The sequence below is a fragment of the Enterobacter cloacae complex sp. P29RS genome (assembly GCF_014893445.1).
Lineage (GTDB): Bacteria > Pseudomonadota > Gammaproteobacteria > Enterobacterales > Enterobacteriaceae > Enterobacter > Enterobacter intestinihominis.
Genome location: NZ_JADBPZ010000007.1, coordinates 1 through 56,694, shown reverse-complemented (window position 1 = coordinate 56,694; position 56,694 = coordinate 1). Strand labels below are relative to the sequence as shown.

Sequence of the window (56,694 nt, the reverse complement as noted above, 5' to 3'; positions counted from 1 at the left end):
GCGCGCGCCAGGCTTCCGAGTAGAAAGGACGCGCTACGCGGTTGACGATAAACCCCGGCGTGGACTGGCAGCGTACCGGCTGCTTTCCCCAGCTCAGCGCCAGCTCGCACAGCGCATCGGCCACTTCGGGTGAGGTCGCCAGCCCGCTGACCACCTCCACCAGCTTCATCACCGGGGCAGGATTGAAGAAGTGCAGCCCGGCGACGCGTTCAGGGTGGTTTATCTCCGCCGCAATCGCGGTAACGGAAATGGACGAGGTATTGCTGGCGAGTAGCGTCTGCGGCGGGCAAACCTCTGCCAGCTGGGTAAACAGCGCCTTTTTCACTTCAAGCCGCTCGGAGGCCGCCTCGATCACCAGATCGGCTTTCGCCAGAGCACTGATATTCGTCACCGGCGTCAGGCGGGCGAGGATCTGTTCCCCGGCGTCGGCAGAGAGTTTTCCGCGCGCAACGCGAGAGGACAGCCGCTGGCGAATGCCGTCGACGGCGCGGGAAATCGCCGCAGCGTCAATGTCGTACACCAGAACCGGATGACCGTGGGTGGCTGCCACTTCGGCAATCCCGGCGCCCATGGTGCCGCTGCCAATGACGGCGACCGTATGGATATTCACCATCTTATTTCCCCGTAAAGTTCGGCGCGCGTTTTGCCAGGAACGCGCTGACGCCTTCCCGGTAGTCGTCGCTGCGTCCGGCCAGACGTTGATAGTCGCGCTCCAGATCAAGCTGGGCGTCGAGGGTGTTGGTTTCGGCGGCGTTGATTGCCTGCTTGATCAAGCCCAGGCCATAGGTCGGCTGCGAGGCAAAATGCAGCGCCATCTGCTGTGCGGTGGCGGAGAGCTGCTCGTCGTCCACCACCTGCCAGATCATTCCCCAGGCCTGTGCCTGCTCGGCGCTGAGCTTGTCGCCAAGCAATGCCAGCCCCATGGCGCGGGCGCGTCCAGTCACGCGCGGCAGCAGCCACGTTCCGCCGCAGTCCGGTACCAGCCCGAGCTTGCTGAAGGCCATCACAAAGCTGGCTGAACGGGCCGCAATCACCATGTCACAGCCGAGGGCCAGCGTGGCACCTGCCCCCGCCGCCACGCCGTTAACCGCGCAAATCACCGGCTTCGGCAGTTTTGCCAGGCGGCGCACCAGCGGGTTGTAAAAAGTCTCAACGGACATGCCCAGATCCGGCGCAGGGCCGTTCGGGTCCACGTTACGGTCGTTGAGATCCTGCCCGGCGCAGAAACCGCGTCCTGCCCCGGTGATCAGCAGGCAGCGGATAGCGTCATCGCGCTCGGCCTGCTTCAGGCATTCGGAAAGCTGCTGGTGCATGACGTCGTTAAAGCTGTTCAGGCGCTCCGGGCGGTTCAGCGTAATGGTCATTACGCCCTGCTCAACATGGCTCAGAATAAATTCCACAATTAGCGTCCTTTAAAGTCTGGGGTGCGTTTTTGTAAAAAGGCGTTGATGCCTTCCCGGCGATCGTCGGTGGCCGCGAGTAGCGCAAACAGCTGACGCTCCTGCGCCAGCCCGGCCTGAAGCGGCACTTCCTGCGACTGGCGAAGCGCCTGCTTCGCCGCCTGTAACGCCAGCGGCGAGTGGCGCGCCATCAGCCCCGCCTGCTTCAGGGCGTACTCCAGCGTCAGCGAGGCCGGGTAAACGTCACTGACCAGCCCGGCGCTGTGCGCCTGAACCGCCGTGATGCTTTCGCCCGTCAGCACCATTTTGCTGGCCAGCGATTTGCCCACGCTACGGATTAGCCGCTGGGTGCCGCCTGCGCCCGGCATGATCCCGAGGGTGATTTCCGGCAGGCCAAAGCGGGCGTTATCACCGGCAATCACCACGTCGCAGAGCAGCGCCAGCTCACAGCCTGCCCCCAGCGCGTAGCCGTTCACGGCGGCAATCAGCGGTTTGGTGAAGGCGTTTATCCGCGCCCACAGCTGCGGGCGGATATCGTTCAGTGTGGCGGGCAGGTCTTTCTCCGCCATTTCGTTGAGATCGGCCCCGGCGGCAAAGCAGCGTTCGTTGCCGTAAATCACACAGACGGCGATCTCCGCATCCGCGGCGGCGGCTTCAAGCTGCTCCGTGATTTGCGTGAGCAGCGCATTGTTGAGCGCGTTGCGCGCCACCGGACGGTTAAGCGTCAGCTGCAACACGCGGCCATGACGGGTGACAATCAGTTCGCTCATGCCATCCCCTTCGCATCAAAATCGACGATAACGTCAGCGGTTAACGGCAGCGCCTGACAGCTCAGCACATAGCCTGCGGCCAGCTCGTCCGGCTCCAGGCTGTAGTTGGTCGCCATGTCCACCTTCCCGCGAAGCACTTTGCATTTGCAGGTGGCGCACACGCCGCCCTTGCAGGCGTAAGGCAGATCCGCCCCCTGACGCAGGGCCGCGTCAAGAATGCTCTCGTCGTCCGCCGTCAGGGTGATCTCCCTGTCGCGCCCGTCCTGACGGACGGTGACCTTCTGCCCGTCGGCCTGCACGCTGACTGTCCGTTTAACGGGGGTTCCCGGCGTGTTAAAGCGTTCAAGATGGATCGCTTTTTCCGGCATACCCAGCGCTTTCAGCGCCGCCTCAGCCTCGTCCATCATCGCCGACGGGCCGCAGATGAAGGCTTCATCGTACTGGCGGAAATTCACCAGCGTTTTTGCCAGCGCCTGGAGCTTTTCCCCGTCAATGCGGCCATGGAGCAGATCGCTGTCGAGCGTCTCCTGGCTGAAGATAGAGATCAGCTGCAAACGCTGCGGGTATTTATCTTTCAGGTCCGCCAGCGCCCGGCGGAACATCATGCTCTGGCTGCTGCGGTTACCGTAAATCAGGGTGAAGTGGCTGTGGGCTTCAGTGGCCAGCGTAGCGGACATAATCGCCAGCATCGGGGTGATCCCGGACCCGGCGGCAATCGCCAGATAGTGGCCTTCGCGTTCGGCCTGCGGCTGGTAGCCAAAATGCCCCTGGGGCACCATCACCTCCAGTGCCATGCCCGGTTTGATTTCGTCCCGGGCATAGCGGGAAAAACGTCCGCCCTCGATGGCTTTGACCGCCACGCTGATCTCACCGCACGCGGTGCTCCGGCAGATGGAGTAGCAGCGGCGCAGTTCATCCCCGCCAGGACTGGCTTTCAGGGTCAAATGCTGACCGGGACGGAAGCGGTACGCCTCCTGTAACGCCTGCGGCACCGCGAAGGTAATGGTCACCGCGTCGCGGGTTTCAGGTTCCACTTTTGCCACTGTTAATGAATGAAACGTTGTCATGGCAGCCTCAAATACATTTGAAATAGTCGAAGGGCTCACGGCAGGTATTGCAGCGGTAGAGCGCTTTGCAGGCCGTGGAACCAAATTCACTGATGAGCGAGGTATCGGTGCTTGCACAGCGCGGGCAGCTCACCTCCGCGGGAACGTGGGCATGGCAGCTATGGCCGACAGGCGGGCTGATGCCATATTCCCGCAGGCGCCTGCGGGCATCGTCGGTCATCCAGTCGGTGGTCCAGGCGGGCTCCAGTTGCAGCACAATATGTACCGGGGAAAAGCCGTTCCCGGTCAGAGTTTCGCGGATCGCCCCCAGCAGATGCTCCGTTGCCGGACAGCCCGAATAGGTTGGCGTGAAGCCTATAACCCAGCCTTCCCCCTGCGCCTTCACGCTGCGCACCATGCCTAAGTCGGTGATGGTCAGCACCGGCACTTCCGGGTCGGGGATCTGGCTTAACAGCGCCCAAATCTGCGGGATTTGGGCAGGCGCAATGTCGACGAGGCGTTGCATAGCGTTCTCCTTTACCACTGCTGGCCGGGGTAAACGCGCTGGAGATACTGCATCTCAGCCAGCATCGGTCCGAGGTGTTCAGTATGTAGCCCCTTCTTGCCGCCCGAGCGATACGCCACTTCCTCGGGCACGCGGAGGGTAGCTTCCGCCAGCCCGGCAAACACTTCGCGCTCCCACGGTTCCCGCAGGGCGCGCGGATCAACCGCCACGTCGGTGTCAACCAGCGCCAGCTCGACGTCGTCGGCGTCGAACAATTCAGCCGTAAAGCGCCACAGGCTATCCACCGCCTGCTGCATTTTCTGTGAGGAGGTTTCTGTCCCGTCCCCCAGCCGCACCAGCCAGCCGCGGCTAAAACGCAGGTGATAGCGCGCCTCTTTAATGGCTTTTGCCGCGATGGCGGCAAGCTGACTGTCGCTGCTGTGGATCAACCGTTCGTACAGCGCTACGTTCCACGCATCCATCAGATACTGACGGGCAATGGTGTCGGCGAAGCTGCCGTTTGGCTGTTCCACCAGCAGCAGATTGCGGAACTGACGCTCATCGCGGCCATAGGCCAGGGTGTCTTCATCACCCTTACCCTCCCGTTCAGCGGCGTAGGTCAGGAAATTGCGCGCCTGCCCGAGCAGATCAAGGCCGATATTGGCGAGCGCCAGGTCAATTTCCAGCTCCGGCGCATGGCCGCACCAGGCGCCCAGACGCTGTGAGAGCACCAGACCGTTGTCACCCAGACGCAGGGCATAAGCAGATACGTTGTTCATCCCCAACCTCACATATGCTCAATGCCATCAGGGATGGTGTAAAACGTCGGATGGCGGTAGACCTTGCTTTCCGCCGGATCGAAAAACTCCCCACTCTCTTCCGGCTGGGAAGCGACGATTTCACTCGCCTTCACCACCCAGATAGAGCAGCCTTCGCTGCGGCGGGTATAGGCATCGCGCGCGTTTTCCAGCGCCATGCGGTCGTCGGCAGCGTGAAGGCTGCCCACATGGCGGTGCGACAGCCCCTGCTTCGAACGGACAAAAACTTCGTATAACGGCCAGTAAACATTGCTCATGGTTGATTCCTCTTATGCGGCCAGGCGGGCGCGTTGTTTTTCCGCGTGGGCAAGAGCGGCTTCACGCACCCATGCGCCGTCGTCCCAGGCTTTACGTTTTGCGGCCAGACGTTCGTGGTTGCATATCCCGCGCCCGTTGATCACCTCGTCAAATTCGTGCCAGTCGATTTCGCCGAAGCGGTAGTGGCCGCTCTCTTCATCGAAACGCAGGTCGGGATCCGGCACGGTCATGCCAAGCATCTCCACCTGAGGCACCGTGTTGTCCACGAAGCGCTGGCGAAGCTCATCGTTGCCAAAGCGTTTGATCTTCCAGGCGAGACTGCGGGCGCTGTTTGGGGAGTTGTCGTCGTTGGGTCCGAACATCATCAGCGCGGGCCACCAGAAACGGTTGATGGCGTCCTGCAACATCTGCCGCTGTGCTTCGCTGCCCTGCGCCAGCGCCATACAGGCCTCAAAACCCTGACGCTGGTGGAAGCTCTCTTCTTTACAGATTTTCACCATCGCCCGGGCGTACGGGCCGTAAGACGTACGGCACAGCGCCACCTGGTTCACAATGGCCGCGCCGTCCACCAGCCAGCCAATGACGCCGATATCGGCCCAGCTCAGGGTCGGATAGTTGAAGATGGAGGAGTATTTCATCTTGCCGTCGAGCATCTTTTGATAGATGTCCTCCCGGGCGCAGCCCAGCGTTTCCGCCGCGCTGTAGAGGTACAGGCCGTGTCCGGCTTCGTCCTGAACCTTCGCCAGCAGAATGGCTTTCCGGCGCAGCGTCGGCGCGCGGGTGATCCAGTTTCCTTCCGGCAGCATGCCGACAATCTCAGAGTGGGCGTGCTGTCCAATCTGGCGGATCAGCGTCTTGCGATAGGCATCCGGCATCCAGTCCTGCGGCTCGATGGCCGTCTCCTGTGCGATGCGTTGCTCAAAGCGTTGTTCTTGCGTCACATAACCACCTTTGTGATTCGTTAAATCACCAAAAACAGCATAATGGTGAATCATTTGGTTTCTTAAAAGTTACACAAAGGTTAAATATAACCCCAAGAAGCGTTTGTTTATTTTGTGACGACGCTCGCAAGCCTTTTCATGAAAGGCCGATTATACAAGGCTTTCGGGTGGTCAGGCTAAGCAATAGAGATCACAACGTTAACAATTCATTAAAACTCAGCTTGCTTTTTATGATTCGCGATCAAACTATTTATAGTGAAATCACGAAACACCTGGAGAGAAGAAATGCAGCAGTTAGCCAGCTTCTTGTCCGGCACCTGGCAATCAGGCCGGGGCCGCGAGCGCACCATCACCCACGCCATCAGCGGGGAAACGCTATTTGAAGTCACCAGCGAAGGTCTGGATATGGCGGCCGCGCGCCGTTACGCCATTGAACACGGCGGAGAAGCGCTCCGCGCAATGAGCTTTATCGAGCGCGCCGCCATGCTGAAGGCGGTGGCCAAACATCTGCTGAGCCAGAAGGATCGGTTTTATGCCCTGTCAGCCCAGACCGGCGCGACGAAGGCCGACAGCTGGGTGGATATTGAAGGCGGTATCGGCACCCTCTTCACCTACGCAAGCCTCGGCAGCCGTGAGCTGCCGGACGATACCCTGTGGCCGGAGGATGAGCTGATCCCGCTGTCGAAGGAAGGCGGCTTTGCGGCACGTCACGTGTTAACGTCGAAATCCGGCGTGGCGGTGCATATCAACGCGTTCAACTTCCCGTGCTGGGGGATGCTGGAAAAGCTCGCACCCACCTGGCTTGCCGGGATGCCCGCCATCATCAAGCCCGCCACCGCCACCGCGCAGGTGACTCAGGCAATGGTGAAAGCGATCGTCGAGAGCGGACTGGTGCCGGACGGCGCCATCAGCCTGATCTGTGGTGGCGCGGGCGATCTGCTGAACCAGCTCGACAGCCAGGACGTGGTGACGTTTACCGGGTCGGCCAGCACCGGGCAGAGCCTGCGCGTACATCCGAATATCGTCGCGCATTCCATTCCGTTTACCATGGAAGCAGATTCCCTTAACTGCTGCGTGCTGGGTGAGGACGTGACGCCGGAGCAGCCGGAGTTTGCGCTGTTTATTCGCGAAGTAGTGCGCGAGATGACCGCCAAAGCCGGGCAAAAATGTACCGCCATCCGCCGCATCATCGTGCCGGAAGCGCAGGTTGAAGCCGTCAGCCAGGCGCTGATCGCGCGGCTGGAGAACGTGGTCGTCGGCGATCCGGCCCAGGAAGGGGTGAAGATGGGGGCTCTCGTCAACAGTGAGCAACGTGCTGACGTGCAGGAAAAAGTCGATCATCTGCTTGCCTCGGGCTGCCAGATCCGTCTGGGTGGTAAAGCCGATATGCAGGCGGCTGGCGCATTCTTCCCGCCCACCCTGCTGTTCTGCCCGCAGCCGGACGAAACTCCGGCCGTTCACGCCACCGAAGCCTTTGGCCCCGTCGCCACCCTGATGCCCTGCCGCAACAGTGAACACGCCATGCAGCTGGCGCGGGCGGGCGGCGGCAGCCTGGCGGGAACGCTGGTCACGGCAGATTCAAACGTGGCGCGGCAATTTATTGCCGGTGCCGCGCGCGCCCACGGACGCATTCAGATCCTCAACCAGGAATCTTCGAAAGAATCCACCGGCCACGGTTCACCGCTACCGCAGCTGGTGCACGGCGGCCCGGGACGTGCGGGCGGCGGCGAGGAGCTGGGCGGCCTGCGTGCGGTGAAGCACTATCTCCAGCGCACGGCAATTCAGGGCAGCCCGTCCATGCTCGCCGCCATCGGCAAACAGTGGGTCCGTGGCGCGGAGGTGCAGGAAGATCGCGTTCATCCGTTCCGTAAATACTTCGAAGAGTTACAGCCGGGCGACAGCCTGCTGACCCCGCGTCGTACCCTGACGGAAGCGGATATCGTGAATTTTGCCTGCCTGAGCGGGGATCATTTCTATGCCCATATGGACAAAATTGGCGCGGCGGAGTCGATTTTTGGCGAGCGCGTGGTACACGGTTATTTCCTGATTTCCGCCGCGGCGGGGCTGTTTGTCGATGCCGGGGTTGGGCCGGTCATTGCCAACTACGGCATGGAAAACCTGCGCTTTATCGAGCCGGTCAAGCCGGGCGATACCATTCAGGTGCGCCTGACCTGTAAACGTAAAACGCTGAAGAAACAGCGCACTGCCGAGGAAAAACCGACTGGCGTGGTGGAATGGGCGGTGGAGATCTTCAACCAGCATCAGCAGGCCGTGGCGCTTTACTCCATTCTGACGCTGGTGGCGCGCCAGCAGGGTGACTTTTAATCAAAGCAATGGCATTAACCTTGCTGCCTCGAGTGTTTGAGCGCATCAAAATAAACGGAAGGTAATACAGGGACTGGTTGGCTTTGATTAATCGAACCATCCAGTCTGCCTGGTTTGGATAAGTTACAACCGGAAACACTAAGCAAATTGACCGTATAGTTAGCATAGTTATTATTTATCTCCGGGAATATTCCCGCGTTAAATTACATGGATGATTAACAGACTATGGCAATTCCTGTTTACCTTTTCTTGACTGACGATGGTGGCACAAAAATTACAGGCTCGGTGGATGTTTGTTACCGTGAGGGAAGCATTGAAGTCACTGGCTTTACACACAATCTTCGCCTCCCAACCGATCCATTGACCGGGAAAATGACCAGTAAACGTAACCATGCCCCAGTCGTATTTCAAAAAGAAATCGATTCCTCCTCCCCTTACCTGATGAAAGCGGTTGCGACTGGCCAAACCCTTAAAACGGCCGAGTTCAGGTGGTATCGCATTAATGACGCCGGACAGGAAGTAGAATATTACAATATGCGTCTCGATAATATTCGCGTCGTTTCCGTTACGCCATTGATGCATGACATTAAAGACCCGACGAAAGAAAAACATAATCATCTTGAAGTCGTGGAACTACGCTATGATAAAATAACATGGACATATTGCGATGGTAATATACAGTTTGCAGACTGTTGGGCTGAGCGTTAAATATGCGAACTCCTTCCTATTCAACACCCTATAATATTGCATCCTTTGCACCACCTGGCGTGGACGTCGTTAGCCACATGATAATAGCGCGATTTCATGGTGGCCCCTCATTAATGACCTACATATGGTTTTATCAAATGGTCAGAAACCATGGTCCCTGGGATTATAAACAAGGTCGTGCAGAGTATGCCAATTTTGGCAATTTTCATTACGGTGCCGTTGGTGCGGCAGCAGGCATTCCTGAGGGAATTCTGCTCCGGGGGGCAGGCACTGCACAGATTCTTGCCGGGACAAGCGATCCTGCAGAATTTGAAAAATTCCAGAACAATAATAATTACGGTGATGATCCAGTCGATCAGTTATGGATAAGGGCAGGAATAGATTATGCGCGACGTTCGGGTTTTTAACTGGCGAGCTGGAATTATTATCTTTAGTTTTCTCATATTCATTGCATACCCTTTCCGCGATCTTTTTACCGTGTATGAAAATTTGCAGGAAAAAATCAAGGTTAACGATCGTTTAACTCTTTACATCACCCAGGTTGAGACGGGTTCACTGTCTAAAAACAGGTATCATATTTATCTCTTTGATGCGAAAAAAAGTCCGGAAGAATTCATGTCTAATATTAAGAATATCAATCCCGTCATGATCACCGATGATGATAAAGCTTCAGCGGCAATTAAAAATGGAGACATTTATCTTCGCGTTCGCGGTACGGTTTATTCGTTCACGACGGTAGGTTTCGATGTCCGCATTCATCTCGACAGTTCACCTTACTGAAGCATACTTTCACTTTCACGGGGTGTGATGCACCCCCGGTCTTTTTTTAACCTGGCAAGACTGACAAACAACCTGGCAGATGCAGGCAAACGCTTTTCGTGCGCGCCTGTCAGGATAAGGCTGACACAACACAATAAACACAACAAGATGAGGTCTGCGATGGGAAGCAATTCTTCTTTTTCTGCCCGTAGAACGGCACTGGCCATGGCCGTTGCGCTCTGTTGCGCCTGGCAATCCCCTGTTTACGCTCACGGCAGCGAGGCGCATATGGTCCCGATGGACAAAACGCTTCAGGCGTTTGGCGCGGACGTGCAGTGGGATGATTACGCCCAGATGTTCACCATCGTTAAAGACGGTGCCTTTGTGAAGGTCAAACCCGGCGCCAACACCGCCATCGTTAATGGCAAACCGCTGACGCTCCAGGTGCCCGTGGTGATGAAGAACAATAAGGCCTATATCCCGGAGACTTTTATCAACGATGTCTTTCAGTCCGGTCTTGATCAGACATTCCAGGTTGAAAAACGCCCCCATCCGTTAAACGCGCTGACCGCTGATGAAATCAACCAGGCCGTAGCCATTGTGAAAGCCTCTGCGGATTTTAAACCCAATACCCGCTTTACCCAGATTGCGCTGGCGGAGCCAGAAAAGGCCAAAGTCTGGGACTTTGTGCTTAACGGCACGGCGGTGGATGCGCCCCGCCAGGCCAATATCATCATGCTTGATGGTAAACACATCATCGAAAGCCGGGTGGATCTGAAGGACAAAAAGATCCTCCGCTGGGAGCCGATCAAAGACGCGCACGGCATGGTGCTGCTGGATGACTTCAATACCGTGCAGCAGATCATCAATGAAAGCCCGGAGTTTGCCGCCGTGCTGAAAAAGCGCGGCATTACCGATCCGAAGAAAGTGATCACCACCCCGCTTACCGTCGGCTTTTTTGACGGCAAGGATGGGCTGAAACAGGAAGACCGCCTGCTGAAAGTGATCAGCTATCTCGACGTGGGCGACGGTAACTACTGGGCGCACCCGATCGAAAACCTGGTTGCGGTGGTGGATCTCGAGCAGAAGAAAATCCAGAAGATTGAGGAGGGCCCGGTCGTGCCGGTGCCGCTCACCCCGCGTCCTTATGATGGCCGTGACCGCGTTGAAACGGTGAAAAAACCGCTGGAGATTATCGAGCCGGAAGGCAAGAACTACACCATTACCGGGGATATGGTGCACTGGCAGAACTGGGATTTTCATCTGAGCCTGGACTCGCGCGTCGGCCCGATGATCTCCACCGTGACCTATAACGACAACGGCAAAAAGCGACAGGTGATGTATCAGGGATCGCTCGGGGGCATGATTGTGCCGTACGGCGACCCGGATATCGGCTGGTACTTTAAGGCCTACCTGGACTCCGGTGATTACGGCATGGGTACCCTGACCTCCCCGCTGGTGCGCGGCAAGGATGTTCCGTCTAACGCCGTGATGCTCAACGAAACCATCCCGGACTATACCGGTGCGCCAATGGAGATCCCCCGGGCGATCGCCATTTTCGAGCGTTACGCCGGGCCGGAGTATAAGCATCAGGAGTTAGGTAAACCCAACGTCAGCACCGAGCGCCGCGAGCTGGTGGTGCGCTGGGTCAGCACCGTGGGTAACTACGATTATATCTTCGACTGGGTATTCCACGAAAACGGCACCATCGGCATTGATGCAGGGGCCACGGGCATTGAAGCGGTGAAAGGCGTGCAGACGAAAACCATGCATGATGCCACCGCGAAGGATGACACCCGATACGGTACGCTGATCGACCATAATATTGTCGGCACCACCCACCAGCACATCTACAACTTCCGTCTGGATATGGACGTGGACGGCATCAACAACAAGCTGGTGGCCATGGATCCGGACGTCAAACCGAACACCGCTGGCGGACCGCGCACCAGCACCATGCAGGTTAATCAGTATGATATTGATACCGAACAGCAGGCGGCGCAGAAGTTTGATCCGGGCACCATCCGCCTGTTGAGCAACACCAGCAAAGAGAACCGCATGGGCAACCCGGTCTCGTATCAGATCATCCCTTACGCGGGGGGCACACACCCGGTGGCGACGGGCGCGAGGTTTGCCCCGGACGAGTGGATTTATCACCGCCTGAGCTTTATGGATAAACAGCTGTGGGTGACGCGTTACCATCCCGACGAGATGTACCCGGAGGGAAAATACCCGAACCGTTCCACGCATGATACGGGCCTCGGCCAGTACAGCAAAGATAACGAGTCGCTGAACGACCAGGATAACGTCATCTGGATGACCACCGGCACCACCCATGTCGCCCGCGCCGAGGAGTGGCCGATAATGCCGACGGAATGGGTGCACACGTTACTCAAGCCGTGGAACTTCTTTGACGAGACGCCAACGCTCGGTAAGAAAAAAGAGCAGAAATAACACGTTGACCGGGCACGATGCCCGGTTTTTCATTCGCTTTCTTGCTGAATACCACTCCCCGATTATAGTTAATGTTACTTCGCTTAATGCTTTTGCAACATCTGAAACATTTTGTAGATATCGAAGTGTCCATGAACAACGCTATACATAACCGAGAGGTTTTAGGATGAAAGTCAATGAGATAGCAAGAAGCCTTGCGCTGGCCGGTTTTTTCATTTCCGCCAGTTCAGCCTGGGCCGCAGAAGCCCCTAAGGATGCAACCGCAGCAACTCAGCAGGCCAACAACGCACTCTTCAACCAGCTTCCTTTCTCCGATAACACCGATTTTACCAATGCCCACAAAGGGTTTATCGCCCCGCTACCTCAGGAAATTATCAAAGGGGAGCAAGGCAACACCGTCTGGGATCCACAGCAGTACGCCTTTATCAAGGAAGGCGATAAAGCGCCCGATTCGGTTAACCCGAGCTTATGGCGTCAGTCCCAGCTGATTAACATCAGCGGCCTGTTTGAAGTCACCGAGGGCGTGTACCAGATCCGTAACCTCGACCTGTCAAACATGACCATTATTGAAGGTAAAGAAGGCATTACCGTGGTCGACCCGCTGGTGTCGGCGGAGACGGCCAAAGTCGGGATGGATCTTTACTATAAAAATCGCGGCAAGAAACCTGTCGTCGCTGTTATTTACACCCACAGCCACGTTGACCACTATGGCGGCGTGCGCGGCGTGGTGGACGAAGCCGACGTGAAGTCCGGCAAGGTTAAAGTCTACGCGCCAGCCGGATTTATGGAGGCCGCCGTCGCGGAAAATATCATGGCGGGTAACGTCATGAGCCGCCGCGCCAGCTATATGTACGGCAACCTGCTGAAGCCGGATGCGAAAGGCCAGGTGGGTGCGGGTCTCGGCACCACCACCTCCGCCGGGACGGTGACCCTGATCGCCCCGACCAATATCATCGAGAAAGATGGTCAGAAAGAGGTGATCGATGGCCTGACCTATGATTTTATGCTCGCGCCGGGCTCCGAAGCGCCTTCTGAGATGCTCTGGTATATCGAAGAGAAAAAGCTGATCGAATCTGCGGAAGATGTTACCCATACCCTGCACAACACCTACTCCCTGCGCGGTGCGAAAATTCGTGAACCGCTGCCATGGTCGAAATACATCAACCAGGCAATTGTACGCTGGGGTGATAAGGCCGAAGTTATCATGGCGCAGCACCACTGGCCGACCTGGGGCAACGAGAATGTGGTTAACCTGCTGAAAAGCCAGCGCGACCTCTACCGCTACATCAACGACCAGACCCTGCGCATGGCGAATGAAGGGCTGACGCGTGACGAGATCGCCGCCAACTTCAAGCTGCCGAACTCCCTGGCCAATACCTGGGCCAACCGAGGCTATTACGGTTCAGTCAGCCATGACGTCAAAGCCACCTACGTGCTCTATTTAGGCTGGTTTGACGGCAACCCCGCGACCCTGGATGAACTGCCGCCTGAAGAAGCTGCGAAGAAATTTGTGGAGTATATGGGAGGCGCGGATGCCATCCTGAGTAAAGCTAAAACCGATTTTGACCAGGGCAACTATCGCTGGGTGGCTCAGGTGGTCAGCAAAGTGGTGTTCGCCGATCCAAACAACCAGGCCGCACGTAACCTTGAAGCGGATGCCCTGGAGCAGTTGGGTTATCAGGCTGAATCCGGCCCATGGCGTAACTTCTACCTGACCGGCGCGCAGGAGTTGCGTAACGGCGTGGTGAAAGGTCCGACCCCGAATACCGCCAGCCCGGATACCGTGCGCGCAATGACGCCAGAAATGTTCTTTGACTATCTGGCGGTGCATATCAACGGTGAAAAAGCAGCGGATGCAAAATCGGTGTTTAACATCGACCTCGGCAGCGACGGCGGCAAATATAAGCTGGAGCTGGAAAATGGCGTGCTGAACCACACGGCGAACGCCGAAGCGAAGGATGCTGACGCGACCGTGACCCTCAACCGCGATACGCTGAATAAAATCATCCTGAAAGAAGTGACGCTTAAACAGGCTCAGGATAATGGCGATATCAAAGTGACGGGCGATGCCGCAAAACTCGATGCCATGCTCGGTTACATGGATAAATTTGAATTCTGGTTTAACATTGTGACCCCGTAAAGGCATGCACTCGCGGGCGGTCTTTCCGCCCGCCACAGGGACATTCTCTCTCATGGAAAAAAGACACAACGCCACTCCGGAGCCCGCGACCTGGCCGACCCGTAACGCCATGGTTGTCCACGGGCTGGCCATGAACCTGCCGTGGCTCGCCTTCGTCAACGCGAGCTTTGCGCTAATGATCCTGCTGCGCAATTCCCTGTTCGGCCAAATTGATACCCTCTTACACGTCAGCCCACCTCTCACACAGATGATTGACGCTTCCATGCTGGGGGTAGTCATCCTTTCCGTGGCGTTGGTAATAATGGCCTGGCGCCACATCCGCGGCGTCAGCGCCGTGCTGTTAATGTGTAGCCTGCTATGGTCGATAAGTTGTTACTGGTTTATCAACGTGATACAGCTTCCTCATCCCTGGCCGATATTCGTTACCCTGCTGATGGCCGGTATGACCGCGCTCTATTTTCATCCGGTGGGGCTGGTGTGCTTTATCGCGCCGCTGTGGATCACCATGCCCGTTGCCAGCATGCTGCTGAATCAGGAGATGAACCTTCGCTTTGCCGGGCTGTGGGTGGTGTTCACGTTCATTCTCGTTTGCGGACGCTACATCCTCTTAAGCTGGTTTGAAGAGGCCTGGCGTCGCAACCAGCAGAATCAGCGTTTAATTTCGCGGCTGGATGCGCTGGCCCATCAGGATCCGCTGACGAAAACGGCCAACCGCAGGGCGATGGAGCTGGTGCTGGAAAATGCGGTGGAGCAAGGCAAACGCTTCACGGTCCTGATGCTGGATGTCGACTACTTCAAACTGTATAACGACACCTATGGTCACCAGGCGGGGGACGCATGTCTCGCGCGGGTCGCGGAGGTGCTGAACACTTCGGTGCGCACGCCAGAGGATGTGGTTTCGCGCTACGGTGGTGAGGAGTTCGTCGTGATCCTCTTTGACTGTGAAGAAAGCGTTGCGGAGAAAGTCGCCGCGCGGATCCAGGCTGGCCTGCGCACCGCAGCCATTGCGCACAGCGCGTCGAAGGTGAGTGAATGTGTGACGGTGAGTATGGGCATTGCCGGCTATACCCCAGGACTGGCTGGCCCGGAAATCATCGCCCGCGCCGATGCGGCGTTGTATCGGGCGAAGGAGTCCGGGCGGGATAGGTGGTCGCGTTAAATAATGCCGGGTGGCGGCTACGCCTTACCCGGCGTTTTATTAATACCGCACACACACCGACTTGGTTTCACACCAGCCATCCAGCCAGTCGGGGCCGAAATCGCGCCCGGTGCCAGACTGCTTCATGCCGCCGAACGGCAGGTTGGCATCTATCAGCGTGTGGCTGTTCACCCACACGGTTCCGGCCTGTAGCCTGTCGGTGTACTCCAGCGCTTTACTGATGTTCTGCGTCCAGACGCTGGCCGTTAAGCCGTATTCAGTGTCGTTCGCCAGCTGAAGCGCCTCTTCCCCGTCAGCTACACGGACCAGATTCACCACCGGCCCGAAGACCTCTTCACGCGTCAGTCGCAGATGATTATCCGGGTTGACCACCAGCGTTGGCGAAACGTAATAGCCTTTGCCGTCTGGCCCCCGGTTCCCGGCGATCAGCTCCGCATTGTGCGCCTTCGCCTCATCCAGAAACGCCTGGACCTTATCGCAGTGGGCGCGCGACACCAGCGGGTTGATAAACGCATCCGGCGACATGCCCGGCCCGACGCTCAGGGATTTCACGGCCTGTTCAAAGCCGCTGACCAGCGTGTCGAACAGCGGAGCTTCAATATATATACGTGAACTGGCCGCGCAGACCTGCCCCTGATTCAGGAAGCTGCCGGTCATCAGCCCTTCAATCACCCACGCCGGATCGGCATCTTTCAGCACGATGGCCGGGTTTTTGCCGCCCAGTTCCAGCGTCACGCCCGTTAGCGTATCCGCCGCCGCGCGGGCAATCTGCTTGCCCGTCGCCGTCGATCCGGTAAAGCTCACTTTGGCAATGCGCGGGTGCGAGGTCAGTGCCGCGCCACAGACGGCGCCACTGCCGGTCACCACGTTGAATACGCCATCCGGGATCCCCGCCTCGCTCGCCAGTTCCGCCACCCGTAACAGGGTGAGCGGCGTGGTTTCCGAGGGTTTGATCACGATGGAGCAACCTGCCGCCAGCGCGGGCATCACTTTCCACATGCCAATCATCAGCGGGAAGTTCCATGGCACAATCCCCGCCACGACCCCAACCGGCTCTTTACGCGTCCACGCCTGATAACGCGCGCCCTGCGGCAGTGGAATCGAGAGATCGAGGGTTTTACCGGCAATTTTGGTGGTCAGCCCTGCCGTGTAGCGCATCCAGTTCAGGGTGCAGCCCACCTCGAAGGCGCGGGAAATGTTAATCGATTTCCCCTGCTCCAGGGTTTCGAGCTGTGCAAGCTCTTCGCCATGCTGTTCCACCAGATCCGCAAACCGCAGCAGGATGCGTTCCCGCTCTGCCGGAAGCCGCCCGGCCCAGCTTCGGGCGACAAAGGCGCGCCAGCCAGACATCACCGCACGATCGACATCATCAACGCTGGCATCGGCGGTGGAGGCAATGACCTCTCCGGTCGCCGGGTTGTAGACGTTCAGACGCTTTTCGCTATCGGATGCCGCCTGACGCCCTTCGATCCACAGGCCGTGCTGGCGATCTAAAAACTGCTGCACGCCAGGCAGGACGGCGACGTGTGATTCGGACATAGGATACTCCTTCGTTATGCTTCGCAGGGTGTGTATGCAGTCTAAGAGGGGATTCGCATTCCTGCTTTTGTCTGTGTGACATTCGCTTTGCCAGCTGTGACAGGCTCCGCAAATCGTGATAATTCCCGCTTATATCGCTGTAACCGTTGAGTGTTCTTTCCTATAGTCAGCCTCGTAGCCCTGACAATATGCAACATAAATGCAACAATGCGAAAACAGTGACGGTGCAGCGAGAACATCAATGGCATGTGCAAGCGAACAGGACAATTTTCAGCAGTGGCTGGCGCAAATTAACCAGGTTTGTGGGCGCTTTGCGGCACGTCCGTTAGAGGGGGCGTTTCTCGGCGAACTGGAAACCAGCTATACCCAAAGTCTGAAGCTGAGCACGGTGACCGCCGCAGGCGTTAACCTGTTTCGCACCCGTCAGGAGATCAAAAACGGCAACGACGCCTGGTTCTACACCGTGTTTCAGCTGGAAGGCAGCGCCGGAATCGAACAGGACGACCAGCGCGCGCTGCTGAAAGCCGGGGATATCACGCTGATTGATGCCTCCCGCCCGTGCTCCATTTACTGGCAGGAGCGTTCCCGCCAGATTTCTCTGTTGCTCCCGCGACAAATCATTGAGCAACACGCGCGTTTTCAGGAAGTGAGGTGCGCGTTGCCCCTCTCCCGCAGTTTGCCTACCGTACAGCTGAGCTACCGACTATTACAGGAGAGCATGGGCAATGCCGATCTCAGCGCCAGTGAAAGCGAAGCGGCGCTGGAGGCGATGGTGTGTCTGCTGCGTCCGGCCTTCCAGCAGCATGACGAGGTGCTGCCGCGCAAGGAGCGTCAGTTCCGCCACGTTCTGTCCCTGATTGACGATCATATTCAGTCGGAGGCGTTAAGACCGGAGTGGATAGCCTCAGAGAGCGGCATGTCCGTGCGTAGCTTGTACCGCATGTTTGCCGGGAAAGGGCTGGTGGTGGCGCAGTATATTAAGAACCGTCGCCTCGATTTATGCGCTCAGGCGCTGCGTTCCATCGGCGATGACGAAAAGCTGGCGGGCATTGGCTACAGCTGGGGCTTTACCGACCATAGCCATTTTTCCACCGCCTTTAAGCAGCGTTTCGGGGTTTCGCCGGGCGAATACCGTAAGCGTTACCGCTAGTTACTTTTTCAGCCATTTGCCGTTAATCCCCTTCACGTACTCACCCGGCTGCGCGCGGGCCACCAGCTTTTGCCCCGCCATTTTCGCCACCTCGTCGACGGGCAAATTATTGCTGTCAGCAAGCTGCTGGTAACTTTCCGTGCGTGCGGCGTTGATACGGTTCACCAGCGCCAGGGTTTCAGCGTCGTGCTGAACGGGCGCAAGATAGCCGCTCAGGGTTTCCCCTACGCGCCCCTGGGTGCGCGCATCGTTGAGCGTAAGCGTGGCGGCGTGAACGTTCATCCCCAGCGCCAGTAACATCAGAGCTAATCGTTTCATGGCATCCTCAGAACAGATCGCTGCGGGATTTCAGCAGGGCTTCGACGTCTTTATCCACCTTGATATGGATTTCATGCTCGATTTTCACGTTCATGTTGATGGTGATCGGCTCTTTGGGCGCCGCCACTTCAATGCGCGGCGTGCAGCCTGACAGCAGCGCGACGACGGCCACGGTGAGTACACCAGCCCTCTTTTTCATTGTTGTTCCTCACTTTCCTTGCCTGTCGAACCGCGGAGAAGGGGTATCGCCGCATGTTGCTCAAACCATGTTTGCAGATTGTCCCCAAAGCGCAGGCTGCGCCAGAGGGTAAAAATGTTCTCTTCATGGGTGTAATTCAGGTTAACGAAGCTGCTTTTGCCCTCGACGCGGCTGGTGCCTTTAATGGCCGCCTGCATGGTTAACACACCCAGATTATCCACATTGAGTTTTGTCCACGACTGCGAAATTTCCATATAGCGGAGCCAGTTGATCGCCGCCCCGGCAACCACGTTGTCTTTCACAATGGCATCCGCCGTGTCCTGGTCGATGCGCAGCGTCATCGGCCCCGGGTTGGTCAGCCAGCCATCTTTAATGATCCATTTCTCATTGTCCAGCCAGAACGGCAGCGCGCCGCTCACCGGGCCGGACATGGCAAACTGCTTCGGATTTACCGCGCTTATCAGTTCGCTGGAGGAAATATTATCCACGCGCAGTAAAGCCGGATCGTGCTGCGGCATTCTCAACTGCTGCATGGTGATTTTCCCGCCGAGCGCTTCCACCTTCACGTTGGTGAGCAGGAGCGGGTTCGCTTCGGTCCAGGGATAATCGCCCTGGAGATCCGCGGTGAGATTTCGGGCTGTGACCAGGTTTTTCACCTCGTCGATTCGTAACGTTACCGGTCCGCGCGTGCCCAGTGACCAGGTGCCCTGGCTTAAGCGGAACGGCAGAACAAAATCAACGCCGTTGATTTCGTTATCCGGCATCCACGCGCTGCCCGCTTTCAGCACGCCGTGCCCCCCGGCCTCAAACCCCTGGTCGGGGGCCGCCGAGAAAGCCACCTGCGCGTACATTTCGCCGCCGCGCAGGGTCATTTTCCAGTCTGGCGGGATCAGCGGCTGGAACACTGTAAGAGACTGTTTTGGCCACCAGGCCTGACCGCGGAGGCGTTCGCCGTCCCAGCGTCCATTCACCTGGACCGGGCCGATGTCATCCGCATGAAGGTTCCCTTTAAACTGGAACACCGTCGGGTCTGTCCCGTCAACGCTGAAGGTCAAAACGGACGGCGGCAGCACGCTTCCGCCTGAAAAGATTGTTTGCCCGGCATTGAGCGCGAGCGCGCCGCTAAAGGTGGGGTTATCCGGGTCCCGCGACCAGCGCACCGGGTGATCCAGCACCAGGCGCGGTTTGCTGACCAGCATCGTGCCGTACTGCAATTTGTCGAACCCCGTGGAAAGATCGGTCAGTTCGATAACGTTGTCGCGCCACTCCCCGGTTCCCCGGACATCCCAGCGCGCGTTCATCGGCGTGAAGTTCCCTTTACCCCAGTAGCGCCACTGCCACAAACCGTTGTCCGGTAAAAAGTCGTTAGCCTGGCCGTCCAGATGCAGCTCAAAATTGCCCATCTCGTTTTCATGCGCCCGCAGAATGGCTTGCAGGCGGCCGTCCACGCCCTTTTGCGTGAGCTTCACGCCCGCCAGCGGCCAGCGGATCTCATCGATATCCAGCGAGTCAATGATGCGTCCGCGCGAGCGCAATAGTGCGCCGGGTTCAAACGTGAGCTGCGGATCGTAAAGGCTGCCGGTCAGCTTCGCCGGGAGTCTGGCATACAGGATCAGATCGTTTTGCTTGGCTTCCCCGCTCAGGTGCAGCGGCATAGCGCTGTTTTCCATACTGAGCGAGCCGGGACCGATATTCAGCACCGCGTTGCCCTTACCCGCATCTCCCTGGGTCAGCACGTTGAGCCGCCCCGTGAAGGTGGCTTTCTCCAGCCCCTGCTGCCAGTTATCCACCTTCAGGCCGATGCGACCGCTCATCGGCATACCGGAGGCTGACCAGTTCCAGCGCCCGTCGCTGATGGTCAACTGCTGAGCGGTGATCTGCCACGGTAAATCGAGCAGCGGATCGGGGTTGTCCCGCGCCATAACCACCAGCTGGCCCTGATTATCCTCCCAGTCCAGATCGGCATCGACCAGCGAGGATAACTGTGGCACGTTAAAGGTCGCGACCGTATGCCCTTTCACCGGTACGCCGTCCGGCACCAGCGGCAGGGTAAATTCACCGACCAGCTTCACGGGCTGCGACTGGTCCGGCAGCTGCACATCGAACTGGCTGATGGAGAGTGTCTGGCCGCGCAACTGCCCCTTAATGCTCACCTGCTCGCCTTTATAGGTGATGTCCTGGCGGGCTGGCGTGAGTGAGGCATGCAGCTCACCCTCCCACTGCTGCCAGGGAGAAAGGGTAAAACGGTGGATGGTCAGCCAGGTGTTGGGCAGGATGGCCTGCCACTGCGCCAGCGTTTTCGGCGCCACCGTAGACGGCGCCGATTGCGGTAATTTGCTCAGGCAGACAGAGTTAAGTTCAAGTGCGCCAATATCCAGATCCCAGCGGCTGGGGTGTGACAGGGTCACGTTTTCCACGCGGGCAATTTCGCACTCTTCTACCAGATAACGGAGATCGGGGATGATCAGGGCGTGGCGCGTGAACCGTGGGCTTTTTTCAAACGCGATGCGTGTTCCAACGGGAAGCCAGATCCCGGCGAGCGTGGGCACCCACTGGGCGAGCGTCATCAGCAGCGTCAGCGGCACAAGAAATAGCAGCAGTAAAAGCGCGATTGCGGCTTTGTATTTACCCTTCATGGGCAGTTAATATCCTGATTTTGCGAAATAAATAAGCCGTTCTTGCCGCTCATTGTCGCATGTTTAGCCAGTCAGTTGAAGGTAATGCCATTTTTAAGAGTAGATGCTCTACAATAATTCATAGAACTTATTGATTTCAATGAATTTTGAAAAATTGTAAGATAATTTTAAACATGCTAACGTGGTTCCAAAATCACTGGAGAAAGTCTTATGAAACTCGCGGTATATAGCACAAAGCAGTACGACAAAAAGTATCTGCAACATGTTAACGAGACGTACGGTTTCGATCTTGAATTTTTCGACTTTCTGCTGACTGAAAAGACGGCTAAAACCGCCCACGGCTGCGAAGGCGTGTGTATCTTCGTTAACGATGACGGTAGCCGACCGGTACTGGAAGAGTTGAAAAAACAGGGCGTGAAATACATTGCTCTGCGCTGCGCGGGCTTTAACAACGTCGATCTCGATGCCGCCAAAGAGCTGGGTCTGAAGGTTGTTCGCGTTCCGGCCTATTCTCCGGAAGCCGTGGCAGAACATGCGGTCGGGATGATGATGTCGCTCAACCGTCGTATTCACCGTGCCTATCAGCGTACCCGTGATGCCAACTTCTCTCTTGAAGGGCTGACCGGCTTTACTATGTACGGTAAAACCGCAGGCGTGATCGGTACCGGCAAAATTGGTGTGGCCGCCCTACGCATCCTGAAAGGATTTGGCATGCGCCTGCTGGCGTTTGATCCGTACCCAAGCGCCGCTGCGCTGGAGCTGGGCGTGGAGTATGTCGATCTGAAAACGCTCTTCTCGCAGTCTGATGTTATCTCCCTGCACTGTCCGCTGACTCCTGAAAACTATCACCTGCTTAACCAGTCGGCGTTCGACCAGATGAAAGACGGCGTGATGATCATCAATACCAGCCGCGGCGGACTGATCGACTCTCAGGCCGCTATCGAAGCGTTGAAAACGCAAAAAATCGGCGCGTTGGGTATGGACGTGTATGAGAACGAACGCGATCTGTTCTTTGAGGATAAATCTAACGACGTGATTCAGGACGACGTGTTCCGTCGCCTGTCGGCCTGCCACAACGTGTTGTTCACCGGCCACCAGGCGTTTCTGACCGCCGAAGCGCTGATCAGTATTTCGGAAACCACGCTGGGGAATTTACAGCAGCTTGAAAAGGGCGAAGCGTGCCCTAACGCGATCGTTTAAGACCGTCAGGCCGGGTGGCGGTAACCTCTGCCCGGCCAATAATAAGCTCATCAGAAAAATAAGCACAGGTTAACTATTACGATGGGTAACGTTCATCGTAAATATAACAATCAAGGATATGACTGTTCCGGTGTGACCATATCAGAATGAGGCTCTGCTGAAGGCTGCGTGATTTGCTGCACTATCGTAACCAGTTGTTCAAAAACAGCTCTCATTTGCGTCGGGTAGGTTAAAGACAACCAGGTTGCCAGCACTGCTCCAGCCAAAAAGCCCAACTTCATACACCATCCCTAATAAATTTAGCGAGATACAAGCTTTAACGTATGTGTGGTGCCGGGTGCCTCCCGGTGAGTCGTTGGTCAGCCACCTTGACCCGCTACTGATTGCCTAAGCTACACGTGCTGTTTAGCCCCTCCGCACAGGGGGATTCACCACGCGAGAAAAATAACACAGTGCCCCGGCTGGTTTAGGAGATATTTCGTTTAAAAATAAATAATGACCATACAAAATTAATCTATAACTGTTTTCAGGAACCCTTCTACACTTTAAGCGGATATATCAGTAATAAGATTAATATAAGTCAGTTTTATTACGTCCCTAAATGCTGGGCTATTTACTTAGCCTTCACACATGTTGCCATTAGCAGAGGAGTCTGAAATATGGCATTCGTAACAACGAAAGATGGTGTCAGTATTTATTACAAAGACTGGGGTCCGAAGGATGCGCAGCCGATCGTTTTCCATCACGGCTGGCCGCTGAGCGCCGATGACTGGGATAACCAGATGCTCTTTTTCCTTGCAGAAGGCTTCCGCGTCATCGCCCTCGACCGTCGTGGTCATGGTCGTTCCGATCAGGTAAGTGAAGGTCATGATATGGATCATTATGCCTCCGACGCATCAGCCGTGGTCGAAAGCCTTGATTTGCGTAATGCAGTGCACGTCGGCCACTCCACCGGCGGAGGCCAGGTCGCCAGATACGTTGCGAAGTACGGCCAGCCTCAGGGGCGGGTGGCCAAAGCGGTACTGGTCAGCGCCGTTCCTCCGCTGATGGTAAAATCAGACACGAACCCCGGCGGTACGCCCATTGAGGTGTTCGACGGCTTCCGCCAGGCGCTGGCCGCTAACCGCGCCCAGTTTTACCTCGACGTCGCCAGCGGTCCTTTCTATGGATTTAACCGAGACGGAGCAGAGGTTTCGCAGGGAACAATCCAGAACTGGTGGCGTCAGGGTATGATCGGTAGCGCCAAAGCCCACTATGATGGCATTAAGGCATTTTCAGAAACCGACCAGACGGACGATCTCAAAGCCATCACGGTTCCCGTCCTGGTGTTGCAGGGTGATGACGATCAGGTCGTCCCGTATAAAAATGCCTCCCTTCTTCAGGATAAGCTGCTCGCAAACAGCGAGCTTAAAATCTATCCAGGCTTCCCGCATGGGATGCATACCACGCATGCAGATACCATAAATGCCGATATCCTGACGTTTATTCGCTCATAAAGACGTTGATTATCCATAAAACAACCGGGCACCACTCCCGGTTCTCTTTTGCGGCAAGAATTGAGCGACCATTTCAGGAAGAAACGCTTACAGGAGTTTGATTTTTACTTCATACCCCTCCAGACCTGTCATGGCCTCACGAGCGATAAACTCAATTTCAGATACTTCCTGCCCTGTTTTTTTTCGTAGTTCTGCAATTTTTTTGGCTATAAGCGCTGAAATTTCTTCCTCTGCCTTTTGCGTCATTGCGTCAACTTTCATATTTACCTCTTGCGGCCGTTTACTGTTTCCAGTATCTAACTGGTTTTAACCATAACCCTATGTAAAGCGTAGACTATCTGCGTTACGTATGCTGCCTTCACCTTGAGATGAGGGGCAGATGAGGCCATTGCATTTAAATATGCATTTAGATTGCATTATTTGAATAAGCTGTTATTGTGCCAACGCCTTAGAGCACATAAACATAAGAAAAGATTTGACTCAAACTCGCCCCGCACCAGGGGCATTTTTTTTGCTCCCTATAAGCAAAAAACCCGCCATGAGCGGGTTTCTGCGTTATTCGGAAAGATTATTTGAAGACTTCTGCTACGGCCTGGAAGTTAGGGCCATGCTCTCGAGCGGCGATGATGACATAGTATTTCCCGCCCTTCTCATCTGCCAGTTTCGAGAGTTTTTGATGAAGATCTGAAGGTGAAGAAATTTGTCCACCTGAAGCCCCTACAGATATATTGCCCAGGTATTCAAGTTTGAAGTGGTGCGCTTCATCTTTGGAAATCATATCTGCCGCAGATGCGCCAAAGCTTGCTACTGTTAAAGCCAATACACTCCCTAATAGTGCTTTTTTCATATCATTCCTCCTGTTAATAAATCTATCTATTTAACATTAGCATCAAATATGGGAATGATCCGTGCCAATGTCGTAGAGAGACTGAGCGATAAGCGTCGCCTTATTGAGCATTATTACCTGCCCTCTCTGACGCAACCTGCGATTACAGCAGGTTCATCTACTATACTGACCTGTGCAGTTAGCATTTATCTGCCCGGTTGCGCGTTAGGTAACCGAAACTTACCTGTACCATGACCATCAGGAGAACAATATGCACACGAGTAAAACCCTGAAAAGGCTGCTAGCCGTATCAGCAGTTGCAGCAATGTTCAGCACCGTTGGCGTACAAGCCCAGACGACAAGCGCCGCGCAAACTAACGCTGCGGGCCAGGCTCAATCGGACGCCAGACTCAGCTCCGGCGACGAGAAAGCGTTGAAGGACATGGCGCAGGCCAATATCAACGAAGTCGCCGCCGCCAGGCTCGCCCTGGACAAGGCCCAGACCAGTGAAGTGAAAACATTCGCCCAGAAAATGGTCGACGACCACGGCGCCGCCCTGACCAAAGTGCAGGCCGTTGCCCAGAAAAAGGGCGTAGAGCTGCCGACCGAGCCAGACGCCGCCCATAAAGCCCTGAACTCAAGGCTTGAAAACCAGCGCGGTGACGCTTTTGACAAAATGTATATGGAATATGCTGGCGTGAAGGACCACGAGAAGGTGCTGTCGAAGCTTAAGAGCGACGCCAGTAAAATCGACGATCCGGATGTGAAGGCTTTGGCCAACGAGCACTCGCCGGTCGTTGAGCAGCATCTGAAGTCCGCCGAGCAGATGTCAACGCGTGCTGGCGCATCAGCCGATAAATAAGCGCGTCGGTGAAACGACTACTGCAAAATAAAGTGGGGCCCGCAGGCCCCACGCTTATTTCACCTTCCTGATGAATTATTCCGGCAACGCGTAGACAACCACCTGATCGCCTACCTGATCCTTCAGGATCGTGTTCCCGCCAGCCACGAAGGCCACATACTGCCGACCCTTATATTCATACACGGACGGGTTCGCTACCGCTGGAGCTTCTGCCTGATCGGACCACAGCTCTTCACCGCTCTCTACCGAGTAGGCACGCACTTTGGCATCCATTGAAGCACCGATGAAGATCACGCCACCCGCCGTCACTGCAGGGCCACCAATGGTAGGCGAACCCCAGCTTTCCGGCATGAAGAAGCCATACTGCTGTGAGGCGCCAACCGGACGACGCCATTTCACATCGCCCGTGTGCATGTCTATCGCCACGATTTCACCAAACGGCGGTTGCCAGCACGGCATGCCCAGCCAGTTGCTCGCCACCAGCAGACGCATACCGTACGGGGCGCCTTCCTGTGGGGCAAAGCCGCTTTCGTTGCCGGAGTCTTTGTCCGCGTTATCGTAATCCTCACGGCTGTAGAGCTTCACGTACTGAACGATATGCGAGGTGTTGACGATGGCGATCTGTTTTTGCGGATCGAACGCCACCCCGCCCCACTGCACGCCGCCGGCGCTATCGGGATAGGTGAGCGTGCCTTCGCCTTTGGTGGTAGGCGGAGTATACATTCCCTCATAGGTCAGGTTATCCCACAGGCGAGAGCACTGGCCGCCACCGACGATATCCGCCAGCTTCCAGATTTCCGGCTTTTTCGACTGGTCGAGCAGCGGCGCAGGTTTGGTCGGGAACGGCTGTGTAGGCGAGAGAACTTCGCCCTGGACCGAACCATCACCCTGCGGAACCGGACGCTCTTCGATTGGCCATACGTCCTCCCCGGTCAGGCGGTTAACCACAAACAGGAAGCCCTGCTTGGTGGCCTGAACCAGCGCCGGGATCTGCTTGCCGTCTACGGTGATATCCATCAGCGTCGGGGCAGAGTTGATGTCGTAATCCCAGACGTCGTGGTGTACCCACTGACGGGACCAGACCACTTTACCGGTGTTGATGTCCAGCGCGGTGGTGGAGGTGCCAAGCGGAATTGCGTCGACGCGGTTGCCGCCCCAATAGTTGGGAGACGGCGATGAGACCGGGAGATAGACCAGCCCATTGGCCTCATCGGCGGACATGTGCGTCCAGACGTTGGCGGTACCGGTACGCTTGCGGATCTCTGCCGGTATCGCCTCAAAGGTCCATTCAAGCTTGCCGGTCTGGGCGTTGACAGAAAATACGGTACCCGGAGGCGCTTCGGCATAGGCCCAGTCTTTCCCGGCCCAACCCACCAGCAGATGGTTGCCGACGACGGTTGGCGGTTGCAGGACAGAGAGCGGATACTTGGCGTTAACGGTGTTCCACTGATTCAGATCCAGCACCCCATTGTCCGCAAAGCCGCTGCACGGTTTGCCTGAATCGGCGTCCAGCGCAAAGAGCTTGCCGTCAACGGTGCCCATATAGACCATCTTCTGGCACGCCTCTCCCTTCACCGGATTTTTGGCCTGCCAGTAGGAAACGCCGCGGTTTTTCAGCACCGGCTGGGTCAGTGCCTTGCGCGACGATTTGGTGTCATAGTGCCACTTCTCTTTACCCGTGCCCGGATCCAGCGCAATCAGGCGATCGAAAGGGGTACCGATGTAGAGCGTGTCGTTAGCGAAAATGGGCGTTGCGGACCACACGGTCGCTGGCGTATCACCTTTACCATCCGAGACGTCGCCGGTATGGAACTCCCAGACTTTCGTTAATTTACTGACGTTATCCGCCGTGATCTGGGTAAGCGGGCTGTATTTCTGCGCGTTAAGCTGGCCGTGGAAGCTGTCCCAGGTTGGCGTGCCGGGCACCAGCGGCGTCGCTGGCTGGCTGGCCGAGGCGGCTTTCTTTCCGTCACCGCTACCGGTTGAGGCATCGTCTGTGGTTTTTGTGGTTCCAGGCGCCTGCTGATCGGCCGCATCAATATTCAGTGATTCCTGGGTCCCCTGAGAGGCCTCAGCGGCTTTATCCTGCGCCTGCAGCGCGAACGGGGTGACCAGCAGCGCCAGCGCCGTCATGCTGACTTTTATGAAGGGATAATGCTTATCGTTATGCACGGGCGGCTCCTCAGGTTCTGACGGAATGGTTGTAACGGGCGGAATGGCTGCTCAGCATAATCAGACCAATCAGGCCGACCACCATGGCTGCCGTTATGATGTACTGGTGCAGCAGCGCGGCGGCAAAACCAATACCCGCCAACACCACCAGGGTGACAATAATCAGGAAAACACGCGCCCCGCGCCCCGATGCCGCACGCAACACAAAGATCAGTATCGCCAGCACCGCGCTGGCAATGGCCACGCCCAGTGCGCCAATGGTGTCTGTGACGCCGGTAAGCGGCGTCCACCAGGCGTATAGCGCCACCGCGAAGCCTATAACCGCGGCCAACAGCAGCAAAATAGTGCCGACGCGCGAAGATTGAGAATGCAACATACCAGGAATCCCCCTCTAAAAAATGCAAAATGGACCAACATTAAGGCGTTTTCGTGGATATATGTCCCTGCTGTTCGCGCGTGCAATGGCTATTAAAACAACGCGACGTGAAAAAAACGGCGGCATATTTCACTAAACGTAACTGAGTATAGAAGAGGATTTTTTAAAGGGGCGTTTATCCGGCGAGTCCCCTTCCTCACGTTGAGCCCATAAGGCAGTGTGTTTCGCTAAAAACGCACGGGCGAGGTTTATTGTCTGCTTTGAGCGAGGGACAAACGCTGGGGTGTAAAAAAAAATCGCCAGATGGGGTAGTAAAGGCTAGATTTAATTCAGGCATAACTGGTATGACCACATAAATAAGGCTCTATGAATGCGTTCAGTCATAATACCCGTCAATGAAGGTGGATTTCTGGCAGCCACAATTTGGGAAAGAAGCGATGCCAAAGCGATAGTGCTCCTTCATCCGGCAACGGCGGTAGTACAGGGATTTTATAAGGGATTCGCAGAATATCTTTTTAACAGAGGATTCAACGTCCTCACATACGATTATCGCGGCACCGGCCTCTCTAAATCCGGGCTGGTCCGTACTTACCGCGTTTCTATGTCTGACTGGATCGACCAGGACGTCGGATGTATAACCGCCTGGGCTAAAGCACATTTTCCAGGGCTTAGCCTGTTGGCGGTAGGACACAGTGTGGGCGGGCATGCCGTTCTGCTTTCAACAGCCACCCACGCCCTGCAAGCTGCGGTCATTGTAGCCTCACATGCCGGGGTGACGAGCACCATCAAACGCACCACAGAAAAGGTGCGTGTCTGGTGCGTATTACGTGTTCTGGCTCCGATTCTGTGCCGTATTTTCGGTTACATGCCTGCCAGGCGCCTGGGGCTGGGTGAAGATTTACCGGCGCCAGTCATGCTTCAATGGGGGCGCTGGAGCGCAATGCCTGGATATTTTTACGATGATCCACACTGGAATGCACGCCAACGGGCTAGTGAGATCACCCTACCCGTGCTGGTAATGGGATTTGATGACGATCCCTGGGCTAACCGTGAAGCTATTGCGCGGCTGATGGAGCCGGTGCAACAAGCAAAAATAGAACGCTGCGAGATACGGCACGCAGAGTTTGGTCTTTCGTCCATTGGGCATATGGGATTTTTTCGTACGCGATGTGCGGAGAAATTATGGCCCGTCGTCGGTCAATGGCTGGAGAGTCAGTGCCCGGATTGAACGACGCGTGAACATGACCTTTCTGAGTATTCAACATATTAAAACCTGCCGGCATAAAAATTTGGAAATTTAACGGAAATGGTTAAGCTTCTTAGACACATGCTTAAGGGATAGTCAGGAAATGATTGTTAACTGTATGGTCTACCGTTCAGGCCACCCCGCCGAAACCGTAGATATTGAGGATATCAGTGAAGTCATCCAGGATACCGATGCGTTTATCTGGCTGGGGCTTTGGCAGCCTGAACCTGCTTTTATGTACAAAGTCCAGGAGGAGTTCGGTCTGCACGATCTGGCCGTTGAGGATGCGCTTAATGCACATCAGCGGCCTAAAATAGAGCGTTATGGCAGCTCGGCATTTATCGTTGTAAAAACCGTCAGTGGACAGGACGACAATATTGAGTTTGGCGAAACGCATTTGTTTGTGGGCCGAAACTTCCTTATTACGGTGCGCCATGGTGCTTCAGTGAGCTATGCACCTATACGAGCCCGTGCTGCTGAGGCCCCGGACATGCTTTCGTACGGTCCGGCTTATCCTCTTTACTGTATTCTGGATTTTATTGTTGACAGTTATGCAGAGCTGACTGCGCGCCTCAACACCAAAATTGGTGATATAGAAGCGACACTTTTTCACAGTGAATTTGACCGTGAAGCTATTCAGGACGTGTATTCCCTCCGCCGTAATCTACTCGGGCTTCGCAACGCCGCTCAGCCAGTAGAAGAAATCTGTACAGAGCTTATCCGCATTCATGAAGAACTTATTCCAAAACCCCTCAGGGCGTATTTCAGAGATATTCAGGATCACGCAAGCCATGTAGTAACGGATGTAAATGACATGCGTGAGCTGCTAAGCAGCGCGATGCACGTTAACCTGGCACTGGTTTCAGTGCAGCAAAACGAAGTCGTGAAGAAACTGGCCGGTTGGGGGGCCATCCTCGTGATCCCGACGGTAGTCTTTAGCATGTATGGTATGAACTTCGACCATATGCCGGAACTGAAGACGCTCTTTGGTTATCCGGCTACGGTCGCTGTCACGCTGGGAGCCTGTGTATTACTGTGGCTTCGGCTCAAACGCTCTCGCTGGCTTTGATTGATAAGCGATCTGATAGTTTTTGGTGTCGTGAAGTACAGTAAAGCCTCACGCTTATGTCGATTATGCCACGACACCATACCCTATCCGTTATTTCCCCTGCATATGTCGGTACATTCCTGTTCACCGGGACCCGGTTTCTCAATCTGGGATCGCCCGCTCCACCGTTTATAAAATCCTGAAAAACGAGGCTATCACAGGGCAAGGTCACTCGTTATTCTAAATTATCAAACCACATCGATAATTATTATATTTGTTTATGATTCATTGAGCTCAGATGTGAATTTATATTGACGGACGTAAACATTATTTTTTCACACAAGGATGGTTAATATGAAAAGGGTTTTTATGACGGCTGCATTAACGGGTTTATTTGTCAGTAATAATCCGTATGCAGGAGAAAGCTATCTGGTCTATAACCCACATAATATTGCGGTATTTGAAGTGCGTTTCTTTAATGTTGGCGATGGCCCCTTTATGCCGGACTGGCCGAATGCGTCTGAGTCAACCTGGGATCTTGGCCAGCAACAAAAAGAAAAAATACTCGATGCTATGCGTTACTGGGCTGAGGTTATTACCCCCAGCCCAGGGCAACTGCCTGCCATTATCAATGTGGGGACGTTTAACGACGAGAATGCCGCAGGTTCCAGCGATTCAGTTACCGACGGCATTATAAGTCTGACGCAGTTGCAAGGCGCATTGAACGGTATTGATACCGGAGAGCTGACCTTTGGCTCCCACGCCCAGTTCATCATGGGCAAACTGGATTTTGATAACGTTCCCTATGTGCCCGCGCAATTGCCGCGCACTGGAAAGGCCGATCTGGTCAGCGTCGCTGTTCATGAGCTGGCCCATGGACTGGGAATATCCAATATGGTTACCGATCTGCAAGGAAGTGGCACATTCACGCCCGCTTTCGATACCGTGCCTTTTGGCTCCTGGACCAGCCATCTGCGCGATGACCGTGGCAATCCTGCCCGGACAGGGCAAGTAATATTGTGTAATGGATGCAATAACAGATGGGATCCACAAGGCTTTGATGTACGGCTTGATAAAGGCTATTTCACCGGCAGGCATGTGGATGAAGTCCTTGCAGGCGCCATGCCTGGCGTGCCGGTGAAAATGTTAGCAGACGACGGCTCGGTCGATGATAACTACATGAGCCATATCGAGCTGAAAAACAGCATGATGAGCCATCAGAACTACCGCAATTACACCACGTTTATGGAAGCGGAACTGGCGTTGCTGCAGGATATGGGATATCAGATTGACCGGCGTAACTTTTTCGGTTTTTCGCTATATGGCAACGGGCAAACGCTCGTTAACCGCAATGGCTATTTTCAGCGTAATCAGCAGGCGGATGGCTATCTGGCTGGTCAATACAATACCGCTAATCTGGGAGTTGGCCTGCATGTGTATGGCAGTAATAACCATATCTTTCAACAAGCGGACCTGTTGACGTCAGGGGCTGGCGGCGCGGGCATCCGTATAGATGGGCAAAATAACACCCTGAGCATCGATCCCGGTGTACGGATATACGCCGATGGCGTTAATGGCCGTGGGGTGATGTTTGCCTACGGTAAACAGCACAGCCTTATTCAACGTGGCGACGTTCAGGCACTGGGAGCCAGTGGCGTCGGTATCAGTTTTGATTTTGGCAATAACCTCCTGGGTAACGAGGTGGACTATCGCGGATCCTGGCTTCATATCGTGGACGGCTATTACGATGCGTTATTACCCGAGTTGCAGGGAGCGCTGGTAGACAATGCCGACATCAGCGGACGGGTTGCCGGTAAAGGCGCGGCGATTTATATATCACCGAACGCGCTGGTCGGTAATATAAATATATTAACGGGTGCCCGGCTGGAGGGTGATATTTATTCGGACTACGCCCAGCGGGATGACTATGGCCAACAGCGGTTAACGCTGCTTACCTTCGGTCGGAAGGCCAATGCGTACGGGCAAGCGACGGAAGCTGCCGATGCTGATTTCAGCTTTACGTACCGCGGAAACATTGAAGGTATCAATAATCTGGCACTGGACGCGCACGGAGGGAAAACCTCGCTTAATGGCGATTTCCAGATTTACAGCATGACTATCGCGCCAGGTGCCAGCCTGTCCGGCAACGCCAGCTATACGCTTAATGAGGAAGGCCGCTTTGTAAATAACGGGATCCTTGCGCCGGGTAATTCACTTGGGCAAATCAATATATCCGGTGCTTATCAACAGGGGAATACCGGGCAGTTGTTGTTGGAGGTCGACGGGCGCGGCAGGCATGATACTCTGCGAGTGGACGGTCACGCACAATTTGACGGTCAACTGACGTTTGCGCCGCAGCCGGACTGGTACGCAACAAACTGGCGTCTGAATACGCAAGATTTGCTAAAAACGGACGCTTCCGACGGCAATTTCAGTGCGGTGAACAGCGTGCTCCGTTCACCCACGCTAACGCTGCAAACAACGCCACAGGGAAAGAATGGCTGGCAGCTCTCAATGCTGCGCGCTGCAAACGCATACAGCCGGTATGCGCAGGACGCTAATGCGCGTCAGGTAGGGCAAGCGCTGGATAAAATTGTGGCGGAAGCTAAGTCGGATATACAACCGCTGTACCGTACTCTGGATTTCTCAGCCACTGATGGCGGGAGTATCAGCAATGCCTTGCCGCAACTTTCTGCGGGCGCCTACAGCGCCATGTTCGCAAATTCCCTGCAGCGTGAACAGCAGATAGCGCGGATCGTTGGCGGGCCAAATCCTGTGGTTATGCCGAAGCAACTGACGGAAGGCGAATGGCGCAGCTTTGCCATACCCTTTGGCGGCGGCTTCTGGCAACAGCGTCAGGGTGACAGTGTAGGGTACGACGCCAGCAGTTATGGCATTGTATTCGGTGCTGAAAAACAAAACGATGAGAATCACAACTGGATTTATGGCTTTCATGGTGCGGTCAGCGGTCAGTCGGTGACGGTGAAATCACCAGAAACCGCAACCGGGAAAACCACTGCTTTCGATCTGGGTGTTCATGCTCGTTACGGCGCTGAAAGGTCCGAAGGAATGTATTTATTCGGCACTGGCCGATTGGGTATTGAAGACAGCTGGCTGGACAGAAACATTAATGTAGAAACTTACGGAGCAAGCCACCATGCCACCTGGACCGGATTGTCAGGTTCTGTTACGGCCGGCGGAGGCTATCGATGGGCGCTGAATAATAATGTGAACGCCGGACCGGTAACGTCATTGAATTACACCACATTACATCGTCCCGGCGTGAAGGAAAGCGGCAATGACGGCAGCCGACTGATGCTGGGTTCGCAGACCTTCGATTCTCTGAGATCAAGTATCGGGGTGAATGGTAACTGGAATGTACCCCTCGCTTCAGGGGCATCGTTCGCAGCTGAGCTGCAGCTCAGCTGGGATCATGAACTGCTTGATGGCAACGTAGTGCAACAAGCCTCTTTCGCCAACTATCGAAGCACAGGATTTAGTTCCAGGAATCAGGTGACTGGTCGTGACACTCTGGGTGTTAAGGCAGGTATGAGCTATAAAATCAACGCTGATGTCGAATTGGGCATCGGGGTTGAAAGCGAAATGTTTCGTTCTGGCTATGACTCGATTGCAGGTAATCTTTCAGCCACATGGCGTTTCTGATGCCTGAGGACGAGAAAATAATAGGACTGGCCGTATCCCCGGCGTTGCCGGGGTATTCCTGAAGGCTTTTGATATCAAAAATGGCTTGTGTCGCCCTGGCCATGCTCACCTGAACCTCTAACCCGCTTAAGCTGGATCTCTTCACCACGTTGCCAGGCATCCGCTCCCTTAGCAACTGGGTGCGCCACAATATCCTTACGTTCTTCTTTGATGGCTTGCGTGCTCACGTCAAAGCGTCGATCTCTGTCCGCCAGAAGTTTAGGGTCTAACTGCCCTTCCCCGGTAAAGCCCATCATCAGTGCCGGAATACCGAGCGGCAGCTTTTTATCGCGGTCGGTGTGCCAGGTATGCCAGGTCTTGCCGTAGGTATTCACAATTTTGCTCATCAATGCTTTGTCAGCCACTGCAGGTAAACCTGGAGCAATCAGGCTGCCGGATTTCACTTCATATTGATGGCTGTGCCACAATTTTTTTTCTTCCGGCGGCAGTGTGTTAAACAAACGCTCACTAATGATGTACTCAACGCCCATTAAACGGGCATCTTTGGTGTTACCGTCGTAGATCACCGCCTGCATCACGTCTTCATTCAACACGGTTACATAATGATGGGCTTCCATCTGGCCATTTTTATCCCCGCTATAAAAATGGAAACCGTCAAGGTAGGCACTCATTGCATCAATGGGCGGACGGGACTGGATAAGCTGAGCACCGGCTTCAAGCGTGCTCGTCCCGACGGAGGTTTTTACACCCGGAACAGGCGTATTTGAAGGGGTATTGTTCGCGCCACAACCCACTAACGTCAGGCTCGACAATAATAAAAGCGATAATGGTTTCATTGACCCTCCCTGTAAAAGTCACTTTACTGAAAGTAGTACATTCGCGCAGACACGCCAGGAGAGTTTTTATTAAACCATCCGGCAAACTGGCGTACGTTCCGTTTAAGAACACCATTTAAATACTGGCAGAAAGAGCATCAGAGATTTTTCAGCCGCGAAGGCCATTTTTCTGAAGATATGGAGTTGATCGCAGAAGAGTTTGAAGTGGTTGAGATCCTGTAGGACAAAGTAAAGGGGCTGGCGTTTGATCAATTGCCATTTATATCAATGTCCGCTTCTGGCACAAAACAGCCATTAACATTCATCGAATTCTCAGTAAATCTGAATACCGGGTCGTATACCGCGGTGAAAGCATTTCACGCTTCATCTGCCATTGCTGCTGTATGCCCTGCCCGGCAAAATAAAGCGTACCCTTTCCATCTTTCGCGTTCAGACGATCCAGCACTTCCATCAGCTTTTCACTTCCGGCACGCGGCGCGCTATTGTCAAACAAATTGAGCTGGGCAACGCCCTGGCTGAAGAAGTCCCCGAGCATAATGCCGGCTTTCTGGTAGCGGTGGCCCTCCTTCCAGATTTTGTCGAGGCACTTTACCGCGGCGTTGATAATGTCACGGGAGTCCTGAGTGGGTGTGAGAAGCGTCATTGAGGCACTGTTGCCGTAATAGGGTTCGTTCAGAGCGAACGGAGAGGTCTTTACGAACGCCGAGATAAAGCGGCAATACTGGTGCTCGCCACGTAACTTCTCAGCGCCACGGGCCGCATAGCTGCATATAGCCTGGCGCACCTGCTCGTATTCTGTCACGCGCTCACCGAATGACCGACTACAGACGATCTCCTGCTTTGTCGGTGCAAACTCTTCCAGATCGAGGCACGGCTCGCCGCGCAGCTCCCGGACCGTTCGCTCCAGCACTACATTGAAGTGCTTGCGGATAATCCACGTGCTCTGCTCTGAGAGATCCAGCGCCGTTTTGATACCCATCGCATTGAGCTTCTTGCTGATGCGCCTGCCCACGCCCCATACGTCCTCTACAGGCACGATAGCCAACAACCGGCGCTGGCGGTCGATATTGGATAAATCAACCACCCCACCCGTCTGCTGCTGCCATTTCTTCGCCGCGTGATTTGCCAGCTTCGCCAGCGTCTTCGTCTGGGCTATGCCAACGCCGACCCTCAGGTGCGTACGCTTCAAAACCGTTTCGCGGATCTCCTTGCCAAAATCAGTCAGGTCCCGGCAATTACGAACCCCGGTGAGATCACAAAAGGCCTCATCAATGGAATATATTTCGACGCGAGGGCTTATTTCTTCCAGCGTGGTCATTACCCGGCTGGACATGTCAGCGTAAAGTTCGTAGTTACTGCTGAAGCAAACCACGCCGGCGCGCCGGAACAGGTCTTTCTGCTTAAAGTATGGCGCCCCCATGGTAACGCCAGCGGCTTTGGCCTCTGCGCTGCGCGCTATCACGCAACCGTCGTTATTTGAGAGGACAACCACCGGTCGGCCTCTCAAATCTGGCCTGAATACCGTCTCGCATGATGCATAGAATGAATTCACATCACAGAGCGCAAACATATCAGCTGGCCGATTTAACAATAAAAGTGACCACACCAAAAACGTCCAGCGTGTCTTCACTGCCAACGATAATCGGTGAATAAGCGCTGTTCATCGGATTGAGTTGAACATTAGGCCGCAGTTGCAGGCGCTTAACGGTGAATTCCCCTTCCACCGCGGCGATGACGATATCGCCGTGCTCAGCCGTTCGGGAACTATCGACCACCAGTAAATCGCCGTCGCTTATTCCCCCTTCAATCATTGAATCACCCGCGGCTTTAACGAAATACGTCGAGCTGGGGTGGGCAACCAGAAGTTCATTAAGATCAATGCGCTGCTCCACATAATCGGCAGCCGGGCTTGGGAATCCGCACTGAACTAAATCGCTGAAAAGTGGAAGCGCGATAATCTCACGCAGTTCTGTAGGTCTGATAAATTCCATTACGCATACCTCTAATACTGTTTTTATATACAGTAGTTTTGTTTTGAAGCACGCGCAAGGCAGCTGAACCGTAGCGACTGTTTAAACCTTCACCGTTTCGTTTGTAAGTTTCTCTCTGGCTTCAAATTATGGTTTTTGTAAATTTTACGATTAAACGCTTCGACTGCTCGTTTTAAAGGCTAAATGAATAGATTGTCATCAACATAAACAAGGTGAAGGGCGGCATGGCATTTCTTTAGCCGGAATGCCGTTTGACTGTACCCATATACAGTAGTATTTTTACGTGCAGACAGAATCGCACAATTAATATTCATAGGGAAAAAATAATGTTTGTTGAACTGGTTTATGACAAGCGAAACGTACAGGGGCTGGAGGGAGCCAGGGAGATAATTCTGGCTGAACTGACAAAACGTGTGCACCGGATTTTTCCTGATGCCAGCGTGACGGTTAAGCCAATGCAGGCGAATGGCCTGAATAGCGATGCCAGCAAAAGCGACCGGGAAAAGCTGAACCGTATGCTTGAGGAAATGTTTGAAGAGTCGGACATGTGGCTGACGCAAGAGTAACAAGGTTAACAAATACCAGCCCACCGGGGAAAAACCGGGCGCAATGCCCGGTTCTGTTTTCAGCCAGTAATGCCTTTAATCACTCACCCGCGGTTCTCCAGCATCGGTTCATTTCTCGGATCGTGCCCGCAAGATAAAAACGCCTCCCGGAATTTCTGCCCATTTTCTCGCGTTATCTTGTACAAAATACAGCTTTTGCATGTCGATCAAGTCATCTTATCCCTGCCCTATACTTTGAGTATGACATCCGACTGGAGGTTTCTATGTGTGGACGCTTTGCACAAGCCCAAACCCGTGAAGAATACCTGGCCTACCTTGCCGACGAAGGCGATCGCGACATCGCGTATGACCCGGCCCCCATTGGCCGGTACAACGTCGCGCCCGGTACCAAAGTCCTGCTGCTGAGCGAACGCGACGAACTACTGCACCTCGATCCGGTGTTCTGGGGCTACGCACCTGGATGGTGGGACAAAGCACCACTGATTAACGCACGTGTAGAAACCGCGGCCACCAGCAGAATGTTTAAACCTCTGTGGCAACATGGCCGGGCGATCTGTTTTGCCGATGGATGGTTCGAATGGAAGAAGTCAGGTGACAAGAAACAACCCTACTTCATCCACCGGGCCGACGGTCAGCCAATCTTTATGGCGGCGATCGGAAGCACACCGTTTGAGCGCGGCGATGAAGCCGAGGGGTTTCTGATTGTGACGTCTGCGGCTGATAAAGGCCTCGTCGACATTCATGACCGCAGGCCACTGGTTTTGTCACCAGAAGCGGCACGCGAGTGGATGCGACAGCATGTTGGCGGGAAAGAAGCTGAAGAGATAGCTTCAGATGGTGCAGTGCCCGCCGATAAGTTCGTCTGGCATGCGGTAACGCGTACAGTAGGAAATGTAAAAAACCAGGGGAGGAATTTGATAGAGCAAATAGAAATCAAATCTGATCTTAGTTAGACCTGCACTTTTTAGATGGGATAATAAAACCCTTCCCTCTATTGAAGTCAAAACCTTTGACAACTCCTGTCATTTTACGGGACAAATTATTTCCTTGCTATAAATCAAATTTGACGACACAGGAAAAATTTGGATTGGCTAATCTAATCTGTATGGCCTCCCAGATGGCTAAAATAAGATTTGCTTAAAAGATCTACACGTGCCTTAATGATGCGGTTGGTTCGATGCAATGTGAATCTGACTTTTCCAAAGTAGTCCTCATAACCAGGTGCTATCTCTGATATCCCCTCCTCTTGGGTCCATACGTATGCCATCATGCGTTTCTTTTCATGAACTTGTAACTTTTAAGTGTTCAAGTGGAGTTTTTATGTCATCAAAAATGATAGGTCTTGTTAAGTGGTTTAACGATGATAAGGGCTTTGGCTTCATCTCCCCACTCGATGGAAGTAAAGATATCCTTGTTCACTCTTCTTCTCTACAGGGAGAGACATTCAAAACTCTTTTTGAAGGCCAAAAAGTTAAATTTGCTGTCATTGCCGGTACCAAAGGTCCGACAGCTGCAAATGTTACGCTTTGCGATAAATAACCCCCCTCAATGACCGCTTAAGCTTCTGTGAATTAAATAATCAGAAGCGTCATTTATCGTTTGCGAATATCATTACAACAGGCCAGCATATTTACAGCACCGTCAAATTTGCTGACCGATGTGATGAAATGCAGGACTGCTGCATGAATAGTCTCAAAGCAGAAACTAACTGCTTATAAAATATTAAAGTGCGTAAGAGGTTAGGCAGCCTCCAAAAGCATCACTTCTTAGTTATTATATGAGATTTTTTAGTAATGTTGAGGGGATTTGAACAACGCGTTGCAGTAAGGGCAAACCAGTTGAGCTCCCTTTTGTACACGATTGTAACTATGCTCCGAGTCTCTTGTGCAGTTTGGACAAGGGCATTTGACTAAATAATTTCGGCGGAATTGCGTGTTTTTACGTGCAGACATAAGCTTCTCCAGTACAAATGGACTGCTACAGTACACGTTAAGGCAGAATATTGCTTGTTTTAATTTCGAAAGAGGTAACTAAACGTCAATAAATCAACCCCTTTCGAACAACCCCGGGCCATAAAACCCCCTGAAATACATGGTGATACATGAAAAAAGTAATTATTTCCTTTAATGGTAAACCAGGTAAAGTAATCACCGTACTTAAGGGCGTGACATCAATACGCGAACAATACCCTAATGGAGAAGGGATAAACCTTCCGATAATGTCAGCCGGTTTTCCCTCTTTAACAGGTGACCATGAAGTTATCTATGTTGCATCAGATCGAGAGCTTACATCTCAGGAAATATTAGATGCAGCCAGGAAGTATCTATAAGCTTCAATATCTTCTACCAACACTGCAGATAATCTTTAGTAACAAGCATTATTAAAACAATTAGGAATTATCAGTATTGCCTACCTGGCGTAGGCTTTTTTTCATTTAGCAGACGATACATTCCTGTCTAATGTCATATATTTTTTAGGACTCGGAACATTTTTTGATTCAAACAGTCTAAAAGATATACTCACAAAGGGGGTCTTTATGACAACGCTTATCATCTCTACTATCGTGGCAATGGTACTGGCATTGATGATTTTAAGTCTGATCAAGATCGGGATCAGCGTATCGAACAATCCTGATGAACTGTAATGTATTCAAGTTTCCATAACCTCTTTATTTACTGGGCAGCCTATTCACCTTTCCTCGCAGGCAGCGCCACTCCAGCCCCGGGTACGTTCCACAATTAATTCCCTCTCCATTGGCGCAGCAGGAAGCTGCCCAGTCGTTCGCCCTGATATACAGGGTCAGCCATAAGAAAGTTATCCTGCAAATTTCGCAGAATTTAAGGATTCATTTTGGGGAGGAATTTGGAGGAGTTTCGGGGAAGAAAAAATCGAACAAAAAACCGGGCATCGCGCCCGGTTCTGTTTCCACACTAAAAAGCCCTTAAACACTCAATCCACGATTCTCCAGCATCGGTTCGATCCTCGGATCGTGCCCGCGCCAGTTCCGGTAAAGTTCAGCTAAATCAGTGCTGTTGCCGCGCGACAAAATCGCCTCGCGGAATGTCTGTCCGTTTTCGCGCGTTAAACCACCCTTCTCGACAAACCACTGATAGCCATCGTCCGCCAGCATCTGCGTCCAGAGATAGGCGTAATAGCCCGCCGCGTAGCCGCCGCCGAAGATATGGGCAAAATAGCTGCTGCGATAGCGCGGCGGTACGGCTGGAAGATCCAGCCCTTCTTTTTTCAACGCGGCGGCTTCAAAGGTTTCCACGTCTTCAACGGGCTCCTGAATGCCGTGCCAGTTCATATCCAGCAGCGCGGCGCTCAGCAGTTCCGTCATGTCATAACCCTTATTAAACTGGGTCGCATTGAGCATTTTTTCCCGCAGCGCATCCGGCATCGGCTCGCCGGTTTGATAATGACGGGCAAAGTGCGCAAACACCTGCGGATGGCTGGCCCAGTGTTCATTGATCTGCGACGGGAATTCAACGAAATCACGCGGCGTGTTGGTGCCTGAAAGCGTGGCATAGCGCTGGCTGGCAAACAGGCCATGCAGTGTATGGCCAAACTCGTGGAACAGGGTAATCACATCATCCCAGGAGATCAGCGCGGTCTGCCCGTTCGCTGGTTTTTGATAGTTGCAGACGTTATAAATCACCGGACGCGCGGCAAACTCGTAAGACTGCTCAACAAAATTCCCCATCCACGCCCCGCCCGCTTTGGAATCACGCGCGAAAAAGTCGCCGTAGAACAGCGCCATGCCTTCACCCGTGTGGTCGAAAATCTCCCACACGCGAACGTCCGGGTGATAAACCGGAATATCGAAACGCTCGACAAAGCGGATACCGAACAGCTGCGTGGCGGTCCAGAATACGCCATCTTCCAGCACGGTATTGAGCGCGAAATAGGGTTTGATCTGCGACTCATCCAGCGCGTATTTCGCTGAACGCACGCGTTCGGCATAAAACGCCCAGTCCCAGGCCTGCACCGTAAAACCGCCCTGCTCGTCGTCAATGACCTTCTGAATATCCGCCTGCTCCAGCGCGGCTCTGCTGCGCGCCGCAGGAACTATCCCGCGCATGAATTCGAGCGCGGCATCCGGCGTTTTCGCCATTTGATCGGCAATGCTCCAGCTGGCATAGTTGTCAAAGCCGAGCAGCTGCGCCTGTCTTGCCCGCAACGCGGTAAGCCGACGGATCAGGTCGCGCGTATCGTTTTCGTCGCCTTTTTGAGTGCGTTCCCAGCCCGCGCTAAACAGCTTTTTACGGGTCTCGCGCAAAGACAGCGCCGCCAGCGCGGGCTGTTGCGTGGTATTCAGAAGCGGGATCAGCCAGCGATCCGTCAGCCCTTTTTCTGCGGCAGCATGAGCCGCGGCAGCAATCTCCTCCGCACTGAGTCCGTCAAGCTGGTGAACATCATCCACCACCAGCCCTCCCGCCTTATTCGCAGCCAGCAGGCGCTGGTTGAACTGGCTGGTCAGGGTGGCGGCTTCGGTATTCAGGGCTTTCAGCTCGGCTTTTTCATCGGCGTTCAGACGCGCGCCCGCAAGAACAAAGTGCTGATACGTCTCCTCCGTCAGCCGGCGGGATTCGGCATCCAGCGTGTCGCGATCCTGCCAGACGGCTTCCACGCGGGCGAAAAGCGTATCGTTTAGCCAGATATCGTTCGCCAGCCCGGCCAGTTCGGTGGAGAACTGCTCGTCCAGTGCCTGAAGATAATCGTTGGTGTGTGCGGACGTCATGGCGAAGAACACGCTGCTGACGCGCGACAGCATGGCCCCGCTCTTTTCCAGCGCCAGCACGGTGTTGTTGAAGTCCGGCACGGCGCTCTGCGCGATAATCGCGTCAATATCTGCACGCTTGAGGCGCATTGCTTCATCAAACGCCGGGCGATAGTGGCTGTCTTCTATCACATCAAAACGCGGAGCCTGATAAGGCAGCAGGCTAACGTCAAAGAAAGGGTTGTTGACCGACATCGTTTACTCCTGAGCACGGTATTTCTCACCAGAGTAGGCCAGCCTGCTCCGGCCTGCAATGGCGTCATACAAATGTTGCCTTAACGATGTGCCCGAGTGCGTGCTATGGTAGTACAACACAAAAAGCGTTGAGGAACAGTGAGATGATTATATTAGTTACCGGGGCGACAGCAGGTTTTGGTGAAAGCATCACGCGTCGCTTCGTCGCCAACGGACATAAGGTGATTGCAACGGGTCGTCGTCAGGAGCGTCTCCAGGAATTGAAAGACGAGCTGGGCGACAGCATCCTGACCGCACAGCTGGACGTGCGCAACCGCGCCGCCATTGAAGAGATGATTGCCAACCTGCCTGCCGAATGGCGTGAAATCGACGTGCTGGTCAATAACGCTGGCCTGGCGCTGGGCATGGAGCCTGCCCACAAAGCCAACGTGGAAGACTGGGAGAACATGATCGACACCAACAACAAAGGCCTGGTGTACATGACCCGCGCCGTGCTGCCGGGCATGGTTGAACGTAACCGTGGTCATATCATTAATATCGGTTCCACCGCAGGCAGCTGGCCTTACGCGGGCGGCAACGTCTATGGCGCAACCAAGGCCTTTGTACGCCAGTTCAGCCTGAACCTGCGCACCGACCTGCACGGTACCGCGATCCGCGTGACCGATGTTGAGCCGGGTCTGGTCGGTGGAACGGAATTCTCCAACGTGCGTTTCAAAGGCGATGACGCGAAAGCGGATAAAACCTATGAAAATGCGAATGCGCTGACGCCGGAAGATATCACCGAAACCGTCTGGTGGGTCGCGACGCTGCCGAAGCATGTCAACATCAACACGGTTGAGATGATGCCCGTCAGCCAGACCTATGCCGGACTCAGCGTGCATCGCGGGTAATTCACCCTTCCCGGCCTGCGGGCCGGGTATGTGATGACGGTTAAAAGAATGGTAGTATGTTCAGGTTAACTCTCTGAGAAATCACAACCCATGGCCGCTGAATCGCAACTTAATCCTACCCAGCCTGTAAATCAGCAAATTTATCGCATCTTACGCCGTGATATCGTTCGCTGCCTGATCCCACCGGGAACGCCACTCTCAGAAAAAGAGGTTTCGGTACGTTTTGACGTTTCCCGTCAGCCCGTGCGCGAGGCGTTTATTAAGCTCGCAGAAAACGGCCTTATCCAGATCCGCCCTCAGCGCGGCAGCTATGTAAATAAAATTTCGCTTTCGCAGGTACGGAATGGCTGTTTTGTTCGCCAGGCCATTGAGTGCGCCGTTGTGCGTCGCGCCGCGTCGCTCATCAACGATAACCAGTGCTACCTGCTGGAGCAAAACCTGCATCAGCAACGCATTGCCATCGACCGCAAACAGTTAAACGACTTTTTCCAGCTGGACGACGAATTTCACCAGAAACTGGCGCAGATCGCCGAGTGCCAGCTCGCGTGGGATACCGTCGAAAACATCAAAGCTACCATCGACCGCGTGCGCTACATGAGCCTCGACCATGTTTCTCCGCCAGAGATGTTGCTGCGCCAGCATCACGATATTTTCAGCGCACTGGAAAAACGCGACGTGGAAGCCGTAGATAAAGCGATGACGCTTCACCTCCAGGAAATTAGCGAGTCAGTTCAGTTAATTCGTCAGGAAAACCGCGAGTGGTTCAGCGAAGAATAAAACCTCGCCGCCCCCTTTCGGTTGCGGCGAAGTGATTAGCGGACCACTAATACCGGAATAGTGGCGTAGCGCAGGATAGTTTCAGCATTCGAGCCCAGCAGATGTGTTGTCATGCTCGGGTTTCTTGACCCAATAACAATAACGTCATATTTCCCCTCTTTGCTGAGCTGGATGATTTCATCGCGTACGTTGCCGAAACGTACTTCACAATCAATATTTTCTGGGGACGTATCAAAGAGCCGTTTCAGTGCCTTCATCTTCTTATCCGACTCGGCGGTCATATACTCTTCGAACTTCTTAATATCGGCATTGAACCCCCGCAGTAACGAACGACTGCTGTTAGGGAGAATGTTGACCAGGGTGATCGTCGCGCCTTCCGATTTCGCGAGGTTGACCGCGTGGCGTACCGCTTTATCGCTTAGATCCATTTCAAACACGTCAACAGGCATCAAAATTTTCTTATACATAAGCCTGACTCCTTTTCCGATGAAGGGTTATTTTCTGCCTCCAGAATGGCATTGTGGATATAAACAAAGCCTAAACGCTTGCGTCTGGCAACTATCAATTAAGGAAAATAACTGTCCGCTTTGTAAAGCGGTGTACTGAACCGTCAACGCCATCTGGAAATAAGAAAAAAGTGTGAGCTTGATCAAAAGCAAATAATTTCGTTTAAGAGAGGCGTATTAATAGTGCCCCGTGAACGGCAGCCGTTGAATTAGCGCCGTAACGGATAAGTGCGAGAGGAGAAAATACCATGATGACATACGACCGTAACCGAAATGCAATCACCACTGGCAGCCGCGTCATGATTAGCGGCACAGGTCAGTTCGGCGTGATTAAAGCGATCCACAGCGACGGCCTTAATGCCGAGCAGGTGCGTCGTGGTAAAACGGTTGAAGTGGAAGGATGCGAAGGTAAGTTCGAACCGATTGAGCTGATTCGCCTGGGGATGCACTAAGCTGTGCCCCGACATGCCGCCGCGAACGGCGGCATGTCAAAGCGTTAAAGCCGGGCTGCGTACTCAGCAACCGTGGCCTTCGCGCCTTTTTGCAGCAACGTTTGATAGGCCTGCATGACGGCAGCCACGAATACCGTGTCCTTCGGCAGCTCGTTACCGAAAATAGCCTCAATGCCCAACAGCGCGCTAACGCGGCTTTCACCTTCAGCGCTACCGTTTACCGCCGCCTGAATCACCGCCAGCTGCGGATCGCTCACCTCAATCGCGTTACCCTGCTCATCCACACCGCCGACATAACGCATCCAGCCCGCCACGCCGAGGGCCAGCAGCGGGAAGGGTTTCTGGTGGACAAGGTGCCAGCGCACGGAATCGAGCATGCGCTGCGGCAATTTCTGGCTACCGTCCATGGCGATTTGCCAGGTGCGGTGACGCAGGGCCGGATTGCTGTAACGCGCAATCAACTGGTCGGCATAACGACCCAAATCCACGCCCCGCACTTTCAGCGTCGGCGCCTGCTCTATCAGCATCAGCGCATGCGCGGCTGCGCGATAATGTTCATCTTCCATGCAGTCGTTAATGTGCTGATAACCGGCAAGATAGCCGAGATAGGCCAGGAACGAGTGGCTGCCGTTAAGCATTCGCAGCTTCATCTCTTCAAACGGAATGACATCAGAAACCAGCTCCGCACCGGCCTTTTCCCACTGGGGACGTCCGGCAACAAAATTATCTTCCACCACCCACTGGCGGAACGGCTCGCAGGCGACACCTGCCGGATCGCGTACGCCAGTCAGCTGTTCGATTTTATCCAGCGTATCAGCCGTGACGGCGGGCACAATGCGGTCCACCATCGTTGACGGGAAGGTGACGTTCGCTTCGATCCAGTCCGCCAGTTCGCCGTCAACAGCGCGCGCGTAGGCACAGGTCACATTGCGCATCACGTGGCCGTTCTCCGGCATGTTATCGCATGACATCACGCTGAATGCCGGTAGCCCCGCCGCCTTGCGACGCGCCAGCGCCTCAACCACCACGCCCGGCGCAGATTTAGGCTGATGCGGGTTTTGCAGGTCGGCAACGATAAACGGATGATCGAACATCAGTTGTCCGGTTGCCGGGGAGTGGCAATATCCTTTCTCGGTGATGGTCAGGGAAACAATGGCGACCTGCGGCTCGCACAGCGCCGCCAGCACGGTTTCCAGCCCGTCGATCTGCGCATGCAGCGCGTTTTTGACGACGCCGACCACGCGCGCCGTCCACGCATCGGCAGACATCTCTGCCACGGTATAAAGGTTATCCTGTGCCTTCAGATCGGCGATCTGCTGTTCGCCGCCAATCAGGTTAACTTCGCAGTAACCCCAGTCGCTGCCCTGTTCTGCGGCGAGTATATCGGTGTACACCGCCTGGTGCGCACGGTGAAACGCGCCAAACCCTAAATGAACAATGCGTGCCTTGAGGCTGTCGCGATCGTATTGAGGATGCGTTGCCTTCGCCTGTAATAACCGGTTTTCCATGATTGAGACTCGTTAATTAATGAAAGCTGTGATCCACTGCCGCTTCCTTTTAAGAGCGGCAGCGCCTGCTGACTACACCAACTAGAATGGCAGTCGGAGTCAAAAAACGCTGCCATTAACCATACTGATACATCGTTTTCAGATCTTGATTTACATTAACTTTTCGCCATGTGGTGTGACATCAGTAAAAAGTTGTGTGACAGGTAACGCAAGATGTAAACCACTAGCGGCGTGAAGAGAGCGCGCCGTACGCTACCGAGTCCTTATGAGGAGCCTCCGCAGCATCTTCGGCTTCACTCAAATCGCGGTCGCGCACTTCCGGCATCAGCAACGCGGAGACCAGCCCAATCAGCGAGTACGCCACCAGCATCACCACAATCGGCCACCAGGACCCGGTCATGTTGCAGAAGATCCCCGCCAGCACCGGACCAAAGCCTACGGCTACCAGCCCGCCCGCCTCTTTCGAAATGGCCATGCGGGTAAAGCGGTTCCGCGAACCAAACATCTCTGCCATGGTGATATTTTCCAGCGCGAACAGCCCGAGCACCGCAAAGTTATGAATAACGATGATAGAGAGCATAATCACGCCCGGCGCGTAACTCTTATCGACAATAATCGACAGCATCGGGTAAGCCAGAATAATGGCTGAAATGTTAAGGAGGATATACGGCAGACGGCGCCCCACTTTATCGGACAGCCAGCCCAGCAGCGGGATGGAAAGGAAGCCGAGAATCGAACTGATCATCAGCGCATCGGTTGGGATCGCCTTATCAAACAACAGCGTCTGCACCAGATATCCGGCAAGGAAAGTCTGAATCAAACCTGAGTTGCCGGCCTGACCAAAGCGCAGCCCCGTCGCCAGCCAGAACGATTTGCTCTTAAACATCGCGCCGACCGAGGTATCCGGCGCAGCAACCGGCGCAATGGTTTCAGCGTCGTTAACCTTCTCAAACACCGGGCTCTCTTTAAGGTTCATACGCAGCCAGATGGCGAAGATCATCACCACCACGCTGGCGAGGAACGGCACGCGCCAGCCCCAGGCAATAAGTTCTTCACGATCGAGGGCAAAGAACATCACGGCCCAGATCGCCGTGGCGCTCAGCGTCCCGCAGTTGGTTCCCATGGCCACCAGCGAGGAGATGATGCCGCGTTTACCCTTCGGCGCGTACTCCGCCAGCATGGTACCTGCGCCGGAGATTTCTGCCCCCGCGCCCAGCCCCTGAATAATGCGCAGCGTCACCAGCAGCACCGGTGCGAAAATCCCGATCTGCGCGTAGGTTGGCAGGACGCCGATTAAGGTGGTGCAGATCCCCATCATGGTGATGGTGATAAACAGCACCTTTTTGCGGCCAATTCTGTCGCCCATTCTGCCGAAGATAAATGCCCCGACGATACGCGCGATGTAGCCTGCCCCATAGGTGCCCATCGCCAGGATCAGCGCCATGGCCGCGGATTGTTCAGGGAAGAAAATTTCATGGAATACCAGCGCGGCGCCAAGGGAGTAAAGCTGAAAATCCATAAACTCCAGGGCGGTGCCCAGCCAGCCGGATACGGCGGCTTTCACCAGGTCTGACGTACTTCTTTGAGGTTGTGCTTGAGTCATAATGGCTATCTCTGCAAGGTAAGATGCGTACCACTGAGAGCCTGTCTTCGCAGGCTCTTAACCGCGTGAATTATTATTGGTCGAACGTGAGCAAGACTTTGCAGCACTGCCGCTGGTCTTTTTCAAACAGTTCGATGGCGTCTGTAACGTGGTGATAGTCAAATGTATGGGTGACCAGTTTTTCAGGGTCGATCAGCCCTTTTTCCAGCCAGTCAATGACCACCGGAAATTTGTTGGCATTCAGGCGCGAAGAGAAGATCGACAGCTCTTTGCCGGTGATCCCCTGTTGCACGATCTGGCTCGGGTCGCTGGAGAAGCCCATCAGCACGATGCGCGCCGCCGGAGACGCCAGCGTAATCGCTTCCTGCAAAATGGATGGATGACAGGCAGCATCGATGATTAACGTCGGCTTGATGCCTTTTTCATCCAGCGCGGCCTGTAACGAGTGCTCGCTGTTGTTGAAGACCCAGTCTGCGCCGCTGCGTTGCGCCATCCCCAGCCGCTCATCAATGCGATCCACCACGATGACCTGCTTCACCTTGTAAACGCCCTTTAGCGCCTGCACGGTGACCAGCCCCATCGGGCCTGCGCCGTAGATCAGCGCCACGTCCTGTTCGGTGGGTTTCGCCTGCCCCGTCACGTTGGCGGCAATGGTGAAAGGCTCAACCATCACCGCGTGTTTGTCAGGGATCGCATCCGGAATGTTCCAGGCATTTTTCGCCGGCACGACGGCGTATTCGCTGAAGCCGCCGTCACGGTGGACGCCCAGCACCACCAGCGAGGTACAAACGTTCGGTTTTCCGACGGAACACGGGTAGCAGTGCCCGCAGCTGATCACCGGATCCACAGACACGCGCTGGCCCAGTCGGGTGCTCTCCACGCCTTCGCCAACCGCGTCTATTTCGCCAAAGAACTCGTGACCGATTACCCGCGGGTATTTCGCAAACGGGTTATGCCCGCGATAGATATGGCTGTCTGAACCGCAGATACCGGCGAGCTTAATTCTGACGCGGACGTCGCCTGCGTCCGGCAACGGGAGAGGACGCTCCTCAATCACCAGCGCATTCGGCTGTTGGATCACAACGCTTTTCATCATTCGCTCCTCGTTTACCAGTTCCAGAGGGTGCCGTCTTCCAGACGGGCCACCGGCAGACAGGCCGGTTCGTACGGGTATTTCGCTGCCAGCTTCTCATCAAACTCAATGCCCAGCCCTGGCTTGTCGCCCGGGTGCATATAGCCGTTATCGAAGCGCCAGCTGTGCGGGAACACTTCCAGCATCTGCTCTGAATACCCCATATACTCCTGCACGCCAAAGTTCGGTACCCACAGGTCAAAATGCAGTGCCGCGGCGTGGCAAATCGGCGACAGATCCGACGGGCCGTGTGAGCCGGTGCGCACCTGGTAGAGTGAGGCAAAGTCAGCAATGCGACGCATCCCGGTAATGCCGCCCGCATGGGTTATGGTGGCGCGGATATAGTCAATGAGCTGCTCTTCAATCAGCTGCTTGCAGTCCCAGATGCTGTTGAACACTTCCCCCACCGCAATGGGCGTGACGGTGTGCTGGCGGATCAGGCGGAAACACTCCTGGTTTTCAGCGGGAGTCGGGTCTTCCATCCAGAACAGGCGGTACTCTTCAATGCTTTTGCCGAATCGCGCCGCTTCGATGGGCGTCAGACGGTGGTGCATGTCGTGAAGGAGATGTTCGTTGAAGCCGAACTGACTGCGCACTGCGTCGAACAGTTTCGGCGTGAAGTCGAGGTATTTCTCGGTGGACCAAAGCTGCTCGTCCGGCCAGTCGCCCTTGGTTGCAGGCTCATACGCCAGCCCTTTTCCTTTAGACATACCATAGGTGGTTTTCATCCCCGGCACGCCGCACTGCACGCGAATAGCCTTGAAGCCCATCTCTTTATGACGGGCATAATCTTCCAGTACGTCGTCAATGGTGTGCCCGGTGGTATGACAATAAACCATCACCCCTTCCCGGGAGGCTCCGCCCAGAAGTTGATAGAGCGGCATGTTCGCGGCTTTCGCTTTGATGTCCCACAGCGCCATATCCACGGCAGAAATCGCTGACATGGTGACCGGGCCACGACGCCAGTACGCGCCTTTATAGAAGAATTGCCAGATATCTTCGATGCGGTGCGCATCGCGGCCAATCAGCTGAGGGCACAGGTGATCTTTCAGGTAGGAGGCAACGGAAAGTTCACGTCCGTTAAGCGTGGCATCACCCAGGCCGACAATGCCCTCATCGGTGGTGATTTTAAGGGTGACAAAGTTACGCCCCGGGCAGGTGACAAATACTTCAGCCCCGACAATCTTCATAATCCATTTCCTTACATCGCTCGTTGTGATGCAGGAAATTTACGCAACTACACTACTACCATACAAGTATAACGATCGAAAAATCAGCGGGCGATCACACTATGAGGACGACTATGCGCGTCCCCAGCCAGCCACGATGATCAACATGCCGCACAGGGCAACCAGCGCGCCTGCCCAGTCATACAGGCTTAGCCTGATGCCATCGACAAAGCGCAGCCACAGCAGCGCAGTACAGACGTACCCCCCTCCGTAGGCCGCATAAACCCGCCCGCTGGCGGCCGGATGCAGGGTGAGCAGCCAGACGAAAAGAACCAGGGACACACCCGCCGGGATCAGCAGCAGCGCGGAAGCGCCCCGCTTTAGCCAGAGCCACGGCAAAAAGCATCCGATGATTTCACACAGCGCGGTCGCGAAAAAAAGCAGCGTCGTTTTGAACATTTTTCTCGTTTCGTGAGGATTGATTTAGACATCATACGCGATAATGCTCTCATCGTTCCCATACCTGCCGCGCGGGTATGACACCCTTTCGGATTGGTGTAGAATCCAACGGGGTAATCCGATTGTCTGCACCCGTTTAAAGGAAACGCTATGACTACATTAAGCAAACGCCTTTGTCTGACAGCCGCACTGGCGCTGTCCTCGTTCGCCTTCGCCGCAACGGCATCAGCCGAAACCAGCAAACTCATCATTGAGTCTGGTGACAGCGCGCAAAGCCGCCAGAACGCCGCCATGGACAAAGAACAATGGAATGACACCCGCAGCCTGCGTCAGAAAGTGAATAAGCGCGTGGAAAAAGAGTGGGATAAAGAAGACGTCGCGTTTGATGCCCGCGACAAATGCCAGCAAAGTGCCAACGTCAACGCTTACTGGGAGCCTAACACCCTGCGCTGTCTGGATCGTCGCACTGGCCGCACGGTAGCACCGTAATGTCGATGCCGTGTGACGTAAAGCTCCGTCCGCTGGAGCGCGAAGATTTACGCTTTGTCCACCAGCTCGACAACAATGCCAGCGTAATGCGCTACTGGTTTGAAGAGCCTTACGAGGCCTTCGTCGAGCTGTCCGATCTCTACGATAAGCATATCCACGATCAAAGTGAACGCCGGTTTGTGGTGGAGTGCGAAGGTGAGAAAGCCGGGCTGGTTGAGCTGGTTGAGATCAACCATGTTCACCGTCGGGCGGAATTTCAGATCATTATTTCACCGGAGCACCAGGGGAAAGGTCTTGCGTCGCGGGCGGCAAAGCTGGCGATGGATTATGGGTTTAACGTCCTGAATCTCTACAAGCTTTACCTCATCGTCGATAAAGAGAACGAAAAAGCGATTCATATCTACCGTAAGCTCGGCTTTATGGTGGAAGGTGAACTGATCCATGAGTTCTTTATTAATGGCGAATACCGTAACACCATCCGCATGTGCATTTTCCAGCATCAGCATCTGGCCGGGCATAAATCCTCCTCCGCCAACCTGCTTAAACCCACCGCGCAGTAACCTGCGCGGTTTTATTCTTAATAATATTCAATGCTGTTTTTGATGGTGTACTTGCGCTCAATGGCAGGTTTAACGCTGTCATCGACGATAACCAGCTCGCAGCTCACCGGGTTGTTGTGGCGATCGTAATCGCAACTCTGCTTTACATTGCCCATCGGTTTATCGTTCAACAGGCTTACCGCCGTATAATCCATGCGCTTACGCAGATCTTTCGACGGCATCGATTTGACCGATAAACGCTGGTCGCCGGAGACCGTGGTTTTACCCAGCGGGTAGCCGTCGGCGTCATACTGGTACTTCACTTCCATCTCTTTGCTGTGCGCGGCAACCACAAACCCGTTATCGTCGGTGTCCCACGTCAGGCCGGCAGACGGCAGTTCCGCCAGCTGACATTTTCCCTGCAACTTCACCTTCTGCTGCTGGGTTTCCGCATCGACGTAGTAGTTAGCATCCAGCACCAGCGCAACGCCCGTGTTAGCCTCCAGATCGTGCAGTTCAAGGGTATCGAAACACCCCTCCGACGACATCGTTCCGGTCACGCGTTTAGAGACTTCACCCTTATCGTTCAACAGCGTCTGGGTAAAATCTTTCACCGGCCCGCGCAGAGGGTCAAAGTCAAACTCGTTCGAAAAGCTCGCCATCTCCGGCGTAAATGACAGCGGCGCGGTGTTGTTGTCACATCCCACCAGTACCGTTGCCAGTAGCGTTATCGCTGCGTATTTATTCACATCATTTACCAAAAGGATGAAAGGATAGTGGCAATCATAGTAGCAAATAGTATGGTAACGATGTTGAATTGATTCGAATACTGGTAAAATGTAAGAATGTAGATGTAGTCCAGCCAAACAGTCTTTAAGGAACGTTCAAAGGATGAGAACTTTTATAATCAATCTCAAACACTCGCTCGAACGTCGTGCAAAAATGGAATCTCAACTATTAAAGCTGAACATAGCACACGAATTTATCGAAGCAATTGATGGTCGGAAAATGGCTGAAGCTGAACGCAAAAATGTCACGCGCGAGGTAAATTATGCTTTTCTCCCGGGTGAAGTTGGTTGCGCATTAAGTCATCAGGAAATATATAAAAAAATAATATATGAAAATATCGACGCAGCTCTCATCCTCGAAGATGATGTTGTAATAAATAATGATTTACGTGAAATACTCGACAACGTAACGCTTAGCGCGACTAAACCTGAGATTATACTTCTTAGTCGAGTTAATAAATATTACAAAAAGCCTCTTAAAAGCATAAGCGGCTCATATAGCATTCATAAAACTCAACAAGCCACGACTGCTCACGCTTATATTATTAATCAAAAAGCTGCCAGTAATCTCCTTCAGAACCTATATCCTGTGTGGATGGTTTCTGACAAATGGACCTTGTTTGAAGATTTATCTTTAGCGAAAATTCATTCAATCGTGCCTTTTCCAGTACGTCTTTCCGAAGAAGCGAACGCCTCGACTATTAATGAATCGAAAGGCGATGCTGCTTTAGATGCCAAAAAGAAAGAAATCTGGGAGTTGCTGATGCGGGAAAGACCTTTAGCTGCAAAGCTTCGCCACCGTTATCGACGCGCGATTACGCCACTGTTCAATACAATAATCAATCAAGGGAAAGGGTAAGCTTATTATTCTTTTTGATTACAGCACGTTTCAGCACCACCAGGACAATTCAGAAAGAGAGACACAAAAACAAAAGCTTACCCTAACCCTGCTATGCTTACAGTCTACACAGTGAAAAGGAGCTACAGATGAAACGGTTACCCTGGATTACCGCCCTGCTGTTAATGAGTGCTTCACCTGCTATTCTTGCGGCCCCGGACTCCTGCGAGCGCGTGAAAAGCGACATTCAGCAGAAGATTATCAACAACGGCGTACCGGAGTCTGGCTTTACCCTGAACATCGTGCCGAACGATCAGGCCGACCAGCCGGATGCGCAGGTCGTTGGGCATTGCGCCAACGATACTTTCAAAATTTTGTACACTCGCACCAGTAGCGGAAACTACCCGGTAAGCGGTGCAGGTACGCAGGAGAATGCACCCGCTGAGCCGCAATGATTTTCCCACTCAATTCCCCTGAGTTGACGAGGATTAATATTTAATACCTCTAAATAAGTAACACTCCCCCCATCATTAGCCCGGTTGTAGTCACGGGTGAAAATAATTATTAACAATGATGGGGTGAGTTATGTCCGAAGTTGAACATCACGACGGGATAAGCCGTCGAACTCTGGTTAAATCTACTGCCATAGGATCTCTGGCGCTTGCCGCCGGTGGGATCGCATTGCCTTTTGGTCTGAAAAGCGCCGCCGCCGCAGTGCAGACCGCTATTCAGCCAGCGGAAGATAAAGTCGTCTGGGGCGCCTGCTCGGTAAACTGCGGTAGCCGCTGCGCGCTGCGTCTGCACGTTCGCGATGACGAAGTCTATTGGGTTGAAACGGATAATACCGGCGAGGATGTTTACGGCAACCATCAGGTTCGCGCCTGCCTGCGAGGCCGTTCAATTCGCCGTCGCATTAATCATCCAGACCGTCTGAACTATCCGATGAAACGCGTGGGCAAACGCGGAGAAGGCAAGTTTGAACGTATCACCTGGGAAGAAGCGCTGGACACCATCGCCGCGAGCCTGAAAAGCGTGGTCGAAAAATACGGCAACGAAGCGGTCTACATTAACTACTCCTCCGGAATTGTCGGCGGCAATATCACCCGCTCCTCCCCTTACGCCTCGCTGGTGGCACGCCTGATGAACTGCTACGGCGGCTTCCTCAGCCACTACGGCACCTACAGCACCGCGCAGATCGCCTGCGCAATGCCCTACACCTACGGCAGCAACGACGGCAACAGTACATCAGATATCGAAAACACCAAACTGGTGGTGATGTTCGGCAATAATCCGGCAGAAACGCGCATGAGCGGCGGCGGGATCACTTACTACCTTGAACAGGCACGTGAACGGTCTAACGCACGGATGATCGTTATCGATCCGCGCTACACCGACACCGCCGCAGGCCGCGAAGACGAGTGGATCCCGATTCGTCCGGGCACCGATGCCGCACTGGTGGCAGGTATTGCGTGGGTGCTGATTAATGAAAACCTCGTCGATCAGCCCTTCCTCGATAAATACTGCGTAGGTTATGACGAAAAAACCCTGCCGGAAGGCGCACCTGTTAACGGTCATTACAAAGCCTATATTCTCGGCCAGGGTGATGACAAAACCGCGAAAACCCCGGAATGGGCGTCGCGCATTACAGGCATTCCTGCCGATCGCATCATTAAGCTGGCCCGTGAAATCGGTTCGGCAAAACCGGCCTACATTTGCCAGGGCTGGGGCCCGCAGCGTCAGGCCAACGGCGAGCAGACATCCCGCGCCATCGCCATGCTGCCGATCCTGACCGGCAACGTCGGCATTAACGGCGGCAACAGCGGCGCGCGCGAATCGACCTACACCATCACCATCGAACGTATGCCGCTGCCGGAAAATCCTGTGAAAACGCAAATCTCCTGCTTCAGCTGGACGGATGCCATCGTGCGTGGACCGGAGATGACCGCCCTGCGCGACGGCGTACGCGGCAAGGATAAGCTGGATGTGCCGATCAAGTTCATCTGGAACTATGCGGGTAATACCATCATCAACCAGCACTCTGATATCAACAAAACTCACGACATTTTGCAGGATGAGAGTAAGTGCGAAACGATCGTCGTTATCGACAACTTCATGACCTCGTCCGCGAAGTATGCCGATATTGTCCTGCCGGACCTGATGACCGTTGAGCAGGAAGATATCATCCCCAACGATTACGCCGGCAACATGGGATACCTGATTTTCCTCCAGCCGGTAACCGCCCCGAAGTTCGAGCGCAAGCCCATCTACTGGATCATGAGCGAAGTGGCGAAACGTCTCGGACCGGATGTCTATCAGAAATTCACCGAAGGCCGTACGCAGGAGCAGTGGCTGCGCTACCTTTACGCCAAAATGGTTGCCAGAGATCCGCTGCTGCCGTCCTACGACGCGCTGAAAAAAATGGGTATTTATAAGCGCAAAGATCCAAATGGACATTTTGTGGCCTATAAAAAATTCCGTGACGATCCGGATGCCAATCCGCTGAAAACCCCGTCGGGGAAAATCGAGATCTACTCCAGCAAGCTGGCGGATATTGCGGCAACCTGGGAACTGCAAAAAGACGAAACCATCACCCCGCTACCGGTCTATACCTCAACCTTTGAAGGCTGGGACGCGCCCGAGCGCAGCAAATTCCCGCTGCAACTGTTCGGTTTCCACTTTAAAGCCCGTACCCACTCCAGCTACGGCAACGTGGATGTGCTCCAGGCCGCCTGTCGCCAGGAGGTGTGGCTTAACCCTGTAGACGCCGAGAAGCGCGGCATTAAAAACGGTGACACGGTGCGCGTGTTTAACGATCGCGGCGAAGTGCGCATTGCCGCCAAAGTCACCCCGCGCATCATGCCTGGTGTGAGCGCGATGGGCCAGGGCGCCTGGCATGACGCCAACATGAACGGCGATCGTGTCGATCACGGCTCCTGCATCAATACCCTGACCACACACCGCCCGTCACCGCTGGCGAAAGGCAATCCGCAGCACACGAACCTGGTGCAGATCGAGAAGGCATAAGGATTAACCGATGACAACCCAGTATGGATTTTTTATTGATTCCAGCCGCTGCACCGGGTGTAAAACCTGCGAGCTGGCCTGCAAGGATTATAAAGACCTGACCCCGGACGTCAGCTTCCGTCGTATTTATGAATACGC

Annotated in this window: 56 protein-coding genes and 1 pseudogene (1 of these 57 only partly in view); 29 read left to right on the top strand and 28 right to left on the bottom strand. The window is 54.4% G+C overall.

From position 1 onward, the window contains the following. The 8 genes in view from paaH to paaA are tightly spaced (at most 12 nt apart) and all read right to left on the bottom strand, a layout consistent with a single transcriptional unit that may run on beyond the window. Nucleotides 1-613 carry the 5' end (the start) of a 3-hydroxyacyl-CoA dehydrogenase PaaH gene (gene paaH, locus IM282_RS07065; protein WP_192970270.1) on the bottom strand. 812 nt of this gene lie to the left of the window's left edge, so 613 of the gene's 1,425 nt are visible here — the first part of the coding sequence; its start codon is at nt 611-613; its stop codon lies beyond the left edge, outside the window. Nucleotide 614: 1 nt separating this feature from the next. After that, the gene (gene paaG, locus IM282_RS07060) at nt 615-1,403 is read right to left on the bottom strand and encodes a 2-(1,2-epoxy-1,2-dihydrophenyl)acetyl-CoA isomerase PaaG (protein WP_120773519.1); all 789 of its coding nucleotides are present in this window, start codon (nt 1,401-1,403) and stop codon (nt 615-617) included. Beyond that, on the bottom strand, nt 1,403-2,170 hold the full coding sequence (gene paaF / locus IM282_RS07055; RefSeq protein WP_192970269.1) for a 2,3-dehydroadipyl-CoA hydratase PaaF: 768 nt from the start codon (nt 2,168-2,170) through the stop codon (nt 1,403-1,405). The genes paaG and paaF overlap by 1 nt, the downstream gene beginning before the upstream one ends. Beyond that, nucleotides 2,167-3,237 carry a 1,2-phenylacetyl-CoA epoxidase subunit PaaE gene (paaE, locus tag IM282_RS07050; protein ID WP_022648022.1) on the bottom strand — a complete coding sequence of 357 codons (1,071 nt, stop codon included), beginning with the start codon at nt 3,235-3,237 and terminating at the stop codon, nt 2,167-2,169. The genes paaF and paaE overlap by 4 nt, the downstream gene beginning before the upstream one ends. A 7-nt stretch (nt 3,238-3,244) precedes the next feature. Then, a complete protein-coding gene (gene paaD, locus IM282_RS07045; RefSeq protein WP_003857347.1) occupies nt 3,245-3,742 on the bottom strand; it encodes a 1,2-phenylacetyl-CoA epoxidase subunit PaaD in 498 nt (165 codons plus the stop codon). A gap of 11 nt (nt 3,743-3,753) precedes the next feature. Continuing rightward, a complete protein-coding gene (paaC, locus tag IM282_RS07040) occupies nt 3,754-4,500 on the bottom strand; it encodes a 1,2-phenylacetyl-CoA epoxidase subunit PaaC (protein ID WP_192970268.1) in 747 nt (248 codons plus the stop codon). An 8-nt stretch (nt 4,501-4,508) separates the two neighbouring features. Then, entirely contained in the window at nt 4,509-4,796 is a 288-nt protein-coding gene (paaB, locus tag IM282_RS07035; RefSeq protein ID WP_003857353.1) for a 1,2-phenylacetyl-CoA epoxidase subunit PaaB, read from the bottom strand. A 12-nt stretch (nt 4,797-4,808) separates the two neighbouring features. Continuing rightward, the gene (gene paaA, locus IM282_RS07030; protein WP_155018868.1) at nt 4,809-5,738 is read right to left on the bottom strand and encodes a 1,2-phenylacetyl-CoA epoxidase subunit PaaA; all 930 of its coding nucleotides are present in this window, start codon (nt 5,736-5,738) and stop codon (nt 4,809-4,811) included. Nucleotides 5,739-6,023: 285 nt separating this feature from the next. Between paaA and paaZ the strand changes: the two genes are divergently transcribed. The 7 genes from paaZ (at nt 6,024) to IM282_RS06995 (ending at nt 15,283) form a co-directional block, all read left to right on the top strand. Further along, complete coding sequence (paaZ, locus tag IM282_RS07025) at nt 6,024-8,063, top strand: phenylacetic acid degradation bifunctional protein PaaZ (protein WP_192970267.1); 2,040 nt, start codon at nt 6,024-6,026, stop codon at nt 8,061-8,063. A 225-nt stretch (nt 8,064-8,288) separates the two neighbouring features. Next, nucleotides 8,289-8,771, top strand: a complete 483-nt coding sequence (locus IM282_RS07020; RefSeq protein WP_154051226.1) for an Hcp family type VI secretion system effector — start codon at nt 8,289-8,291, stop codon at nt 8,769-8,771. 113 nt (nt 8,772-8,884) lie between these two features. Next, nucleotides 8,885-9,178, top strand: a complete 294-nt coding sequence (locus IM282_RS07015) for a polymorphic toxin type 44 domain-containing protein (RefSeq protein WP_226839837.1) — start codon at nt 8,885-8,887, stop codon at nt 9,176-9,178. Then, nucleotides 9,156-9,551 carry a hypothetical protein gene (locus IM282_RS07010; RefSeq protein WP_032624319.1) on the top strand — a complete coding sequence of 132 codons (396 nt, stop codon included), beginning with the start codon at nt 9,156-9,158 and terminating at the stop codon, nt 9,549-9,551. Before IM282_RS07015 ends, IM282_RS07010 begins: the two co-directional genes overlap by 23 nt. 159 nt (nt 9,552-9,710) lie before the next feature. Beyond that, complete coding sequence (tynA, locus tag IM282_RS07005; protein WP_063145963.1) at nt 9,711-11,984, top strand: primary-amine oxidase; 2,274 nt, start codon at nt 9,711-9,713, stop codon at nt 11,982-11,984. 166 nt (nt 11,985-12,150) lie between these two features. After that, complete coding sequence (locus tag IM282_RS07000; protein ID WP_048966596.1) at nt 12,151-14,124, top strand: alkyl/aryl-sulfatase; 1,974 nt, start codon at nt 12,151-12,153, stop codon at nt 14,122-14,124. Nucleotides 14,125-14,176: 52 nt separating this feature from the next. After that, nucleotides 14,177-15,283: a GGDEF domain-containing protein gene (locus IM282_RS06995; RefSeq protein ID WP_023300025.1), complete on the top strand. Its 1,107-nt coding sequence runs from the start codon at nt 14,177-14,179 to the stop codon at nt 15,281-15,283. A 39-nt stretch (nt 15,284-15,322) separates the two neighbouring features. Here IM282_RS06995 and IM282_RS06990 read toward each other — a convergent pair whose 3' ends face one another. Then, on the bottom strand, nt 15,323-16,822 hold the full coding sequence (locus IM282_RS06990; RefSeq protein ID WP_022648012.1) for an aldehyde dehydrogenase family protein: 1,500 nt from the start codon (nt 16,820-16,822) through the stop codon (nt 15,323-15,325). Between the two features lie 241 nt (nt 16,823-17,063). Between IM282_RS06990 and feaR the strand changes: the two genes are divergently transcribed. Continuing rightward, nucleotides 17,064-17,972 (top strand): transcriptional regulator FeaR, encoded by a 909-nt coding sequence (gene feaR / locus IM282_RS06985; protein WP_023300024.1) that lies wholly within the window; start codon nt 17,064-17,066, stop codon nt 17,970-17,972. Here feaR and IM282_RS06980 read toward each other — a convergent pair whose 3' ends face one another. Genes IM282_RS06980 through IM282_RS06970 form a run of 3 tightly spaced genes read right to left on the bottom strand, consistent with a single transcriptional unit; the run spans nt 17,973 to nt 21,125 of the window. Then, nucleotides 17,973-18,290, bottom strand: a complete 318-nt coding sequence (locus IM282_RS06980; RefSeq protein ID WP_022648010.1) for a YdbL family protein — start codon at nt 18,288-18,290, stop codon at nt 17,973-17,975. 7 nt (nt 18,291-18,297) lie between these two features. After that, on the bottom strand, nt 18,298-18,489 hold the full coding sequence (locus IM282_RS06975) for a YnbE family lipoprotein (protein ID WP_003857369.1): 192 nt from the start codon (nt 18,487-18,489) through the stop codon (nt 18,298-18,300). After that, nucleotides 18,486-21,125: a YdbH family protein gene (locus IM282_RS06970; RefSeq protein ID WP_192970265.1), complete on the bottom strand. Its 2,640-nt coding sequence runs from the start codon at nt 21,123-21,125 to the stop codon at nt 18,486-18,488. The genes IM282_RS06975 and IM282_RS06970 overlap by 4 nt, the downstream gene beginning before the upstream one ends. A 210-nt stretch (nt 21,126-21,335) precedes the next feature. Between IM282_RS06970 and IM282_RS06965 the strand changes: the two genes are divergently transcribed. Both IM282_RS06965 and IM282_RS06960 read left to right on the top strand, forming a co-directional pair. After that, complete coding sequence (locus IM282_RS06965; protein WP_022648008.1) at nt 21,336-22,325, top strand: 2-hydroxyacid dehydrogenase; 990 nt, start codon at nt 21,336-21,338, stop codon at nt 22,323-22,325. 659 nt (nt 22,326-22,984) lie between these two features. After that, nucleotides 22,985-23,821, top strand: coding sequence for an alpha/beta fold hydrolase (locus tag IM282_RS06960; protein WP_022648007.1), 837 nt, complete (start codon nt 22,985-22,987; stop codon nt 23,819-23,821). Between the two features lie 87 nt (nt 23,822-23,908). Here IM282_RS06960 and IM282_RS06955 read toward each other — a convergent pair whose 3' ends face one another. After that, the gene (locus IM282_RS06955; protein WP_022648006.1) at nt 23,909-24,082 is read right to left on the bottom strand and encodes a GnsA/GnsB family addiction module toxin; all 174 of its coding nucleotides are present in this window, start codon (nt 24,080-24,082) and stop codon (nt 23,909-23,911) included. Between the two features lie 307 nt (nt 24,083-24,389). After that, complete coding sequence (locus IM282_RS06950; RefSeq protein ID WP_192970264.1) at nt 24,390-24,668, bottom strand: DUF1471 domain-containing protein; 279 nt, start codon at nt 24,666-24,668, stop codon at nt 24,390-24,392. Nucleotides 24,669-24,918: 250 nt separating this feature from the next. Between IM282_RS06950 and IM282_RS06945 the strand changes: the two genes are divergently transcribed. Then, entirely contained in the window at nt 24,919-25,509 is a 591-nt protein-coding gene (locus IM282_RS06945) for a DUF4142 domain-containing protein (RefSeq protein ID WP_192970263.1), read from the top strand. Nucleotides 25,510-25,584: 75 nt separating this feature from the next. Here the strand turns inward: IM282_RS06945 and IM282_RS06940 are convergent, their stop codons facing one another. Further along, a complete protein-coding gene (locus tag IM282_RS06940) occupies nt 25,585-27,681 on the bottom strand; it encodes a pyrroloquinoline quinone-dependent dehydrogenase (protein ID WP_063853678.1) in 2,097 nt (698 codons plus the stop codon). A 10-nt stretch (nt 27,682-27,691) separates the two neighbouring features. Next, complete coding sequence (locus tag IM282_RS06935; protein WP_045621686.1) at nt 27,692-28,057, bottom strand: hypothetical protein; 366 nt, start codon at nt 28,055-28,057, stop codon at nt 27,692-27,694. Between the two features lie 370 nt (nt 28,058-28,427). Here IM282_RS06935 and IM282_RS06930 point away from each other — a divergent pair, with 370 nt between their 5' ends. The 3 genes from IM282_RS06930 to IM282_RS06920 all read left to right on the top strand — a co-directional run bounded on the left by IM282_RS06930 (nt 28,428) and on the right by IM282_RS06920 (nt 34,014). After that, entirely contained in the window at nt 28,428-29,285 is an 858-nt protein-coding gene (locus IM282_RS06930) for an alpha/beta fold hydrolase (protein WP_038415997.1), read from the top strand. Between the two features lie 121 nt (nt 29,286-29,406). Then, entirely contained in the window at nt 29,407-30,372 is a 966-nt protein-coding gene (locus tag IM282_RS06925; protein ID WP_023306124.1) for a magnesium and cobalt transport protein CorA, read from the top strand. A gap of 333 nt (nt 30,373-30,705) precedes the next feature. After that, nucleotides 30,706-34,014, top strand: coding sequence for an autotransporter domain-containing protein (locus IM282_RS06920; RefSeq protein ID WP_192970262.1), 3,309 nt, complete (start codon nt 30,706-30,708; stop codon nt 34,012-34,014). Between the two features lie 74 nt (nt 34,015-34,088). On the opposite strand, the gene IM282_RS06915 is transcribed toward IM282_RS06920, so the two are convergent. Beyond that, a complete protein-coding gene (locus tag IM282_RS06915; RefSeq protein ID WP_063148836.1) occupies nt 34,089-34,850 on the bottom strand; it encodes an OBAP family protein in 762 nt (253 codons plus the stop codon). 117 nt (nt 34,851-34,967) lie between these two features. Here IM282_RS06915 and IM282_RS06910 point away from each other — a divergent pair. Beyond that, a pseudogene (locus IM282_RS06910) lies at nt 34,968-35,072 on the top strand (ASCH domain-containing protein); the annotation flags it as partial. 79 nt (nt 35,073-35,151) lie between these two features. Here the strand turns inward: IM282_RS06910 and IM282_RS06905 are convergent. Next, entirely contained in the window at nt 35,152-36,420 is a 1,269-nt protein-coding gene (locus IM282_RS06905) for a Y-family DNA polymerase (RefSeq protein WP_032671166.1), read from the bottom strand. Nucleotide 36,421: 1 nt separating this feature from the next. Further along, a complete protein-coding gene (locus IM282_RS06900) occupies nt 36,422-36,841 on the bottom strand; it encodes a translesion error-prone DNA polymerase V autoproteolytic subunit (protein WP_022647996.1) in 420 nt (139 codons plus the stop codon). A gap of 326 nt (nt 36,842-37,167) precedes the next feature. On the opposite strand from IM282_RS06900, the gene IM282_RS06895 reads away from it, so the two are divergent. The 3 genes from IM282_RS06895 to IM282_RS06885 all read left to right on the top strand — a co-directional run bounded on the left by IM282_RS06895 (nt 37,168) and on the right by IM282_RS06885 (nt 38,946). Further along, nucleotides 37,168-37,407 carry a DinI family protein gene (locus tag IM282_RS06895; protein WP_006808847.1) on the top strand — a complete coding sequence of 80 codons (240 nt, stop codon included), beginning with the start codon at nt 37,168-37,170 and terminating at the stop codon, nt 37,405-37,407. 263 nt (nt 37,408-37,670) lie between these two features. Continuing rightward, on the top strand, nt 37,671-38,360 hold the full coding sequence (locus IM282_RS06890; protein ID WP_038415993.1) for an SOS response-associated peptidase: 690 nt from the start codon (nt 37,671-37,673) through the stop codon (nt 38,358-38,360). Nucleotides 38,361-38,727: 367 nt separating this feature from the next. After that, on the top strand, nt 38,728-38,946 hold the full coding sequence (locus tag IM282_RS06885; RefSeq protein WP_022647994.1) for a cold shock domain-containing protein: 219 nt from the start codon (nt 38,728-38,730) through the stop codon (nt 38,944-38,946). A gap of 248 nt (nt 38,947-39,194) precedes the next feature. Here the strand turns inward: IM282_RS06885 and IM282_RS21850 are convergent, their stop codons facing one another. After that, nucleotides 39,195-39,359: a YnfU family zinc-binding protein gene (locus IM282_RS21850; protein ID WP_213083702.1), complete on the bottom strand. Its 165-nt coding sequence runs from the start codon at nt 39,357-39,359 to the stop codon at nt 39,195-39,197. A gap of 149 nt (nt 39,360-39,508) precedes the next feature. Here IM282_RS21850 and IM282_RS06880 point away from each other — a divergent pair, with 149 nt between their 5' ends. Both IM282_RS06880 and IM282_RS21950 read left to right on the top strand, forming a co-directional pair. Next, nucleotides 39,509-39,736 carry a hypothetical protein gene (locus IM282_RS06880; RefSeq protein ID WP_192970261.1) on the top strand — a complete coding sequence of 76 codons (228 nt, stop codon included), beginning with the start codon at nt 39,509-39,511 and terminating at the stop codon, nt 39,734-39,736. Nucleotides 39,737-39,943: 207 nt separating this feature from the next. Further along, entirely contained in the window at nt 39,944-40,051 is a 108-nt protein-coding gene (locus tag IM282_RS21950) for a YnaM/YnfT family protein (protein ID WP_022647993.1), read from the top strand. 297 nt (nt 40,052-40,348) lie between these two features. Here IM282_RS21950 and dcp read toward each other — a convergent pair whose 3' ends face one another. Next, entirely contained in the window at nt 40,349-42,382 is a 2,034-nt protein-coding gene (dcp, locus tag IM282_RS06875) for a peptidyl-dipeptidase Dcp (RefSeq protein WP_192970260.1), read from the bottom strand. Between the two features lie 143 nt (nt 42,383-42,525). Between dcp and ydfG the strand changes: the two genes are divergently transcribed. Together ydfG and IM282_RS06865 are read left to right on the top strand one after the other, a co-directional pair. After that, on the top strand, nt 42,526-43,272 hold the full coding sequence (gene ydfG, locus IM282_RS06870) for a bifunctional NADP-dependent 3-hydroxy acid dehydrogenase/3-hydroxypropionate dehydrogenase YdfG (RefSeq protein WP_038415990.1): 747 nt from the start codon (nt 42,526-42,528) through the stop codon (nt 43,270-43,272). A gap of 90 nt (nt 43,273-43,362) precedes the next feature. Then, nucleotides 43,363-44,049 carry a GntR family transcriptional regulator gene (locus IM282_RS06865; RefSeq protein WP_003857403.1) on the top strand — a complete coding sequence of 229 codons (687 nt, stop codon included), beginning with the start codon at nt 43,363-43,365 and terminating at the stop codon, nt 44,047-44,049. A 35-nt stretch (nt 44,050-44,084) separates the two neighbouring features. Here IM282_RS06865 and IM282_RS06860 read toward each other — a convergent pair whose 3' ends face one another. Beyond that, nucleotides 44,085-44,516, bottom strand: a complete 432-nt coding sequence (locus IM282_RS06860) for a universal stress protein (RefSeq protein WP_063163238.1) — start codon at nt 44,514-44,516, stop codon at nt 44,085-44,087. A 287-nt stretch (nt 44,517-44,803) separates the two neighbouring features. Here IM282_RS06860 and ydfZ point away from each other — a divergent pair, with 287 nt between their 5' ends. Beyond that, nucleotides 44,804-45,007: a putative selenium delivery protein YdfZ gene (gene ydfZ, locus IM282_RS06855; RefSeq protein ID WP_003857405.1), complete on the top strand. Its 204-nt coding sequence runs from the start codon at nt 44,804-44,806 to the stop codon at nt 45,005-45,007. Between the two features lie 44 nt (nt 45,008-45,051). Here the strand turns inward: ydfZ and IM282_RS06850 are convergent, their stop codons facing one another. From IM282_RS06850 to IM282_RS06830, 5 genes are all read right to left on the bottom strand, one after another. Beyond that, entirely contained in the window at nt 45,052-46,515 is a 1,464-nt protein-coding gene (locus IM282_RS06850; protein WP_192970259.1) for a mannitol dehydrogenase family protein, read from the bottom strand. Between the two features lie 223 nt (nt 46,516-46,738). Further along, entirely contained in the window at nt 46,739-48,118 is a 1,380-nt protein-coding gene (locus tag IM282_RS06845; protein ID WP_192970258.1) for an MFS transporter, read from the bottom strand. 73 nt (nt 48,119-48,191) lie between these two features. Beyond that, the gene (locus tag IM282_RS06840; protein ID WP_192970289.1) at nt 48,192-49,211 is read right to left on the bottom strand and encodes a Zn-dependent oxidoreductase; all 1,020 of its coding nucleotides are present in this window, start codon (nt 49,209-49,211) and stop codon (nt 48,192-48,194) included. Nucleotides 49,212-49,225: 14 nt separating this feature from the next. Beyond that, nucleotides 49,226-50,440, bottom strand: a complete 1,215-nt coding sequence (gene manD, locus IM282_RS06835; RefSeq protein WP_023300009.1) for a D-mannonate dehydratase ManD — start codon at nt 50,438-50,440, stop codon at nt 49,226-49,228. A 111-nt stretch (nt 50,441-50,551) separates the two neighbouring features. Further along, complete coding sequence (locus IM282_RS06830) at nt 50,552-50,878, bottom strand: YnfA family protein (protein WP_192970257.1); 327 nt, start codon at nt 50,876-50,878, stop codon at nt 50,552-50,554. A 150-nt stretch (nt 50,879-51,028) separates the two neighbouring features. Between IM282_RS06830 and IM282_RS06825 the strand changes: the two genes are divergently transcribed. Both IM282_RS06825 and speG read left to right on the top strand, forming a co-directional pair. Beyond that, nucleotides 51,029-51,367, top strand: coding sequence for a DUF1283 family protein (locus tag IM282_RS06825; protein ID WP_023300007.1), 339 nt, complete (start codon nt 51,029-51,031; stop codon nt 51,365-51,367). After that, nucleotides 51,367-51,927: a spermidine N1-acetyltransferase gene (speG, locus tag IM282_RS06820; RefSeq protein WP_023300006.1), complete on the top strand. Its 561-nt coding sequence runs from the start codon at nt 51,367-51,369 to the stop codon at nt 51,925-51,927. The genes IM282_RS06825 and speG overlap by 1 nt, the downstream gene beginning before the upstream one ends. A 17-nt stretch (nt 51,928-51,944) precedes the next feature. On the opposite strand, the gene IM282_RS06815 is transcribed toward speG, so the two are convergent. Then, a complete protein-coding gene (locus IM282_RS06815) occupies nt 51,945-52,655 on the bottom strand; it encodes a YnfC family lipoprotein (protein ID WP_023300005.1) in 711 nt (236 codons plus the stop codon). A gap of 142 nt (nt 52,656-52,797) precedes the next feature. Here IM282_RS06815 and IM282_RS06810 point away from each other — a divergent pair, with 142 nt between their 5' ends. The 4 genes from IM282_RS06810 to IM282_RS06795 form a co-directional block, all read left to right on the top strand. Then, the gene (locus IM282_RS06810; RefSeq protein WP_023300004.1) at nt 52,798-53,553 is read left to right on the top strand and encodes a glycosyltransferase family 25 protein; all 756 of its coding nucleotides are present in this window, start codon (nt 52,798-52,800) and stop codon (nt 53,551-53,553) included. 128 nt (nt 53,554-53,681) lie between these two features. After that, nucleotides 53,682-53,987: a DUF1161 domain-containing protein gene (locus tag IM282_RS06805; RefSeq protein ID WP_006808860.1), complete on the top strand. Its 306-nt coding sequence runs from the start codon at nt 53,682-53,684 to the stop codon at nt 53,985-53,987. A gap of 130 nt (nt 53,988-54,117) precedes the next feature. After that, nucleotides 54,118-56,556, top strand: coding sequence for a selenate/tellurate reductase subunit YnfE (ynfE, locus tag IM282_RS06800; RefSeq protein WP_192970256.1), 2,439 nt, complete (start codon nt 54,118-54,120; stop codon nt 56,554-56,556). A 10-nt stretch (nt 56,557-56,566) separates the two neighbouring features. Then, nucleotides 56,567-56,694 (top strand): 4Fe-4S binding protein (locus tag IM282_RS06795; RefSeq protein ID WP_001671315.1); only part of this gene is annotated, 128 nt, incomplete at its 3' end.

Excerpts from the sequence above, each read along its gene's own strand:
- paaF (WP_192970269.1), bottom strand. The coding sequence starts at position 2,170 with ATGAGCGAACTGATTGTCACCCGTCATGGCCGCGTGTTGCAGCTGACG.
- paaE (WP_022648022.1), bottom strand. The coding sequence starts at position 3,237 with ATGACAACGTTTCATTCATTAACAGTGGCAAAAGTGGAACCTGAAACC.
- paaD (WP_003857347.1), bottom strand. The coding sequence starts at position 3,742 with ATGCAACGCCTCGTCGACATTGCGCCTGCCCAAATCCCGCAGATTTGG.
- paaC (WP_192970268.1), bottom strand. The coding sequence starts at position 4,500 with ATGAACAACGTATCTGCTTATGCCCTGCGTCTGGGTGACAACGGTCTG.
- paaB (WP_003857353.1), bottom strand. The coding sequence starts at position 4,796 with ATGAGCAATGTTTACTGGCCGTTATACGAAGTTTTTGTCCGTTCGAAG.
- paaZ (WP_192970267.1), top strand. The coding sequence starts at position 6,024 with ATGCAGCAGTTAGCCAGCTTCTTGTCCGGCACCTGGCAATCAGGCCGG.
- IM282_RS07020 (WP_154051226.1), top strand. The coding sequence starts at position 8,289 with ATGGCAATTCCTGTTTACCTTTTCTTGACTGACGATGGTGGCACAAAA.
- IM282_RS07015 (WP_226839837.1), top strand. The coding sequence starts at position 8,885 with ATGACCTACATATGGTTTTATCAAATGGTCAGAAACCATGGTCCCTGG.
- IM282_RS07010 (WP_032624319.1), top strand. The coding sequence starts at position 9,156 with ATGCGCGACGTTCGGGTTTTTAACTGGCGAGCTGGAATTATTATCTTT.
- tynA (WP_063145963.1), top strand. The coding sequence starts at position 9,711 with ATGGGAAGCAATTCTTCTTTTTCTGCCCGTAGAACGGCACTGGCCATG.
- IM282_RS07000 (WP_048966596.1), top strand. The coding sequence starts at position 12,151 with ATGAAAGTCAATGAGATAGCAAGAAGCCTTGCGCTGGCCGGTTTTTTC.
- IM282_RS06995 (WP_023300025.1), top strand. The coding sequence starts at position 14,177 with ATGGAAAAAAGACACAACGCCACTCCGGAGCCCGCGACCTGGCCGACC.
- IM282_RS06990 (WP_022648012.1), bottom strand. The coding sequence starts at position 16,822 with ATGTCCGAATCACACGTCGCCGTCCTGCCTGGCGTGCAGCAGTTTTTA.
- feaR (WP_023300024.1), top strand. The coding sequence starts at position 17,064 with ATGGCATGTGCAAGCGAACAGGACAATTTTCAGCAGTGGCTGGCGCAA.
- IM282_RS06980 (WP_022648010.1), bottom strand. The coding sequence starts at position 18,290 with ATGAAACGATTAGCTCTGATGTTACTGGCGCTGGGGATGAACGTTCAC.
- IM282_RS06975 (WP_003857369.1), bottom strand. The coding sequence starts at position 18,489 with ATGAAAAAGAGGGCTGGTGTACTCACCGTGGCCGTCGTCGCGCTGCTG.
- IM282_RS06970 (WP_192970265.1), bottom strand. The coding sequence starts at position 21,125 with ATGAAGGGTAAATACAAAGCCGCAATCGCGCTTTTACTGCTGCTATTT.
- IM282_RS06965 (WP_022648008.1), top strand. The coding sequence starts at position 21,336 with ATGAAACTCGCGGTATATAGCACAAAGCAGTACGACAAAAAGTATCTG.
- IM282_RS06960 (WP_022648007.1), top strand. The coding sequence starts at position 22,985 with ATGGCATTCGTAACAACGAAAGATGGTGTCAGTATTTATTACAAAGAC.
- IM282_RS06955 (WP_022648006.1), bottom strand. The coding sequence starts at position 24,082 with ATGAAAGTTGACGCAATGACGCAAAAGGCAGAGGAAGAAATTTCAGCG.
- IM282_RS06950 (WP_192970264.1), bottom strand. The coding sequence starts at position 24,668 with ATGAAAAAAGCACTATTAGGGAGTGTATTGGCTTTAACAGTAGCAAGC.
- IM282_RS06945 (WP_192970263.1), top strand. The coding sequence starts at position 24,919 with ATGCACACGAGTAAAACCCTGAAAAGGCTGCTAGCCGTATCAGCAGTT.
- IM282_RS06935 (WP_045621686.1), bottom strand. The coding sequence starts at position 28,057 with ATGTTGCATTCTCAATCTTCGCGCGTCGGCACTATTTTGCTGCTGTTG.
- IM282_RS06930 (WP_038415997.1), top strand. The coding sequence starts at position 28,428 with ATGCGTTCAGTCATAATACCCGTCAATGAAGGTGGATTTCTGGCAGCC.
- IM282_RS06925 (WP_023306124.1), top strand. The coding sequence starts at position 29,407 with ATGATTGTTAACTGTATGGTCTACCGTTCAGGCCACCCCGCCGAAACC.
- IM282_RS06920 (WP_192970262.1), top strand. The coding sequence starts at position 30,706 with ATGAAAAGGGTTTTTATGACGGCTGCATTAACGGGTTTATTTGTCAGT.
- IM282_RS06915 (WP_063148836.1), bottom strand. The coding sequence starts at position 34,850 with ATGAAACCATTATCGCTTTTATTATTGTCGAGCCTGACGTTAGTGGGT.
- IM282_RS06905 (WP_032671166.1), bottom strand. The coding sequence starts at position 36,420 with ATGTTTGCGCTCTGTGATGTGAATTCATTCTATGCATCATGCGAGACG.
- IM282_RS06900 (WP_022647996.1), bottom strand. The coding sequence starts at position 36,841 with ATGGAATTTATCAGACCTACAGAACTGCGTGAGATTATCGCGCTTCCA.
- IM282_RS06895 (WP_006808847.1), top strand. The coding sequence starts at position 37,168 with ATGTTTGTTGAACTGGTTTATGACAAGCGAAACGTACAGGGGCTGGAG.
- IM282_RS06890 (WP_038415993.1), top strand. The coding sequence starts at position 37,671 with ATGTGTGGACGCTTTGCACAAGCCCAAACCCGTGAAGAATACCTGGCC.
- IM282_RS06885 (WP_022647994.1), top strand. The coding sequence starts at position 38,728 with ATGTCATCAAAAATGATAGGTCTTGTTAAGTGGTTTAACGATGATAAG.
- IM282_RS21850 (WP_213083702.1), bottom strand. The coding sequence starts at position 39,359 with ATGTCTGCACGTAAAAACACGCAATTCCGCCGAAATTATTTAGTCAAA.
- IM282_RS06880 (WP_192970261.1), top strand. The coding sequence starts at position 39,509 with ATGAAAAAAGTAATTATTTCCTTTAATGGTAAACCAGGTAAAGTAATC.
- IM282_RS21950 (WP_022647993.1), top strand. The coding sequence starts at position 39,944 with ATGACAACGCTTATCATCTCTACTATCGTGGCAATGGTACTGGCATTG.
- dcp (WP_192970260.1), bottom strand. The coding sequence starts at position 42,382 with ATGTCGGTCAACAACCCTTTCTTTGACGTTAGCCTGCTGCCTTATCAG.
- ydfG (WP_038415990.1), top strand. The coding sequence starts at position 42,526 with ATGATTATATTAGTTACCGGGGCGACAGCAGGTTTTGGTGAAAGCATC.
- IM282_RS06865 (WP_003857403.1), top strand. The coding sequence starts at position 43,363 with ATGGCCGCTGAATCGCAACTTAATCCTACCCAGCCTGTAAATCAGCAA.
- IM282_RS06860 (WP_063163238.1), bottom strand. The coding sequence starts at position 44,516 with ATGTATAAGAAAATTTTGATGCCTGTTGACGTGTTTGAAATGGATCTA.
- ydfZ (WP_003857405.1), top strand. The coding sequence starts at position 44,804 with ATGATGACATACGACCGTAACCGAAATGCAATCACCACTGGCAGCCGC.
- IM282_RS06850 (WP_192970259.1), bottom strand. The coding sequence starts at position 46,515 with ATGGAAAACCGGTTATTACAGGCGAAGGCAACGCATCCTCAATACGAT.
- IM282_RS06845 (WP_192970258.1), bottom strand. The coding sequence starts at position 48,118 with ATGACTCAAGCACAACCTCAAAGAAGTACGTCAGACCTGGTGAAAGCC.
- IM282_RS06840 (WP_192970289.1), bottom strand. The coding sequence starts at position 49,211 with ATGAAAAGCGTTGTGATCCAACAGCCGAATGCGCTGGTGATTGAGGAG.
- manD (WP_023300009.1), bottom strand. The coding sequence starts at position 50,440 with ATGAAGATTGTCGGGGCTGAAGTATTTGTCACCTGCCCGGGGCGTAAC.
- IM282_RS06830 (WP_192970257.1), bottom strand. The coding sequence starts at position 50,878 with ATGTTCAAAACGACGCTGCTTTTTTTCGCGACCGCGCTGTGTGAAATC.
- IM282_RS06825 (WP_023300007.1), top strand. The coding sequence starts at position 51,029 with ATGACTACATTAAGCAAACGCCTTTGTCTGACAGCCGCACTGGCGCTG.
- speG (WP_023300006.1), top strand. The coding sequence starts at position 51,367 with ATGTCGATGCCGTGTGACGTAAAGCTCCGTCCGCTGGAGCGCGAAGAT.
- IM282_RS06810 (WP_023300004.1), top strand. The coding sequence starts at position 52,798 with ATGAGAACTTTTATAATCAATCTCAAACACTCGCTCGAACGTCGTGCA.
- IM282_RS06805 (WP_006808860.1), top strand. The coding sequence starts at position 53,682 with ATGAAACGGTTACCCTGGATTACCGCCCTGCTGTTAATGAGTGCTTCA.
- ynfE (WP_192970256.1), top strand. The coding sequence starts at position 54,118 with ATGTCCGAAGTTGAACATCACGACGGGATAAGCCGTCGAACTCTGGTT.